This window comes from Sphingomonas limnosediminicola, from assembly GCF_039537965.1.
Lineage (GTDB): Bacteria > Pseudomonadota > Alphaproteobacteria > Sphingomonadales > Sphingomonadaceae > Sphingomicrobium > Sphingomicrobium limnosediminicola.
The window spans coordinates 2,282,801-2,338,045 of the sequence record NZ_BAABBM010000001.1 but is presented as its reverse complement, the minus strand read 5'-3'; the positions used below and the strand labels follow the sequence as shown (position 1 = coordinate 2,338,045).

General features: G+C 63.3%; 59 protein-coding genes and 1 tRNA gene (2 of these 60 only partly in view). 31 read left to right on the top strand and 29 right to left on the bottom strand.

Going from position 1 to position 55,245, the window contains the following annotated elements; translation table 11 throughout:
- Positions 1-921: the 3' portion of a cardiolipin synthase gene (cls, locus tag ABD704_RS11905; RefSeq protein WP_344699910.1), read on the top strand. Its footprint begins 480 nt before the window's first position; only the last 921 of its 1,401 coding nucleotides appear in the window; the start codon falls outside the window, past its left edge; it ends in the stop codon at positions 919-921.
- On the opposite strand, the gene ABD704_RS11900 is transcribed toward cls, so the two are convergent.
- Complete coding sequence (locus tag ABD704_RS11900) at positions 918-2,597, bottom strand: M28 family metallopeptidase (RefSeq protein ID WP_344699909.1); 1,680 nt, start codon at positions 2,595-2,597, stop codon at positions 918-920. The two genes, cls and ABD704_RS11900, sit on opposite strands and share 4 nt — an antisense overlap.
- A 447-nt stretch (positions 2,598-3,044) precedes the next feature.
- Here ABD704_RS11900 and ABD704_RS11895 point away from each other — a divergent pair, with 447 nt between their 5' ends.
- The 10 genes from ABD704_RS11895 (at position 3,045) to ABD704_RS11850 (ending at position 9,223) form a co-directional block, all read left to right on the top strand.
- Entirely contained in the window at positions 3,045-4,916 is a 1,872-nt protein-coding gene (locus ABD704_RS11895; protein ID WP_344700541.1) for a ribonucleoside-diphosphate reductase subunit alpha, read from the top strand.
- Positions 4,913-5,041 (top strand): hypothetical protein, encoded by a 129-nt coding sequence (locus ABD704_RS11890; RefSeq protein WP_344699908.1) that lies wholly within the window; start codon positions 4,913-4,915, stop codon positions 5,039-5,041. The genes ABD704_RS11895 and ABD704_RS11890 overlap by 4 nt, the downstream gene beginning before the upstream one ends.
- The gene (locus ABD704_RS11885; RefSeq protein ID WP_344699907.1) at positions 5,026-5,253 is read left to right on the top strand and encodes a hypothetical protein; all 228 of its coding nucleotides are present in this window, start codon (positions 5,026-5,028) and stop codon (positions 5,251-5,253) included. Before ABD704_RS11890 ends, ABD704_RS11885 begins: the two co-directional genes overlap by 16 nt.
- Positions 5,250-5,465 (top strand): hypothetical protein, encoded by a 216-nt coding sequence (locus tag ABD704_RS11880; protein WP_344699906.1) that lies wholly within the window; start codon positions 5,250-5,252, stop codon positions 5,463-5,465. The genes ABD704_RS11885 and ABD704_RS11880 overlap by 4 nt, the downstream gene beginning before the upstream one ends.
- A gap of 30 nt (positions 5,466-5,495) precedes the next feature.
- On the top strand, positions 5,496-5,936 hold the full coding sequence (locus ABD704_RS11875; protein WP_344699904.1) for a PepSY domain-containing protein: 441 nt from the start codon (positions 5,496-5,498) through the stop codon (positions 5,934-5,936).
- Positions 5,930-6,241: a hypothetical protein gene (locus ABD704_RS11870; protein WP_344699902.1), complete on the top strand. Its 312-nt coding sequence runs from the start codon at positions 5,930-5,932 to the stop codon at positions 6,239-6,241. Before ABD704_RS11875 ends, ABD704_RS11870 begins: the two co-directional genes overlap by 7 nt.
- 49 nt (positions 6,242-6,290) lie before the next feature.
- Positions 6,291-7,367: a ribonucleotide-diphosphate reductase subunit beta gene (locus ABD704_RS11865; RefSeq protein ID WP_344699901.1), complete on the top strand. Its 1,077-nt coding sequence runs from the start codon at positions 6,291-6,293 to the stop codon at positions 7,365-7,367.
- Positions 7,368-7,673: 306 nt separating this feature from the next.
- On the top strand, positions 7,674-8,168 hold the full coding sequence (locus ABD704_RS11860; protein WP_344699900.1) for a carboxymuconolactone decarboxylase family protein: 495 nt from the start codon (positions 7,674-7,676) through the stop codon (positions 8,166-8,168).
- A gap of 208 nt (positions 8,169-8,376) precedes the next feature.
- Entirely contained in the window at positions 8,377-8,703 is a 327-nt protein-coding gene (locus ABD704_RS11855) for a TraR/DksA family transcriptional regulator (RefSeq protein ID WP_344699898.1), read from the top strand.
- A gap of 124 nt (positions 8,704-8,827) precedes the next feature.
- Complete coding sequence (locus ABD704_RS11850) at positions 8,828-9,223, top strand: DUF6632 domain-containing protein (RefSeq protein ID WP_344699897.1); 396 nt, start codon at positions 8,828-8,830, stop codon at positions 9,221-9,223.
- 47 nt (positions 9,224-9,270) lie between these two features.
- On the opposite strand, the gene ABD704_RS11845 is transcribed toward ABD704_RS11850, so the two are convergent.
- From ABD704_RS11845 to ABD704_RS11825, 5 genes are all read right to left on the bottom strand, one after another.
- The gene (locus ABD704_RS11845) at positions 9,271-9,840 is read right to left on the bottom strand and encodes a thermonuclease family protein (RefSeq protein WP_344699896.1); all 570 of its coding nucleotides are present in this window, start codon (positions 9,838-9,840) and stop codon (positions 9,271-9,273) included.
- Between the two features lie 23 nt (positions 9,841-9,863).
- Entirely contained in the window at positions 9,864-10,430 is a 567-nt protein-coding gene (locus ABD704_RS11840; RefSeq protein ID WP_344699895.1) for a hypothetical protein, read from the bottom strand.
- Positions 10,431-10,481: 51 nt separating this feature from the next.
- A complete protein-coding gene (locus tag ABD704_RS11835) occupies positions 10,482-10,919 on the bottom strand; it encodes a hypothetical protein (protein ID WP_344699894.1) in 438 nt (145 codons plus the stop codon).
- 51 nt (positions 10,920-10,970) lie between these two features.
- A complete protein-coding gene (locus ABD704_RS11830; protein ID WP_344699892.1) occupies positions 10,971-11,306 on the bottom strand; it encodes a hypothetical protein in 336 nt (111 codons plus the stop codon).
- A 61-nt stretch (positions 11,307-11,367) separates the two neighbouring features.
- Entirely contained in the window at positions 11,368-12,081 is a 714-nt protein-coding gene (locus ABD704_RS11825; protein WP_344699891.1) for a thermonuclease family protein, read from the bottom strand.
- A gap of 81 nt (positions 12,082-12,162) precedes the next feature.
- Between ABD704_RS11825 and ABD704_RS11820 the strand changes: the two genes are divergently transcribed.
- The 3 genes from ABD704_RS11820 to ABD704_RS11810 all read left to right on the top strand — a co-directional run bounded on the left by ABD704_RS11820 (position 12,163) and on the right by ABD704_RS11810 (position 13,487).
- A complete protein-coding gene (locus tag ABD704_RS11820) occupies positions 12,163-12,384 on the top strand; it encodes a hypothetical protein (RefSeq protein WP_344699890.1) in 222 nt (73 codons plus the stop codon).
- Positions 12,385-12,729: 345 nt separating this feature from the next.
- A complete protein-coding gene (locus ABD704_RS11815; RefSeq protein WP_344699889.1) occupies positions 12,730-13,005 on the top strand; it encodes an excalibur calcium-binding domain-containing protein in 276 nt (91 codons plus the stop codon).
- Between the two features lie 110 nt (positions 13,006-13,115).
- On the top strand, positions 13,116-13,487 hold the full coding sequence (locus ABD704_RS11810) for a hypothetical protein (RefSeq protein WP_344699888.1): 372 nt from the start codon (positions 13,116-13,118) through the stop codon (positions 13,485-13,487).
- Between the two features lie 47 nt (positions 13,488-13,534).
- Here the strand turns inward: ABD704_RS11810 and ABD704_RS11805 are convergent, their stop codons facing one another.
- Both ABD704_RS11805 and ABD704_RS11800 read right to left on the bottom strand, forming a co-directional pair.
- Positions 13,535-13,855, bottom strand: coding sequence for a hypothetical protein (locus ABD704_RS11805; protein WP_344699887.1), 321 nt, complete (start codon positions 13,853-13,855; stop codon positions 13,535-13,537).
- Positions 13,856-13,902: 47 nt separating this feature from the next.
- Positions 13,903-14,166 (bottom strand): DUF2171 domain-containing protein, encoded by a 264-nt coding sequence (locus ABD704_RS11800; protein WP_344699886.1) that lies wholly within the window; start codon positions 14,164-14,166, stop codon positions 13,903-13,905.
- 158 nt (positions 14,167-14,324) lie between these two features.
- Here ABD704_RS11800 and pepN point away from each other — a divergent pair, with 158 nt between their 5' ends.
- Positions 14,325-16,937: an aminopeptidase N gene (gene pepN, locus ABD704_RS11795; protein WP_344699885.1), complete on the top strand. Its 2,613-nt coding sequence runs from the start codon at positions 14,325-14,327 to the stop codon at positions 16,935-16,937.
- A 14-nt stretch (positions 16,938-16,951) separates the two neighbouring features.
- On the opposite strand, the gene ABD704_RS11790 is transcribed toward pepN, so the two are convergent.
- From ABD704_RS11790 to ABD704_RS11775, 4 genes are read right to left on the bottom strand one after another with little or no spacing between them, the layout of a single operon-like run.
- Positions 16,952-17,545, bottom strand: coding sequence for an ABC-type transport auxiliary lipoprotein family protein (locus ABD704_RS11790; RefSeq protein WP_344699884.1), 594 nt, complete (start codon positions 17,543-17,545; stop codon positions 16,952-16,954).
- Positions 17,542-18,495, bottom strand: coding sequence for an MlaD family protein (locus tag ABD704_RS11785; protein ID WP_344699883.1), 954 nt, complete (start codon positions 18,493-18,495; stop codon positions 17,542-17,544). The genes ABD704_RS11790 and ABD704_RS11785 overlap by 4 nt, the downstream gene beginning before the upstream one ends.
- Positions 18,495-19,295 carry an ABC transporter ATP-binding protein gene (locus tag ABD704_RS11780; RefSeq protein WP_344699882.1) on the bottom strand — a complete coding sequence of 267 codons (801 nt, stop codon included), beginning with the start codon at positions 19,293-19,295 and terminating at the stop codon, positions 18,495-18,497. Before ABD704_RS11780 ends, ABD704_RS11785 begins: the two co-directional genes overlap by 1 nt.
- Complete coding sequence (locus tag ABD704_RS11775; protein ID WP_344699881.1) at positions 19,292-20,398, bottom strand: ABC transporter permease; 1,107 nt, start codon at positions 20,396-20,398, stop codon at positions 19,292-19,294. Before ABD704_RS11775 ends, ABD704_RS11780 begins: the two co-directional genes overlap by 4 nt.
- 112 nt (positions 20,399-20,510) lie before the next feature.
- Here ABD704_RS11775 and ABD704_RS11770 point away from each other — a divergent pair, with 112 nt between their 5' ends.
- The 4 genes from ABD704_RS11770 (at position 20,511) to ABD704_RS11755 (ending at position 23,622) form a co-directional block, all read left to right on the top strand.
- Positions 20,511-21,626, top strand: a complete 1,116-nt coding sequence (locus tag ABD704_RS11770) for a CDP-alcohol phosphatidyltransferase family protein (RefSeq protein ID WP_344699880.1) — start codon at positions 20,511-20,513, stop codon at positions 21,624-21,626.
- Positions 21,623-22,387 carry an NTP transferase domain-containing protein gene (locus tag ABD704_RS11765; RefSeq protein WP_344699879.1) on the top strand — a complete coding sequence of 255 codons (765 nt, stop codon included), beginning with the start codon at positions 21,623-21,625 and terminating at the stop codon, positions 22,385-22,387. Before ABD704_RS11770 ends, ABD704_RS11765 begins: the two co-directional genes overlap by 4 nt.
- Complete coding sequence (locus ABD704_RS11760) at positions 22,384-23,055, top strand: HAD family hydrolase (RefSeq protein WP_344699878.1); 672 nt, start codon at positions 22,384-22,386, stop codon at positions 23,053-23,055. Before ABD704_RS11765 ends, ABD704_RS11760 begins: the two co-directional genes overlap by 4 nt.
- A 171-nt stretch (positions 23,056-23,226) precedes the next feature.
- Complete coding sequence (locus tag ABD704_RS11755) at positions 23,227-23,622, top strand: hypothetical protein (protein ID WP_344699877.1); 396 nt, start codon at positions 23,227-23,229, stop codon at positions 23,620-23,622.
- A 112-nt stretch (positions 23,623-23,734) separates the two neighbouring features.
- On the opposite strand, the gene ABD704_RS11750 is transcribed toward ABD704_RS11755, so the two are convergent.
- From ABD704_RS11750 to lgt, 6 genes are all read right to left on the bottom strand, one after another.
- Complete coding sequence (locus ABD704_RS11750) at positions 23,735-24,289, bottom strand: OmpA family protein (RefSeq protein WP_344699876.1); 555 nt, start codon at positions 24,287-24,289, stop codon at positions 23,735-23,737.
- 105 nt (positions 24,290-24,394) lie between these two features.
- Entirely contained in the window at positions 24,395-25,705 is a 1,311-nt protein-coding gene (locus ABD704_RS11745; protein WP_344699875.1) for a cystathionine gamma-synthase family protein, read from the bottom strand.
- A 47-nt stretch (positions 25,706-25,752) separates the two neighbouring features.
- Entirely contained in the window at positions 25,753-26,529 is a 777-nt protein-coding gene (gene pgeF, locus ABD704_RS11740) for a peptidoglycan editing factor PgeF (RefSeq protein ID WP_344699874.1), read from the bottom strand.
- Complete coding sequence (locus tag ABD704_RS11735) at positions 26,526-27,032, bottom strand: GNAT family N-acetyltransferase (protein WP_344699873.1); 507 nt, start codon at positions 27,030-27,032, stop codon at positions 26,526-26,528. Before ABD704_RS11735 ends, pgeF begins: the two co-directional genes overlap by 4 nt.
- Positions 27,029-28,006 carry a class I SAM-dependent methyltransferase gene (locus tag ABD704_RS11730; protein ID WP_344699872.1) on the bottom strand — a complete coding sequence of 326 codons (978 nt, stop codon included), beginning with the start codon at positions 28,004-28,006 and terminating at the stop codon, positions 27,029-27,031. The genes ABD704_RS11735 and ABD704_RS11730 overlap by 4 nt, the downstream gene beginning before the upstream one ends.
- Positions 28,003-28,896, bottom strand: a complete 894-nt coding sequence (lgt, locus tag ABD704_RS11725; protein WP_344699871.1) for a prolipoprotein diacylglyceryl transferase — start codon at positions 28,894-28,896, stop codon at positions 28,003-28,005. Before lgt ends, ABD704_RS11730 begins: the two co-directional genes overlap by 4 nt.
- A 58-nt stretch (positions 28,897-28,954) precedes the next feature.
- Between lgt and ABD704_RS11720 the strand changes: the two genes are divergently transcribed.
- From ABD704_RS11720 to ABD704_RS11700, 5 genes are read left to right on the top strand one after another with little or no spacing between them, the layout of a single operon-like run.
- Positions 28,955-30,610, top strand: a complete 1,656-nt coding sequence (locus ABD704_RS11720; RefSeq protein WP_344699870.1) for a class I adenylate-forming enzyme family protein — start codon at positions 28,955-28,957, stop codon at positions 30,608-30,610.
- Complete coding sequence (locus tag ABD704_RS11715) at positions 30,607-32,718, top strand: molybdopterin cofactor-binding domain-containing protein (RefSeq protein WP_344699869.1); 2,112 nt, start codon at positions 30,607-30,609, stop codon at positions 32,716-32,718. The genes ABD704_RS11720 and ABD704_RS11715 overlap by 4 nt, the downstream gene beginning before the upstream one ends.
- Complete coding sequence (gene hemH, locus ABD704_RS11710) at positions 32,715-33,722, top strand: ferrochelatase (RefSeq protein ID WP_344699867.1); 1,008 nt, start codon at positions 32,715-32,717, stop codon at positions 33,720-33,722. Before ABD704_RS11715 ends, hemH begins: the two co-directional genes overlap by 4 nt.
- Positions 33,723-33,748: 26 nt before the next feature.
- The gene (gene phbB, locus ABD704_RS11705) at positions 33,749-34,471 is read left to right on the top strand and encodes an acetoacetyl-CoA reductase (RefSeq protein WP_344699866.1); all 723 of its coding nucleotides are present in this window, start codon (positions 33,749-33,751) and stop codon (positions 34,469-34,471) included.
- The gene (locus tag ABD704_RS11700) at positions 34,471-34,710 is read left to right on the top strand and encodes a ribbon-helix-helix domain-containing protein (RefSeq protein WP_344699865.1); all 240 of its coding nucleotides are present in this window, start codon (positions 34,471-34,473) and stop codon (positions 34,708-34,710) included. Before phbB ends, ABD704_RS11700 begins: the two co-directional genes overlap by 1 nt.
- Here ABD704_RS11700 and ABD704_RS11695 read toward each other — a convergent pair.
- From ABD704_RS11695 to ABD704_RS11685, 3 genes are all read right to left on the bottom strand, one after another.
- Positions 34,666-35,547 carry an ATP-grasp domain-containing protein gene (locus tag ABD704_RS11695; protein ID WP_344699864.1) on the bottom strand — a complete coding sequence of 294 codons (882 nt, stop codon included), beginning with the start codon at positions 35,545-35,547 and terminating at the stop codon, positions 34,666-34,668. The two genes, ABD704_RS11700 and ABD704_RS11695, sit on opposite strands and share 45 nt — an antisense overlap.
- Positions 35,548-35,552: 5 nt before the next feature.
- Positions 35,553-40,193, bottom strand: a complete 4,641-nt coding sequence (locus tag ABD704_RS11690; RefSeq protein WP_344699863.1) for an NAD-glutamate dehydrogenase — start codon at positions 40,191-40,193, stop codon at positions 35,553-35,555.
- A gap of 90 nt (positions 40,194-40,283) precedes the next feature.
- Positions 40,284-41,675: a PAS domain-containing protein gene (locus ABD704_RS11685; RefSeq protein WP_344699862.1), complete on the bottom strand. Its 1,392-nt coding sequence runs from the start codon at positions 41,673-41,675 to the stop codon at positions 40,284-40,286.
- A gap of 146 nt (positions 41,676-41,821) precedes the next feature.
- Between ABD704_RS11685 and ABD704_RS11680 the strand changes: the two genes are divergently transcribed.
- Positions 41,822-41,897, top strand: a tRNA-Thr gene (locus ABD704_RS11680).
- A gap of 723 nt (positions 41,898-42,620) precedes the next feature.
- On the opposite strand, the gene ABD704_RS11675 is transcribed toward ABD704_RS11680, so the two are convergent.
- The gene (locus tag ABD704_RS11675) at positions 42,621-43,121 is read right to left on the bottom strand and encodes a phage baseplate assembly protein V (RefSeq protein ID WP_344699861.1); all 501 of its coding nucleotides are present in this window, start codon (positions 43,119-43,121) and stop codon (positions 42,621-42,623) included.
- On the bottom strand, positions 43,118-43,894 hold the full coding sequence (locus ABD704_RS11670) for an ATP-binding protein (RefSeq protein ID WP_344699860.1): 777 nt from the start codon (positions 43,892-43,894) through the stop codon (positions 43,118-43,120). Before ABD704_RS11670 ends, ABD704_RS11675 begins: the two co-directional genes overlap by 4 nt.
- Before the next feature lie 70 nt (positions 43,895-43,964).
- On the opposite strand from ABD704_RS11670, the gene ABD704_RS11665 reads away from it, so the two are divergent.
- The gene (locus ABD704_RS11665) at positions 43,965-44,426 is read left to right on the top strand and encodes a hypothetical protein (protein ID WP_344699859.1); all 462 of its coding nucleotides are present in this window, start codon (positions 43,965-43,967) and stop codon (positions 44,424-44,426) included.
- A 231-nt stretch (positions 44,427-44,657) separates the two neighbouring features.
- Positions 44,658-45,836 carry a hypothetical protein gene (locus ABD704_RS11660; RefSeq protein WP_344699858.1) on the top strand — a complete coding sequence of 393 codons (1,179 nt, stop codon included), beginning with the start codon at positions 44,658-44,660 and terminating at the stop codon, positions 45,834-45,836.
- A gap of 419 nt (positions 45,837-46,255) precedes the next feature.
- Here the strand turns inward: ABD704_RS11660 and ABD704_RS11655 are convergent, their stop codons facing one another.
- The 3 genes from ABD704_RS11655 to ABD704_RS11645 are packed head-to-tail and all read right to left on the bottom strand — an operon-like array spanning position 46,256 to position 48,497.
- On the bottom strand, positions 46,256-47,818 hold the full coding sequence (locus tag ABD704_RS11655) for a recombinase family protein (protein WP_344699857.1): 1,563 nt from the start codon (positions 47,816-47,818) through the stop codon (positions 46,256-46,258).
- Entirely contained in the window at positions 47,818-48,267 is a 450-nt protein-coding gene (locus ABD704_RS11650; RefSeq protein WP_344699856.1) for a DUF2924 domain-containing protein, read from the bottom strand. Before ABD704_RS11650 ends, ABD704_RS11655 begins: the two co-directional genes overlap by 1 nt.
- Positions 48,267-48,497 (bottom strand): DUF3489 domain-containing protein, encoded by a 231-nt coding sequence (locus tag ABD704_RS11645; protein ID WP_344699855.1) that lies wholly within the window; start codon positions 48,495-48,497, stop codon positions 48,267-48,269. The genes ABD704_RS11650 and ABD704_RS11645 overlap by 1 nt, the downstream gene beginning before the upstream one ends.
- Positions 48,498-48,931: 434 nt before the next feature.
- Here ABD704_RS11645 and ABD704_RS11640 point away from each other — a divergent pair, with 434 nt between their 5' ends.
- Complete coding sequence (locus tag ABD704_RS11640) at positions 48,932-49,879, top strand: formylglycine-generating enzyme family protein (protein WP_344699854.1); 948 nt, start codon at positions 48,932-48,934, stop codon at positions 49,877-49,879.
- 137 nt (positions 49,880-50,016) lie between these two features.
- Here ABD704_RS11640 and ABD704_RS11635 read toward each other — a convergent pair whose 3' ends face one another.
- Positions 50,017-50,784: a MerR family transcriptional regulator gene (locus ABD704_RS11635; RefSeq protein WP_344699853.1), complete on the bottom strand. Its 768-nt coding sequence runs from the start codon at positions 50,782-50,784 to the stop codon at positions 50,017-50,019.
- A 209-nt stretch (positions 50,785-50,993) separates the two neighbouring features.
- Here ABD704_RS11635 and ABD704_RS11630 point away from each other — a divergent pair, with 209 nt between their 5' ends.
- The 3 genes from ABD704_RS11630 (at position 50,994) to ABD704_RS11620 (ending at position 52,684) form a co-directional block, all read left to right on the top strand.
- Positions 50,994-51,572: a DUF4337 family protein gene (locus ABD704_RS11630; protein ID WP_344699852.1), complete on the top strand. Its 579-nt coding sequence runs from the start codon at positions 50,994-50,996 to the stop codon at positions 51,570-51,572.
- Positions 51,573-51,894: 322 nt separating this feature from the next.
- Entirely contained in the window at positions 51,895-52,116 is a 222-nt protein-coding gene (gene nrtS, locus ABD704_RS11625) for a nitrate/nitrite transporter NrtS (RefSeq protein WP_344699851.1), read from the top strand.
- A gap of 172 nt (positions 52,117-52,288) precedes the next feature.
- Positions 52,289-52,684, top strand: a complete 396-nt coding sequence (locus ABD704_RS11620; RefSeq protein WP_344699850.1) for a response regulator — start codon at positions 52,289-52,291, stop codon at positions 52,682-52,684.
- Positions 52,685-53,301: 617 nt separating this feature from the next.
- On the opposite strand, the gene ABD704_RS11615 is transcribed toward ABD704_RS11620, so the two are convergent.
- Both ABD704_RS11615 and ABD704_RS11610 read right to left on the bottom strand, forming a co-directional pair.
- Entirely contained in the window at positions 53,302-54,093 is a 792-nt protein-coding gene (locus ABD704_RS11615) for an alpha/beta hydrolase (RefSeq protein WP_344699849.1), read from the bottom strand.
- A gap of 917 nt (positions 54,094-55,010) precedes the next feature.
- Positions 55,011-55,245, bottom strand: the 3' portion of a protein-coding gene (locus ABD704_RS11610; protein ID WP_344699848.1) for an SDR family NAD(P)-dependent oxidoreductase. The gene runs 518 nt beyond the window's last position; the window shows 235 of its 753 coding nt (coding positions 519-753); its start codon lies beyond the right edge, outside the window — the gene reads right to left on this strand; it ends in the stop codon at positions 55,011-55,013.

The window sequence follows — 55,245 nt, the reverse complement described above, 5'->3', positions numbered from 1 at the left end:
GCGCGTGGCGTCGATTGCCGCGTGCTGATCGACCCGATCGGCTCGATTCATTGGGTGCGCGGGACGATCGACAAGCTTTGCGCGGTCGGTGTCAACACGCGCCGCACCCTTCCCCTGCGACTGCTCCGCGGCCGTACCCGCCGCGACATGCGTAATCATCGCAAATTGTTCATAGTCGACGGACAGATCGGTTACGCGGGTTCGCAAAATATCGTCGACAAGAACTTCCGCCCCGGCGTCACCAACCGCGAGTTGATCGCGCGCTGCACCGGTCCTGTCGTCACCGCGATGGAGGCCGTCTTTCTCGGCGACTGGTTCCTCGAAACCGGTACCCAGCCCCCGGACGGGATCCAGCTGCCCGCCCCTTCAGGCGACGCCGTCCTGCAACTCCTCCCGAGCGGCCCCGAATATCCGCTCGAAGGATTTGAGACGTTGCTCGTCTGGCAGCTTCACCAGGCCGAGAAACGCGCGATCATTGCGACCCCATATTTCATTCCCGACCAGGACGTGATCGCCGCTTTCCGTACCGCCGCCGCGCGCGGCGTCGAGGTTGACCTGGTGCTCAGCAAAGTCGTCGATCACCCGATCGTGAACCTCGCGCAGCGTTCTTATTACGAAGCGCTGCTCCACGCGGGCGTACGCATCCACCTGTTCGACGATTACCTGCTGCACGCGAAGAACGTCAGCATCGACGGCAAGCTCGCCATCGTCGGCTCGAGCAATGTCGACCTCCGGTCATTCCAGCTCAACGAGGAGGTCAGCCTGCTCCTTTACGACACGAAGTCCGTCGCCGACCTCGAAGCAATCCAGCGCCGCTACATCGAAACGAGCATCGCGCTGAAGCTGGACGAATGGGTACGACGCGGCCACCCGGTGCAGGTCCTGGAAAACCTCGCCCGGCTGGTCAGCCCTTTGCTCTAGCCTCGCTCCCCGGCCCTGCCCGCCCGCTTCGCTGCGCTCTTCGCGCGTGTACCGGCGAATTCCGATCCTGCGCTCCACTGCGGCCATTCGCGGCTGTTCGCGAGCCGTGAACCGATGGCGTAGAACAGTTCCGCCTCCTGCGCCGCGCCGCGCAGGTCCCAGCTTGCGCTCCATTCGTCGCACGGCTGGTGGTAGCAGGTGCCGGTGAAGCTGCTGAGCCAGCGCTCGCCCGCTTCACGCCCGCCGTTCTGAAAGTCGTACGCACCCGCCAGCGCCATGTTCAACAGCACCGGCACGCCGCGCTTGGCGAAGGAGAAATGGTCGGCGCGATAAAAAAGTCCGCGCTCGGGATGGTTCTCGACCGTGACGTAGCGCCCCTGCGCCTTCGCAGCTTCGTCCAGGTAACGATCCATGTCGCTCTGCCCGCGCCCGACCAGCACGGCGTCGCGCACCGGGCCCTGCCATTGAAGCGTGTCAAAGGTCAGGTTCGCCGCCATCGTCTCGTGCGGGAAGAGCGGATGCTGCGCGTAATATTCGGAGCCCAGCAGCCCACGCTCCTCGCCCGTCCACGCCGCGAACAGCACGGTCCGCTGCGGCGGCGCGGCCTTGAACATGCGCGCCACCTCCAACATTGCCGCCAGCCCCAGTGCATCGTCCGAAGCGCCACGGCGGATGGTCCGGCCCTGCGCGTCCGGCGCGCCGATGCCAAACGCATCCCAGTGCCCGCCATAGCTCACCGTTTCGTTCGGGAAGCGGCTGCCGGTGATCTTGCCCAACACGTTCTGGCTGCTGATCCGCTCCAGCTTCACAGGAATGTTGGCGGACATGGTGGCCTTGAGGTCGATCGGCTTGAACGCCGCCGTCCGCGCCTCGCGCTTCACCTGGTCGAAATCGCGCCCCGCGCGCTTCAATAGGTCGACGGCGACCGAGCCCTGGATCCAGCCCTGCATCATTACCGGCTGCTGCGCGCCCGGCCGCAGGACGACGTTATAGCTCTCGCCCGCCGCGCTCTTCACGACGTTCCAGCCGTAGCCCGCGCCCGGCGTGTCGTGGACCACGAGCGCCGCAATTGCGCCGCGCCGTGCCGCCTCCTCATATTTGTAAACCCAACGGCCGTAGAACGTCATCGCGTTCCCGCCGAACTTGCCCGCGACCGGCTCGCCCGCCGCCGCTTCGAAGTCGGGGTCGTTGACCAGCATCACGACGACCTTGCCCTTCAGGTCGACGCCCTTGAAATCGTCCCAGCCGCGCTCCGGCGCTTTCACGCCGTAGCCGACGAACACCATCGGCGCGTTGGCAATGCGAACCCGGTCCACCGCCCGCACGGTGCCGAGGTAGACGTCGTCGGGCGATCGCAGCGTGAGCGCTTGTCCGCCCGCATTCACCGACACCGTCGCCGGCTGCTGAAGATGGGTTCGGATCATCGGCACGGTCTGGGTCCAGCCGCCATTTTCGCCAGCCGGCTCCAGGCCCGCCGCCTTGAACTGGTCGATGAGGTAGGCGACCGTTCGCGTTTCGCCCGGGGTGCCCGGCGAGCGCCCTTGGAACTCGTCGGAGGCCAGCGTCCGCGTCACCTCGGACATGCGCTGCATGTCGACATGCGCGGCAGGCGGGGCCTGCGCCGACAGCAGCGGCGACATCGGCACGATCGCCGCAAGCACAGGCAACAACTTCATCGGCCCTCTCCCTTGTTCATCAGGCGCAACGCAGGAAATGCCCGATTGGGTTCTACAGCGATGGAACGCGACTGCGATCAGAGGAAACACCAGCCGCTGCGTCAGTCGGGACGCGCTGAACCGCTCGTCGGCCTGATCCACTTTCTTGTGTCGAAACTGCAAATCCACAGGATTTTGAGTTGACGATGCATTTACCCGCTTGCGTCTGATTCTGTTTAAGGCACAATAGATAGTAGCGCGAGAGGGGGGTCTCTCAACACCTAGTGTTCGGCGCCGGAATACGTATATTCCGGTGATGGACAGGTTCGTCCCCGGTTTCCACAGGGACGAATGGTTAAAAAGGCCCTTCGAACGCCGGAAATAGGCTAGGATGTCCTGATGGCACCGAGTCGAACAATACAGGAACAGGCGGCGCTCGAAGAGGCTGCCGAGGAACGGGGAAGCGCGATGGATTTTTCGACCGGCTCTGAAGTAACGAGCGACGACATTTCGACCGCCACCTCCGGCAGCAAGCGCGTCGATGCGCTGAAGTTCGACGTGAAGACGGACGACAGCCGCGATGCCCTGCTGACCGAGTTCGGCAAGGACACGCTTCGCGACCGTTACCTGCTCCCGGGCGAAAGCTACCAGGACCTGTTCGCGCGCGTCGCCGCCGCTTATTCGGACGATGCCGAGCACGCGCAGCGCGTCTACGATTACATCTCCAGATTGTGGTTCATGCCGGCGACGCCTGTGCTGTCGAACGGCGGCACCGGCCGCGGCCTCCCGATCAGCTGCTATTTGAACAGCGTCGACGACAGCCTGCAGGCAATCACCGAAATCTGGAACGAGAATGTCTGGCTCGCGTCCAAGGGGGGCGGCATCGGCACCTATTGGGGCCGCGTGCGCGGCATCGGTGAGCCGGTTGGCCTCAATGGCAAGACCAGCGGCATCATCCCGTTCGTCCGCGTGATGGACAGCCTGACGCTGGCGATTTCGCAAGGGTCGCTGCGCCGCGGCTCGGCCGCCGTCTACCTCGACGTCTCACACCCGGAGATCGAGGAGTTCCTTGAGATTCGTAAGCCCAGCGGCGACTTCAACCGCAAGGCGCTCAACCTCCACCACGGCGTGCTGATCACCGACGAGTTCATGGAAGCCGTGCGCGCGGGCAACGAATTCATCCTGCGCAGCCCCAAGGACGGGTCGGAGCGCGGCAAGGTCGACGCCCGCTCGCTGTTCCAGAAGCTGGTCGAGACCCGCCTTGCGACCGGCGAGCCGTACATCATTTTCATCGACCAGGTGAACCGGTCGATGCCGAAGCATCACCGCGACCTCGGTCTCAAGGTATCGACGTCCAACCTCTGCTCGGAAATCACGCTTCCGACCGGCCGCGATCACCTCGGCGCCGACCGCACCGCCGTGTGCTGCCTCAGCTCGCTCAACCTCGAAACCTGGGACCAGTGGAACGGCGACAAGCGCTTCATCGAGGATATCATGCGCTTCCTCGACAATGTGCTGAGCGACTACATCGCCCGCGCACCCGACGAGATGGCGCGCGCTAAGTACAGCGCCGAGCGCGAGCGCAGCGTCGGCCTCGGCGTCATGGGCTTCCACTCCTTCCTTCAGCAGCGCGGCCTTTCGTTCGAAGGCGCGATGGCGAAGAGCTGGAACCTCAAGATGTTCAAGCACATCCGCGCGCAGGTCGACCAGGCGTCGATGATGCTGGCGAAGGAGCGCGGGCCTTGCCCCGACGCCGCCGACATGGGCGTCATGGAGCGCTTCAGCTGCAAGATGGCGATCGCGCCGACCGCGTCGATCTCGATCATCGCCGGCGGTACCAGCGCCTGCATCGAGCCGATCCCGGCCAACATCTACACGCACAAGACCCTGTCGGGCTCCTTCTCGATCAAGAATCCGTACCTCGAGAAGATGCTGAAGGAGAAGTCGAAGGACAGCGCGCAGGTCTGGAACTCGATCCTCGAGCAGGGCGGCAGCGTCCAGCACCTCGACTTCCTGACGCAGGAAGAAAAGGACGTGTTCAAGACGTCGTTCGAGATCGACCAGCGCTGGCTGCTCGAGCTTTCGGCCGACCGCACGCCCTTCATCGACCAGGCGCAGTCGCTCAACCTCTTCATCCCGGCCGACGTCGACAAGTGGGACCTGATGATGCTCCACTTCCGCGCGTGGGAGCTCGGTATCAAGTCGCTCTACTACCTCCGCTCCAAGTCGGTGCAGCGCGCGGGCTTCGCCGGCGGCGTCGAGGCGGACAACACGCCCGAGCTCAAGGAAATCCAGCTCCCGTCGAGCACAGACTATGACGAGTGTCTGGCGTGTCAGTGAAGCGCGCCCTCTCGCTCCGCACCGTCGCCAAGGGTGCAGGCGCGGTCGTGCTCGGCCTCATCGCGCTCGACCTGATCGCGACCGTCGCCACCCTCGCCATCGGAGCGCAGTGGCTGCGGCGATGACCGGCGGCCGCATCATCGAGCTCGTTGCAGCAGCCGTCATCCTCGGCGCAGGCGTGTGGCTTTACCGCGCCCGCAAGGATGCCGACCAAAGTTACGGCAGCCAGGGTGCGGTCCTGCTGTTCGTCGTAGCCGCGATCCTCGGCGTCCACGCGCTCGGCGGCCTCGACTATCGCCCGTCGTCGTCCGAGCTTGAGGCGGCGCAGCGCCGATGACCGGCTTCATCATCCTCGGCGCCGTCGCGGCGGTCGTCGGCCTTGGCCTGCTCGTCACCGCCATCCGCCACCAGAGCGAGCAGCAGCCGCGTTACGCCGCGATGCTGATCGGCGGCATGATGATGACCGCCTTCGGGATCGTCATCGCCGGCTTCGCGATCGCCTACCAGCGCACCGCGCCGCTCGATCTCAATGCGGGGGCCGGCCGATGAGCTCTTGCCAAAAACACGCGCGTCCGCTTTTTGCGAACGATTCGCAAAACGGAGGTTTTGAACTTGCGCAAATGGCATCGCTGGCTGGCAACGTTGTTCGGCGTCTTTCTGCTGTGGATCTCGGCGACCGGGTTACTCAGCCAGATCGGCGAGCTGGTGAACAAGGGCGGGTTCGAGAGCGAGGCGCGCGCCGCGGTGGCGGCACCCGTCGCGCCGCCGGGCTTCAAATGCCCGGATACCATGAGCTGCCGTCCCAAGCAGAAGCCCGGCGCGTGGAACCTCGGCCTGCTTCACAACCTCCACTCGGGCGAGAGCTTCGGGCCGGTGGGCACGATCATTTCGATCATGTCGGGCCTGGCGCTGCTGTTCTTCAGCTTCTCCGGCCTGTGGATGTACATTCAGCTGTGGCGCGGCCGGCTGGCCAAGACGCAGCACGGCGGCAAGGTGCGCGGCGGCAAGTTCTTTTGGTGAAACAGGCGGCGGCGGCATGCCTCGCTACCGCCCTCACCGCCTGCGCCGCAACGCAGCAGGCCGACGCGGTCGCGCCGCAAGCGCCAGGCTTCCTGCTCGGCCTGTGGCACGGCTTCATCTTCCCGGTCGCCTGGATCGTCTCGCTGTTCGTGAGCAACGTCGCCATCTACGCCGTGCCCAATAACGGCGGCTGGTACGACTTCGGCTATTTCCTCGGCATCGTCGTCTTCGGCGTCGGCGCCAAGCGCGGGCACACCGTCACCCGCGACCGCATCATCGACGTCCGCGCGCGGAGGATCGACTGATGAACCCCGCGCCCGCCATCCCCATATTCAGTTCCAAAGGAGCGTAAGCATGCCCCTCCTAGAAGCCCGCAAGCAGTACAAGCCGTTCGAATACCCCTGGGCGTTCGAATATTGGAAGCGCCAGCAGCAGATCCACTGGATGCCCGAGGAAGTGCCGCTCGGCGAGGATTGCCGCGACTGGGCGCAGAAGCTCGACCAGACCGAGCGCAACCTGCTCACGCAGATCTTCCGCTTCTTCACCCAGGCCGACGTCGAGGTGCAGGATTGCTACCACGACAAATACGGCCGCGTGTTCAAGCCGACCGAGATCAAGATGATGCTGACCGCCTTCTCCAACATGGAGACGGTGCACATCGCCGCTTACTCGCACCTCCTCGACACGATCGGCATGCCGGAGAGCGAGTACAGCGCCTTCCTCCAATACAAGGAGATGAAGGACAAGCACGATTACCTGAGCACGTTCGGCGTCGACAATGACGAGGACATCGCCAAGACGCTCGCCATGTTCGGCGGCTTCACCGAGGGGCTGCAGCTGTTCGCCAGCTTCGCGATGCTGATGAACTTCCCGCGCTTCAACAAGATGAAGGGCATGGGCCAGATCGTCAGCTGGTCGGTCCGCGACGAGAGCCTTCACTGCGAAGGCATCATCAAGCTGTTCCACACCTTCGTGAAGGAACGCGACTGCCTGACCAAGGCGGTGCGCGAAGACATCCTCGACGTCTGCCAGAAGACGGTCCGGCTGGAGGACGCGTTCATCGACCTCGCGTTCGAACAGGGCCCGGTCAACGGCATGACGCCCAAGGAGATCAAGAAGTACATCCGCTACATCGCGGACTGGCGCCTGGGCCAGCTCGGCTTCGCGCCGATCTACATGGTCGACGAACACCCGCTCCCCTGGCTCGCCCCGCTCCTCAACGGCGTCGAGCACGCCAACTTCTTCGAGACCCGGGCGACCGAATATTCGAAGGGCGCCACGCGCGGGAACTGGAACGAGGTCTGGGATAATTTCGACCGCCGCATGAAGGCAAAGGCCGAAGTCGCCAACGACGGCGAAGGCTCGACGGCCGATGCGTCAGCGAAGGCGGGGCCGGATATGTTCGAAGCTAGCGGGGTCGCGGCGGAGTGACGGCTGCGGGCAACATCGGCTGACGGAGCGCACTTCAAGTATCAGTCATCACATTTCTAGCGCGTAGCAATCTTCTTCGGCCTGCGCCTTTATGTGCTGCTCAGCGAGAAACCACCGAGCTCGCACGCGACTAAGAAACGTCGGACTAGCCGGCCCGGCATTCGACAACCAGCCGTCCGAAACGTCTCGGGGAAGGATCATCTCCACCAGCCGCGCGCGGACTACACCGTGCCCCCGTCGGTAGAAATCGCGTACCGGCAGCATTAGGTGGATCCCGAGTCGCCCACCCGACGCAGGAGCACCATCATGCCCGCCGAACCCCTCCGCATGGATCTGTCGAAGATCGCGCCCGACGCCTACCGTCACTTTCTTCAGCTCGAAGGGCTGATCATGCAGCATGTCGATCGCAAGTTGCTGCACCTGCTGAAGCTGCGCGCGTCGCAGATCAATGGCTGCGCTTACTGCATCGCGATGCACACCGACGAGGCGCTTCACGACGGCGAGCCAGTCGAGCGCCTGACTCTGCTCGATGCGTGGGAGGAATCGACCCTTTATTCGGAAAAGGAGCGCGCCGCCTTTGCCTGGATCGAGGAAGTGACCCTGATCGCCGATAGCGGCGCGTCGAAGCCGGCCTTCGATGCGCTCAAAGCTCATTTCAACGACGACGAGATCGCCTGGCTGACCCTCGCCGCCGTCCAGATCAACGCTTGGAACCGCATCGCGATCAGCAGCCGGGCGCAATACGACCGCGCCATGTTCGCGAGGGCGCCTTCAACGGAGAAAGCGGCCGAGCCGGCTTGAGGCATGACGCCTCACTTGAACCCGAATCCAAACCAGCACTGATAACTGAGACCGCCGCCACTCCGTGAATCTACGTATTTTCGGGCCGGCCCGAGGGTGCGAGAAGGACGTTGCCACCGGGGCCTAAGAACTCTGGTGACAGGGACTGGGAGTAACGAGAGTTGCTCTCGGTCCTTTTCTTTGTGCGGCAGCATTCGAAAGGTCGCCGATGCCCGACACGACTGAGGTCCGCGCCCGTCTCGAGGCCGCTCTCGCCGAGCTCGAAGCCCGGCTGACGACCCTAGCCCGCGACTTGTCGGAACCAGCCGATCCCGACTGGAACGAGTTCGCCGTCGAACAGGAAGATGACGAAGCGCTGGAGCATCAGGCGGCGCTCGTCGAAAAGGAAATCGCGTCCGTCAGGCGCGCGCTCTCACGCATCGCCGACAGCACCTACGGAACATGCGTAGCCTGCGGGGAGAAGATCGGGCCCGAACGGCTCCAGGCCCGCCCCGAGGCGGCGCTGTGCATCAACTGCGCCCGTAACGCCAAATAGGCGCTAGGCACGCCGAGCGCTTCGCGCTTTTCCAGGATTACGCCAAGACATTACGCACCCGGAATGCTAGCTTGCGCCTCCGACGGACACCTTCTGTCCGCCGCACGTGGAGGGGGTTCACATTATGTCCGACAACAAGGCATTGTCCGGTGCGCTCGTCCTGTTCGGTATCGCGTTCTGCCTCATCTATCCGCTCGCGATGTTCTGGCCTTCGGGCTGGGCGTGGCATGAAGGCAGCCCGGCTTCGAGCGACTATTTCCTGATGATCGTCGGCGTTTACGCGACGCTCGGTGTGTTCATGATCATGGCCGCGAAAGATCCGCCCGCGAATGCGTCTCTCATCTGGTTCGTGGTCGTGTCGAGCATCGTCCACGCGCTCATCATGGGCTGGGAATCGATGCGTAACCCAATGATGAAGGGCCATTTGACCGGCGATGTGCCGATCCTGCTCATCGTCGCGGTCGTGCTTGGCGTGCTCATTTCCCGCGGCACGGCAACGCAGGCGCGAATGGCCTCCTGATATTCAGCTGCGGCCGGGGCGCGTGACACCTTGGCCGCACGAGTGCGTCAGTCGCACCAGTCGTAGGTGGTGCCGTCGTATTTGCGCGCGGCGTTGCGGTTGACCATGATCTCGCCGACGTCGCGGCCGTCGATTAGCACCTTGCTCACGTCGCGGCCGTAATAGTCGCGAAAGGGCTTGCCGGTAGACACTTTGCCGCTGTTGAGCAACTCGGCCAGCCCGACGGCTGCGTCGATGCCAAGGCTCCGCTCGGCTGAGCATTTGGCGCCGATGATCTGTGGCGCCTGGATGCCGGCGATGGCGATCTTGGTTCCGTCGACACGGATGGTGGCGCCGTCGAACACGCAATTCTGCCCGCCGTTATAGCATTGGTTGAACTGCAGCGCCCGCGCCTCGTCGATTGAGGCATATTTAGAGAAAGTCGCGACTCCAACGCCGATAATCAGCACGGCGATGCCGATGGCGAACAGGACGATGCCGGTCACGCCGCCCCACATCTCCGCTTCGGGGGAAGCAACGCGGATCACGGTTGGCTTGGCGACCGGAACAGGGTCGCGGCGGATGCGCGACTTGCCTAGGGCGACGGTCTGGCGGCCAGGTTTCCAGGGCTTGCTCACTTGGGGAACCTAGCTGGACATGCTTACTGAGAAATTACCTTTTGCGCATCAGTCCCCGAATTGGGTGCCGGCGCTGCGTCCGCGGGCGGCGCCGCAGCCCTCGCCTTGGCAGCATATTCCTTCACCCGCTTGTCGGTCTCCTTGGTTTCGCGCTCCTTCTTCGCATCCTGGTAATATTGGTATTCGCTCTTCTGCGGATCGGTGACGAAGATGCTCCCGATCTCCTGCCCTCTGGCCAGACGGGCCGAGATTTCCGCCGCGGTCGCTGCCACCGCGAGCAGGTTGATGCCCGGCTGATCGAACACGCAGCCGGCCGCGCCGACGACAGTGCAGCCATTGTCCCGCATCTTTTCCTGCGGCGTCTTTGTCCGTCCGGCGAGCGCCTGCCGCCGCGCCTTCTTCGCCGCCATCACGTCGGGATCGATGCGGAACCCTTGCGGCTTCTGCACGCAAACGATCACCTCGCGGCTGTTCGGATCCGGCGCTCGGGGCGAGCAATCGGTCGTCGCCGATTTTTCGGGCGCTGCTTGCGCCGGCGCTTCGGCAGGCACCCCGAACATTGCAGCAGCGGCGGCGAAAGTGAGGATCATGAACCGAGACCTGTGCCCTGCTGCCTTGCGCCGCGATGAACCGGCCAAACGTCAGCTTTTCGGCGTTAGCGTCGCCACCGTCTTCTTGCCGCACATCACCGCGACGCTCTTCGCCGCCTTGCTGTCGGGGATCGTCGCGGTGACGTCCCACCAGCCGTCGGGGCTGGCGTAACCGGTGTTGGGGTTCATGATGAGCCAGACGCTGGCCTTGTCCCCGTCGACTTCGCCCGGGGCGAAATCACCTCGATAGGCGGCATCGTCCAGATGCACCTTGCCCTTGACCGTCAGGTTGCCTGATTTGTCACGGGCGGCGGTCCAAGCCTTGGTCGCGCTGTCCTTGTAGAAGCAATAGGTTGGATGTTTCGCCTTGGCCGACTCGGCAGTGGCCGCATTCACCGTGGCGTTAGCAGACGCGTTCGTGCTGTCCGTTCCTCCGCAGGCCGTGAGCCCTGCGGCAGCCGCCGCAACAAGAATGACCGATGATTTCATCCGACCCTCCCCTCGCGCTCACTTTAGGAGCCGCCGGAGAATATTCGCAAGTTATGCGCGCTTGGCGGCCCGCCTGCGGGAGCGGGAAAACAACTCGGCCTCGTTCTTGCGGCGAACACGCTCCTGCACCTCGCGGGTGAAGTCGGCGTTCTCGGCATTGCACCGCCGATGGCACAAGCAGAGATTGTCGAGCGCTTCCTCCTCATCAGTCGTCGCAGGGACGATGATTTCCACTTTCGGGCCCGAGTCGTGACCGGCCGGCAGGTCAAAACGCATCGGCCGGCGGCAGCGGCGGCAATCGTCGCCGTCCCGCTGGCGGATTGCATGAAGGCGCTGTGCATCCTGCTCTCGCCGGAACTTCCAAGGGGTCACATAGCGGGCGATCAATGTGCTGCTCATGTGGCGGCCATAACCCGGTACCCGTCACCAAAGAGTTGAGATTGGCGGCTCAGGCGCACCACGGCTTACGGCCGCTGCCGAAGGGCCGCGCCAATCCGGCAGCGATCATCGCCTGCCCGACGTCGCGGCCATCGACAGCGACGTTGCGTAGCAAACGGCCGTATTGGTCATGGTCGACCCCGCTGTCCGACAGGGTCACCGTCCCGCTGCTCAGCAGGTCCCGGAGCTGCTCGGTGGCGGCCAGGCCGAGGCGGGCTTCCTCCATGCACCTCGGCGGATGTGTTTCCGGTGCATCGATGCCCGCGACGCGAACGGTGTCGTTGCCGAGCTTGAAGGTATCGCCGTCGATGACGGTGATGCCCAAACCGGCCTTCCTGGTCGGTCCGGCAACGGGCGCCGCACCATCGCCGCGATCCACGAGGGCGTCCTGCGAAGGAGCCGGGCCGTCGAGGAGCACCGAGCGGTCTTTCCACGCGATGTCTTCCGGATCCGGCGCTCGCTTCGGGACTGCCTGCACGGCGTTCCACTCGATTCCATTGTATGGAGACGCAGCGGCGGGCACGTTCCTCCCGTCGTAGTAGACGCCCGCGGCCGCTCCGCCGATCACCGCTGCAGCAATAGCCAACAGAAGCCAGACTTTGCGGCTGCGGACCGCGCCGACATAGCCGTCGATGCGCGTCCAGTCCTGCCCGCGTTCGCTGACGGGGATGATGCGAGCGATCTCGCCTTCAGGGCGCCAGTGCCTCCCCACGGTCACCAACATAAGTCAGGAAGCTTACTGTCGGGTTAGCGACTCCAGGCACCGACGTGTACAATGGCGCCACACTTCGAACGGGGGGCCGTCATGTCGAAGAAAACACGCGCCTTGCTTGCGATCGTACTCGTCGAGCTGCTGCTCGCGGGGATCTGGTTCTATCTCGCCAGCCTGGGCGCGGCGCATCCCGAGCGCGTGGCGCCGGGGTTCCACCGCACGGTCGGATCGACGATGGGCGCGGCGATGGGCGGCTTCCTAGGTCTTGGGCTCATACTTTATCTGATGGCCGCAAAGCGCGACCGCGAGAGCTAAAGGCGTACTGCCACGCGTTCCAGTCGACCCCGGAATCGTCCTCGATGACATCGCGCGGTCCGGCGACTTGGTAGAGCACGGCAGCAATGCCGAGACAGGCGGCAGCGATGACCAGCAGGCCGACGGTAGCCCCTTCCGGCCACGGCGTCCTGCGGCGCTGCCCACGGGTCCGCGCGATCTCAACGTCAGGTTTCCAGTGCCTGCTCATAACGCCATCGTAACGCGGACGTACTTACTTTCCGGTTAGCGGACTGCCGGATTATGCAGGTTATGAGCTACGAAAAGGCGGCAGCGCAGCGGGCCCACGTTAACCATTCTTCAATCCCGCGGTGGGACAGCCGGAGCATGCGCGCGATCTTCCTCCTCGCAGCAGCGGTCATCCTTGGGCTGACTGGCGGCTATGCCTGGTCAAAATGGTCGAACCCTGCATCTTCGCAAGCGGCTCTGCCGTCCGTTGCGGACGATGGTTCGCGCGAGACGGCCGAAGAGGTGCAGGAGACTGTCCACTTCGATAATTGCGCCGCCGTGCGAGCAGCCGGCAAGGCGCCGCTGTTTCCGGGGCATCCCGGCTACAGCAAGGATCTCGATCCGGACGGCGACGGCGTTGCTTGTCCACCCTGATCTGGCGCCTGACCCAAAGGGAACCGTCCCAAAATTAACCATTGCAACAAGCAGGAAAGTCCTGCGTTCATGTCGCGTCCGAAACGGACGACTCAACAGGAGCTCGCGACATGAGGAATGTGTTGCTTGCCGTGACGGCCACGCTGGCCGTTGCAGTCTCCGCCGCACCGGCAGCGGCTCAATATGACCAGGGGACTAGCTTCGCGCCGTCGACCAACCCGTCGGCAGGCACGAATTTCCGCTCCGGCCACTCAGGCGATGGCAACTTCGGCGGTCGCGGCGATATGCGCCGGCGCGCGCGTACCGACGTAGTGCTAGACTGGTATGGCGGCGAATGGGCCCGCTACAACAACCGCAGCTGGGATGCCGACAGCTACAACGACTGGTGGCACGATCGTCCCGACCGCGCATATCCGCGCTGGGTCACTCAGAACCAGGGCTGTGAGCGCAAGTGGTTCAGTGGAGACATACTCCACTGCTAGCTTCGAAGGTGGGCGAGCGCTCGGAACAGTCGCTCGCCGACCCCTAATTAGTGAAATTCCTTCTCGGCTTCCTTTAGCCAGCCATTCGCGGCAACGCCCTTCTCATGCTGGACGGACGCGACCTTGTGCTGCGGCTGGTTTCCGGGAAAAGCCATGACCATGATCCCGATCGCAAGGAGCGCGAGCGCGCCGATCAAAGCGAGGAAGGGAAGCGTGCTCAGCAGCAGCTGAGGCGCCTCCGGTTGCGTCCGGTAGATCGCCTCGCGCTTGCGCCGCGCAGTCACACGTCGCGCGAATACGCCGCCATAGTCCGCTGGCCGAGTCCACCGACGCGACTCGATGGGCGCCAACTCGCCCTTGTTCTTCATGAGATTGGACTGCGCCCCGGGCGGCTGCTTTGCAACACCCGCTCGGCCTAGTCGTCGATCGGTTGGCCGCTCTTTTCGGTTTCGAACAGGTCGGCGACGACATCGCCGCGCGCGCTCAGCCGCACCTTATCGCCTTCGACTTCGGCCACGAGACCGGCGGGAAGGTAATGGTGATGGTCCGAATGGGCGAGCCCGCTGTCAGCCTTGATGAGCTTGATGCGGTCGCCTTCGACCTTATCGACGGTCCCGATGTGGACGCCGTCGGCGCCGATGACTTCCATATGCTCACGAACGTTATCAATGCCGCTCATTGCCTTGCTCTCCTCTTTGGGCTCGCGTGCTTGAACGCTCCGCCGCCGACTGGGATGCACGCTAACGCGCGGCGCTTACGCTTGTTTCGGCCACGAGTCATTCGGCACCATTTGCGCGGGTTGTGAGCGAGGCAGCCGGGCCCTAAGTCCCGGCCCCTATGGCTGACGTACGCAACACCGATCTCGCCGAGGCGCCCCTGGCGCCGGCCCATCTCACCATCCGTCGCGAAGATTATCGCCCGCCCGACTGGCTGGTGCCGGAAATCGCCCTCGACTTCGATCTGGGCGCCGAGCGGACGCGCGTTCGCGCGACCCTGACCGTCAAGAAAAACGGCGAGCATGACCGGCCGCTTCGGCTCGACGGCGACGAGGTGAAGCTGGTTTCGGTCAAGGTGGATGGCGCCGACGCAGCCTACCGGATCGACGGCGAGCAGCTGGTGGTCGAGATCGCCGGCGACCGTGCTACGGTCGAGACCGAAGTCGAAATCGCGCCCAAGGCGAACACCAAGCTGATGGGACTCTATGCGTCCGGCGGGATGCTCTGCACGCAGTGCGAGGCGGAAGGCTTCAGACGCATCACCTTCTTTCCCGACCGGCCCGACGTGCTGTCGAAGTACCGCGTGCGTATGGAAGGCGACGCGAGAGCGTTCCCGATCCTGTTGTCCAACGGCAACCGGGTTGCGCAGGGTAACGGCGCCGAAGGCCGCCACTGGGCGGAATGGGAAGATCCCTTTCCAAAGCCCTGTTACCTGTTCGCGCTCGTCGCGGGCGACCTCAAGGCCAACAAGGACAGCTTCACGACCATGTCGGGCCGCAAGGTCGACCTGTTCATCTGGGTACGCGAGGCGGACCTGCCGAAGACTGCGCACGCGATGGAGAGCCTCAAGCTGTCGATGGCGTGGGACGAGAAGGTCTATGGGCGCGAGTACGACCTCGACCTGTTCAACATCGTTGCCGTCAGCGACTTCAACATGGGCGCGATGGAGAACAAGAGCCTCAACATCTTCAACTCTGCCTATGTGCTGGCCGACCAGGAAACGGCCACGGACGCCGACTTCGACAATATCGCCCGCGTCGTCGCGCACGAGTATTTCCACAACTGGTCGGGCGACCGCGTCACCTGCCGCGACTGGTTCCAGCTGAGCCTGAAGGAAGGCTTCACCGTCTTCCGCGACCAGAGCTTCGGCGCCGATATCGGCAGCCCGGCGGTCAAGCGCATCGAGGACGTTCGCGTGCTGCGCGCGGCGCAATTCCCGGAGGATGCGGGCCCCCTCGCCCACCCGGTCCGGCCCGACAGCTTCATCGAGATCTCGAACTTCTACACGGCGACCGTCTACAACAAGGGCGCCGAGCTCATTCGCATGATGGCGACGGTGCTCGGCCCGGAGAAGTTTCGCGCCGGCACCGACATCTATTTCGAGCGGCACGACGGCGAAGCGGCGACCTGCGACGATTTCGTCAAGGCGCTGGAGGACGGCAGCGGCGGCGATCTGACGCCGTTCAAGATCTGGTACAGCCAGGCCGGCACGCCGCGCGTCAAAGCGCGGCTGGACCATGACGCGGCGAGCCGGACGGCAACGCTGCATCTTGAACAGAGCGTACCGCCGACGCCCGGCCAGCCGGTGAAGCAGCCGATGCCGATCCCGCTGAAGACCGCCCTAATCGGCGAGCAAAGCGGCAGCGAAATTGCTGCCGAGCGACTGCTCATTCTCGACCAGCCGCAGCAGAGCTTCACCTTCGAAGGCGTCGATGAGACGCCGCTGCTATCGATCAACCGCAACTTCTCGGCACCAATCACGGTGTCGGCCGACCGAGGGGACGATGAGCTCGAACGGCTAGCCCAGGCCGATACGGATCCATTCGCCCGCTACGAAGCGATGCAGGAATTGATGATGCTCGCGCTCGTCGCCGGCTCTCGCGGCGAGGCGATGGACCCCGAGTCCGTCATCCGCGCGATCGGCGCGACGCTGAAGTCGAACTCGCTCGACCCCGCGTTCAAAGGCGAAGCGATTCTGATGCCGTCGGAAGCGATGATCGCCGACCGAATGGACATGGTCGACCCCGACGCCATCCACGCCGCCCGGGAAGGACTGCGGAAATCGGTGGGCTCGGCCTTGTCGGACGTGCTGCTATTCGCCCATCGGTCGGACAGCGTATCCGGCGCCGATTTGTCGCCCCAGGCCAAGGGTATCCGCCGCCTTCGCACCGTCGCGCTAGGATTGCTCTCGGCCGGCGATCCGCAAGGAGCTGCGAGGCTCGCAAAAACGCAATTTGATCGCGCCGACAACATGACTGACCGCCAGGGCGCGCTTGGCGTTCTCGTCTCTCTCGATGCGCCGGAGCGGCAGGAAGCGCTCGATGCTTTCTATCAACGCTCTCACGACGATGCTTTGGTGCTCGACAAATGGTTCGGCCTGCAAGCTGCGGCGCAGCGCCCCGACACGGTCGACCAAGTGATCAAGCTCGCCGCGCATCGGGACTTCGTTATAACGAACCCAAACCGGCTGCGCTCACTGGTAGGCTCGTTCGGCGCGAACCAATGGGCGTTCCATAGCGCAGACGGGCGTGGCTACACGTTCCTGGCGGACATGATCATCGCGGCGGACAAGCTGAACCCGCAGATCGCGGCGCGGATGGTGCCACCGTTAGGGCGCTGGAAGCGGTTCGAGCCGAAGCGCGCGGCAATGATGCGCGAGGCGCTGGAGCAGATCGTCGCGGTGCCGGGTCTATCGAAGGACGTGTTCGAGCAGGTGTCGAAGAGCCTCGCGTAGAAGCCCCGAGCGGCTCAGCTGCCGATCCATTTCGCCACCTCTGCGGCAACCTGGTTCGATGCGCGGTTCAGCGCCGGGCCGACGGATACGGCCGTACCGTCGGCCGGTGAGGTCGCGGTGAAGCGCCTTGTTTCGACGCGTGCGCCGCCGGCCGTCGACAACGATCCGTCATACTGGACGATCACCTGCCCCGAAGCCGCATCGTAGCCGAAGCGCTGCAGCGTCCCGTTGACCACCAGTCCCGGATCAAGCGTCGCCTGGCCGGGATCGAGGACCAGGCGATTGGTCGTCCGCCGCACGGTTTCGGCAAGCAACGCCGCAAACAGCTTTGGCGGCGTGTCAACGAGCTGCATCTGGGCGACATATTCGACGTTGGTCGGAGAGACCTGGACCGGAACGCGAACCGTCCCAAGCTCTCGTGCCGCCATGGGAGTTTCGATGGTAACCGCCTGACCCGGCGCGGAACTGCGAACGATCGAAGCGGGCTCTGGTGCGTCCGGCGTAATCGAGAACAAGGTCGCGGGCGGCTTTCCGCCGCCAAGCAACCCGCTGCAACCAGCGAGACACAGCGCCAAGGCCGTCGCGGCCGTCGTCGTAAGCAACCTCATTTGCGTTTCCCTGGCTTGTAGTCGGGCAGCTTCTCGGGCCCGAGCGTGCCGCCGATCCCTTGCTGGTTCACCCGGTCGGACACGGACTTCAGCGACTGCGTCAGCTCACGTAGGTCGTGGACCATGCGATTGGCTTCGGGCAGCGTCGACTTGCTGAAGTTCTGAACGCCCGGCCGGGCGTCGGTAAGCATGCCGTTCAAATTATCGGTCGCCTGCTGGATCGAGGCGATTGCCTTGCGCAAATCCTCAGCGGCCGGCCGCCCCTGTTCCGTCACCAGCCGGTTGGTGTTGTCCGACAGAGCCGCGACATTGCCTGCCGCCAGCCCCGCATTGTGCGCGGCGATGCGGACCTGAACGATGGCGTCGGCCATCTCGGGCGACCGGTCGGCCAGTACCTTGCTGGTACGGTCGATATTCTCGAGGATGTCGGAGATCGAGTTCTGGTTCTTGTCGCTCAGCAGCTCCGTCAGGCGCTCGGTCAGCCGCTGGATGCGGTCGATCAGTTCCGGCGCGCTGTTCAGCAGGGCGCCGAGACCGCCGGAGCTCGACGGAACCACCGGACAGCCCTGCGGCCCTAGCTGATCAATCGGCGGGCGGCCGCGCTGTGCGCCGTCGAGCTGAATTTCGCTTACGCCGGTGAAACCGACGCCCTTGATCTGCGCGCTCGTGCCCTGGAGCACCGGCGTCTCATTATCGACCTCGATGCGCACCCAGACGAATTCGGGGCGGTTCGGCAGCAGCGAAATCTTCTGCACCTGACCCACCGGCACACCAGAAAAGCTGACGTTCGAGCCCTTGTTGAGGCCGCCGACGCCCTGCGAGAAATAGATGTCATAGCATTTGGTGGCCTTGTTCGAGAGGCCGGCAAGCCAGACGATGAAGGCCAGCACGCCGACGAGGAGTGCGAGCGTTACCGCGCCGACCATCACATAGTTGGATCGCGTTTCCACTAGGCCACTACCTCATGCTCATAGCTGGCTGCAGCAGCACGCCCCCGCGGCCCATTAAAATACTCTTGTATCCAAGGATGGTCCAAAGCCAAGAGTTCCGGAATCGTTCCAACCGCAATGACCTTCTTGTCTGCCAGCACCGCGATGCGGTCGCAGATCGAGTGAAGCGTATCGAGGTCGTGCGTGATCAGGAACACGGTGAGATCCAGCCGCTTCTGCAGCGACAGGATCAGCTGATCAAACGCAGCCGCGGCGATCGGATCGAGGCCAGCCGTCGGCTCATCGAGGAAGAGCAGTTCCGGGTCGAGCGCTAGCGCGCGGGCGAGGCCGGCGCGCTTGATCATGCCGCCTGAAAGCTCGGACGGGAACTTGGGTCCCGCGTCCGCCGGAAGGCCGCCCATCGCGATCTTGTAGGATGCGATTTCGTCCAGCAGCGGCGGCGTGATGTAGGGAAAATATTCGCGGATCGGGACTTCGACATTCTCCGCGACGGTCAGTGTCGAGAAAAGCGCGCCGTTCTGGAACAGGATGCCCCAGCGGCGACGGATGTTCTTGGCCTCATCTTCCGTTCGATCGACCATGTTCTCGCCGAGCACCTCGATGGTCCCGGTCTCAGGCGTCTGGAGCCCGATGATCGAGCGGAGAAGCACCGATTTGCCGGTGCCCGAACCGCCGACGACGCCGAGAATTTCTCCGCGGCAGACGGTGAGGTCGAGATTGTCGTGGACGACCTGCTCGCCGAAGGCGTTCTTCAGGCCCCGCACCTCGATGATCGGATGACAATCCTTCGGCGTCGTCATTTCCATCCGATCGAGCTGAAGAACACTGCGAAAACGGCATCGAGCACGATCACGAGGAAGATCGACTGGACGACCGCAGTGGTCGTGCGGGCGCCGACCTCCTCGCTGTTGCCCTGCACCAGCATGCCCTGGAAACATCCCGCAAGCGCGATGATGAAGCCGAACACCGGCGCTTTGATGAGCGCGATCCACATGTCGGTTAGCGGGATAACCTCCTGCAAACGCTGGATGTAGGTGCCCGGCGGGATGTGAAGGTCGAGCCAGACGAAGATCCCGCCGCCGAGCAGCGACATGACAATCGCCCAAAAGCCAAGCAGCGGCATCATGAGGAACGACGCCATCATGCGCGGAAGCACCAGCGCCTCGATCGGCGACACGCCGATGGTGCGCATGGCGTCGATTTCCTCCGTGATCTTCATCGTGCCGATCTGCGCCGCGAAGGCGGAGCCGGATCGGCCAGCGACCATGATGGCGGTCATCAGCACGCCGAGCTCTCGTACGGTGATGCGGCCGATCAGATTGATCGTGTAAACCTCGGCGCCGAACTGCTCGAGCTGGACGGCACCCTGCTGGCCGATGACGATGCCGATGAGGAAGCTCATCAGGCCAATGATGCCCAGCGCGCGTACGCCGACGACGTCGAAGCGCTGGACCACGGCGTTGAGTCGGAAGCGGCGGGCCGGGCGGCGGATGACGTTGGCGAAACCGATCAGCACTGCGCCGAGAAATCCGAGCAGTCCGACGAGAGTATTGCCAACCTCGGCAATTGCCTGGCCGATTTCGGAAAGGACGCGAACGAAACTGGCCCGCTCCTCAGGCCGAACCTTGGCGGGATGGTCGAACTCCGACACTTGCTTGAGCAGGCTTACCTCGTCGTGACTCGCGCCGATCACCTTTGCGCCGCGGTCGCGGACGGTGCGATAGACGATCCACGCGCCGACCGTGTCCATCCTGTTGATTTCACTGAGATCGATGGTGATGGGATCGGACAGAGCGTCGATTTCGCGCTGGGTCGTGGCGGCGCGCGTGATGGTCAGCGCACCGGCCACCTTATAGACCGAGCCGTTCGGTTCATCCGCCTGTTTCTCGCTAGGTTCAGCCATTTAAGGCGGATGTGTGCGCGAAATGAGTGGGCCGGGCAAGTGACGTGGCCTTAAGACTGCGACCCATTGCAGGCCTTCCCTGCCCCGTCGCTCGCCTCTATGCGCGCCAGCAATGGCCAGCGAGACGCCCCTGTTGTTCGTTCCGGTCGGCTCCAACGCGGCACGGGTCTTTGGCATGGATGCGCGGGACCGGGCGTGCCGGCTGGCGACCAACGCCGGATTCGAGTGCGCCGACACGGTTAGCGACGGGCGGCCGGTGCTCCTGGCGAGCATGGGTTATGCCTGGGATCCAGCTTGGCTGAAGGCGATGCGCGGACGGCCCGGTGCGGTGCTGACGCTAGGTGGCAGGCCCGTGATGGCCCACGTGACCGGCGACCCCTCTGAAGCCACGTGTGCGCTCGAACAGGGCGAAGCGCTCGAGGGTTTCGATGCGCTCGACGCGGAGACCACGCGGCTCAACTATGCCGAGCTGCGAAAGCGCGAGCGGCCGTTCGTGCTTCGGCTGGACCCAGCCAACCCTGAACCCGCCGAGCGCGCCGCTTATGATGCGGCTTACAAGGGCGTGACAGACGTCCTGACGCTCTATCTGTGGCGCAAGCCGGCATTCTATTTGACCCGCTGGGCGGCGCGCGCAGGCCTGTCGCCCAACTTCATCACGCTCATCGGCGGCATCCTTTGCGCCCTTGCCTTCTACCTCTTCTGGCAGGGCGAATATTGGTTGGGGACGCTGTCCGGTTTCATCTTCATGGTGCTCGACACCGTCGACGGGAAACTGGCCCGGGTGACCGGCGCGTCGTCCAAGTGGGGCGAGGTGTTCGATCATGGCATCGACCTCATACACCCGCCATTTTGGTGGTGGGCCTGGCTGCACGGCTTGGCGGCGTACGGACGCCCGCTGGAGCCGCTAACCGCGACGATGGTCATCTGGGCCATCGTGATCGGTTACGTCGCGCAACGGGTCATCGAGGGGCTTTTCATCAAGCGCTTCGACGGCATGCACATCCACGTGTGGAAGCGCATCGACAGCCAGTTCCGGCTGATTACCGCCCGCCGAAACCCGAACATGGTGATCCTCGTCGGCGCCCTGCTATTCAGCCGCCCGGACATCGGGCTGGAGCTGGTCGCCTGGTGGACCATCGTCAGCCTGATCTTCCACGCCGTGCGCCTCGCGCAGGCGAGCGAGGTCGCGGCACGCGGTCAGCGAATCGTATCCTGGCTAGAGGCGTGACCTACACCGCCATCGTGCTCGCGGGGTCTCGGCCCGGGCGCGATGCGTTCGCGGAGCAGTTCGGGACCGATCTCAAAGCGCTCATTCCCGTCGGCGGCGAACCAATGGTGGTGCGACCGGTCAAGGCGCTGCTCGCCAGCAAGAGCGTCGGCGATGTGATCATTCTGTCGCAGGCGCCGGAGCGGCTTGCCTCTGCGCTGCCGAGCGATCCGCGTTTGAAGATGCGGGTGTCAGGTGCAACGATATCGTCGACCATGCTTGAGCTGTGCAACGACCCCACGATCAATTGGCCGGTGTTGGTGACGACTGCCGACCATGCCCTGCTCGGTTCTGCTACCGTCGACGAATTTTGCGCAGGCGCAGCCAGTGCCGACCTCGCCGTCGGAATCGTCGGGAAGGCCGCGCTGATGGCGCGCCTGCCGGCGAGCAAACGCACGTGGCTCAACTTCCGCGACGGCGGCTTCACCGGCGCGAACCTGTTCGTCCTCGGATCGCCAAAGGTGGCCCCGGCAATCGAGCTGTGGCGATCCGTCGAGCAGGACCGCAAGAAGGGGTGGAAGCTGATCGCCCTGCTTGGGCCGGCGGCCTTGCTCGGTACGTTGCTGCGCCTGCTGACCATCGACGATGTGCTGGCCCGTCTCGGTCGCAAGCTTGCGCTCACCATCTGTGCCGTACGCCTCAGCAACCCGATCGCCGGCGTCGATGTCGACAAGGCGGAGGATCACGCCCTCGCCGAAGCCATATTGGCGGGCCGCGCATGAGCGATCTTGCCGTCTACGACATGGACCGCACGCTGACGAAGTGGCCGACATACACGCCCTTCCTCCTGCACTGCGCAGTGCGGCGCGCGCCTTGGAGGCTTGTCTTCCTGCCGCTCGTCGTCATCTCGATGCTTGCTTATGCCGCTCGGCTGATCGACCGCGCCCGGCTCAAGGAAATCAACCACCGGCTACTTCTGGGCGGCAAGGTACATCCGCGCGACCTCAAGCCGCTCGTCGACAGCTTCGCGGACCGGCAGGCCGCCTCGAATATCCGCCCCGGCGCGCGCAAGGCGCTCGCCCGTGACAAGGAGCAAGGCCGCCGCCTCGTGCTCGCGACCGCCTCCTACCGCCTCTATGCAGACGCTATCGCTGAAAGGCTGGGCTTCGACGACGTCATTGGCACCGGCTCGATCATTGGCCTCGACGAGCGCGTGCATGCCAAGATCGCGGGCGAGAATTGCTACGGCCCCGCCAAGCTCCGCATGATCGCCGACTGGGTCGACAAGTCGGGCCTGAGGGGTGTGCACGGACATGTCCGCTTCTATTCGGACCACGTCTCCGACGCGCCCGCGTTCGAATGGTCGGACGAACCGGTCGCGGTGAACCCGCATGGAAAGCTCCGCCGGTTGGCGGAGAAGCGCGGCTGGGCCATCGAAGATTGGGGCTAGTCCGGGCTCCTCGATGATGTCGGCGAACACAGTTCTTCCCAAGCCGGAGCGAGGAACGACCTGTAACCCGTCGTGTTAGTGATATGAGCGAGCGTAAGTCGCTCAGACCACGTGGCAGACGCGCGAACTTGCGCACAACAGGGGCGCCACGGCACATGAAGGACCTCTGCCATGAGACGCAGTTTAATCACCGTGATGGTGGCTGGAGCTTTTGCCGTTGCACCCGCAATCACTTTCGCCGCTCCGCCAGGTGGCGCGCCTCCAGGCGGTGGTGCGGCAATGCATGGCCCGACCTCTACTACCACGCCGACGACCACTCAGTCGCCGACCGGAAATGGCGGCGGATACAATCACCTGAACTCCCCGCAGCACGCCACGGGCCAGCCCATGCAATCCTGTGAGACAACCGGCTCGCCTCCGGGCAATTCCGGGACGGCACCGGGCTCGGCATTCAATCAGGATGGCGGCACGGCCGGCTCCAAATATGCCGGCGAGCAACCGCAAAACTCGCGCAACACTGCGTCCGTTTCGCAATATGACGTGGCCTGCGCAAATCAGCCGCACTAACGAAGGGCTTCACGAGGCGTTCGTCACCGATTGTGGCGAGCGCCTCGCCTGACGGCGATTTTCTCCTGACCCAAGCGTGCCTCTTCAATCGCGCGGGAAGCGCGTTCGTTGGCTACTTCATGAGGTGGACGACGATTTGCGACTCTCTCGCGGTCGGGGTGCTGTCGTCTTCGGTCACGATGGTGACGCGGGACGCATCCACGCCCTGCGCAACCAGAGCACCGCGAAAACTCACCGCTCGCTGATCATCAAGCACCTTGTCCGCCGGGCTCGGAACATTCACCGGCGCCGCGATGTGGGTGGTGATGGCCGAATGATCCTGCATCAGACGCGCGATCTGCCTTACCCTCGCGAGACCGACAGGGCTGACTTCGCTTGAATTGGGGACGAAAGACAGGTCGCTCAGCTCGAAGGCAAGCGTGGCCTCCTCGCTGGAATTATACCATTCCGCCATCTCTCGCCCGAGTTGATCCGGGGTCAGGAGAATGGTCTTCGTGCCAATCCAGACCAGGCGCTCGTCGGCCGGCGAGTCAGGGGCGCGGTTAACCGATGCGAAATTCCGCATGGCCAGAAAGGCCGTTGCGGCAATCGCCGCAAGGACAACCAAACTCCAGCCGACCTTCCGTCGCGTCAGGGTCGATGTCGCCAACGAAGGCTTGGTACTCAAGGGCGGCCTCCCGAGGATCGTTCTCAGCAGGCTCTTGAATTACAATCGGGGCAGCAAATCCCAATCAGTGCTTTTACGTAGGACGAAGGTCTGTCTTGTCCCCCCCTAAACCGCCGTCAGCGCATTCGCGAAGTCGGCGATGAGGTCGTCCGCATCCTCGACGCCGATCGAGATGCGCACAAGGTTCGGCGTGATGTCGAGCTGCTTCTTGCGCTCGTCGGGAACCGACAAATGCGTCATCGCGGCCGGCGCGCTGGCCAGCGTCTCGGTGCCGCCGAGGCTGACCGCGAGGTTTGCGATCTGCAGCGCGTCGAGGAAACGGAACGCCTCCGCTTCCCCGCCCTTGAGATAGAGCGAGAAGGTGGATCCCGCGCCAGTGCAGTGGCGCTTGTAGATGTCCGCCTGGCGCGATCCTTCTTCGAGGAAGCCGAGATAGCCGATCTTCTCGACCTTCGGGTGGCTGCGCAGGAAGTCGCACACCTTCGCGGCATTTTCGCCTGCGCGGGTCATGCGGAGTTCCAGCGTCTCCAGACTCCGAAGCAGCATCCACGCCGTGTTCGGATCGCAGATCGTACCGATCGTATTCCGGAACGAACGGATCTGATTGATCAGCCCCTTCTCGCCGACGATGCCGCCGGCGACGAGGTCGCTATGCCCGCCGACATATTTCGTGAGGCTGTAAACCGATAGGTCCGCGCCCTGCGCCAGCGGCTTGGCCCACAGCGGGCCGAGGAAGGTGTTGTCGATGGCGATCGGCGGCTTCTCATCGGCACCGAATGCGGCATCGCGCGCCGCCGAGACTGCCTCGACATCGACCAGCATGTTGGTCGGATTGGCCGGGCTTTCGAGATAGATGAGGCTGACGCGGCCCTTCTCCCTGCCCTTGGCGATGGCAGCGTCGATTTCCTCGCGCGTCGCGCCTGATGGGAAATCGACCCAGTGAACGCCGAACTGGCCGAGGATCTTGGCGATGAGCGTTTCTGTCGCGGCGTAGAGCGGCCCGGAGTGGACGACGCAGTCGCCCGGTCGAACGAAGGTCATCAACAGCGTAGCGATCGCCGACATGCCGCTCGAGAAAGCAAGTGCGTCGTCGGCGTCTTCCCAAAGCGCCAGCCGGTCCTCGAGGATCTCCTGGTTGGGCCCGTTAAAGCGCGAATAGATGAGGCCTTCGGCGCCACCGGGACGCTTGCCGGTCACGCCTTCGAAGAAGCGCTTACCCGCGGCCGCATTCTCGAACACGAAGGTCGACGTCAGGAAGATCGGCGGCTTTAGCGATCCCTCGCTCAGTTCGGGGTCAAACCCATAGCCGAGCATCAGCGACTGCGCGGTGAGCTTGCGGTTGCCGATCTGGGTCGGCGACGGGCGCGGCCGGCGGTGTTGGGTCGGGACGCCGCTGATTTCGTCTTCGGTAGGCAAAACTGTTCTCCTTGGCCGAGGTCGCTAGGCCCCGCCTCCGAACATGGTCAAGCTGAAGTTCGAGGGAGGCCGATAAGGCTGACTTGTCGGCCATAGTCCGCTTCGCCCCGGTGAGTGGCTCCGCGGAAGCTGTAGAACCGGTCGGGCTCGGCATAAGTGTCGAGGCGCAGCGCTTCGACCTCTTCGATCCCCGCCGCGACCAAGCGCGAGACGACAAAGGCCTCCAGGGCGAAGTGCGGCTTGCCCGATGGTCCTGGCTTAAAGAAACGGTGGTTGTCCGGGTCTTCGTCGAGGAAGCGCTGCTGGAACGCACCGTCGACCTCGTAAGATGGCTGCGCGATACACGGACCGACGGTCGCCCTGATGCGATCGCGGCGCGCGCCGAGGCCGATCATGGCCGAGATGGTCGCATCGGTGACACCGGCGACCGCCCCCCGCCAACCCGCGTGCGCTGCGCCGACGATCCCGCTTTCGACATCGGCGAACAGCACCGGCGCGCAGTCGGCGGTAAGGATCCCGAGCAGGATGCCCGGCCGGTCGGTCACCATCGCATCGGCGTGCGGCCGCTCCGCCTGCGGCCACGGTTGCTCGACATAAACGGCTTCGCCCGAATGGACCTGGTGGACGGTAGCCATCTCCGCGCCGGGCAGGACGGCGGCGACTGCAAGGCGGCGGTTCTCGTCGATGGCGGCGCGGTCGTCGTTGCTGCCATAGCCGACGTTGAGGCCCTCGAGCTCTCCCGTCGAAACGCCGCCGCGCCGACCGAGAAAGCCGTGCGGCAGCGACCCGAGCGAGGTCGCCCGGATGATCTCCACGCCGCTCACAGCTTCTTCCGCATGATCGTGTCTTCATCCGGGTGGTTGCCGACCATGAAATCGTAGCGGCCAACCGCTTCGAAGCCATAGCGGTGGTAGAAACGCCGGGCGCGGTGATTGTCGACATAGACGGTAAGATAAAGCTCTTCGATGCCGCGCCGCCGCGCTTCGACGAGCGCCCAGTCCATCAGCTCCTGCGCGATGCCGGCGCCGTGATGTTCTTTCAGGATGTAGAACTGCTTGAGGTCCATGCCGGTGGCGGCCGTCTCCACCGGCAATGCCATCGGCCCGAGCTTCACGTAACCGACTGGCTCGCCATCGACTTCTGCGATGCGGAAGGCGTAACTGGGGTCCCGCAGTTCGGACCGCCAATCCTCGAGACCGAAGCTACCGAGGAACGCCTGCAAATCTTCGTCTTTGTAGAGGTGCGCGAAGGTATCGCAGAAGCTGGTGCGGAAGATGCGGTCGAGCGCTTCGGCGTCGGCCAATTCACCGTCGCGATAGCGCGTCATGCGAGGCCCGCGGGCGCCGGCCAATCGGGCGAGTGAATTGCGATCACCTTGAACAACTGACCCATTTGATCCGGCGAGGTAAGCCGACGCAGCGCCGCTTCGACATCGCCCGCGCGGTCGGGATTGGCGCGCGACAGCGATTGCGCGCGAGATTCGATACCGAGCCGGATCAGCCAGTCGCCCTGGACCGCAACCGGCGTCACTCCAGCCCCAGCGTTGCGCGCCGCAATGCCGATCGATTCGAAATCGACGTGGGAAGTCAGGTCTTGTTCTCCCGGATCGGCGAGCACCGGCGCGAAGCGGTGCTCACGAACCGCCTGAAGCGTGTCGCCGGGCGCACTTTTGGAGTGTCCGTAATCGATGAACAAGGCGGCACCGCCATCGGCGAGCAGCCTGCGTGCAATCGTCGCCGCAACTTCATCGCGAATTGGCGACGTCTCGACAATCTCTCCGTCACGATCGAAAGCCAGGCCACCTGCCGCCACTGTGACGCGCCGCTCGATGCCGCCGACGTGTTGCTGGATCGGAAGCGCGTCGAGGAATTCGTTGGCAACCAGAAGCATCGGGCGCTGCGGCAGGCCCTCGATTCTGTCATGCCAGGTCGCGTTTGGTACGGCGCGCTTTTGCGCGTCGCGCAGCATCGGACTGGTCTCAACGAAGTCCACGCCGCCCGCAAAGCCAGCAGCGCGAAGCACGCGCAACGCGTCGGCAGCGAGCGTCCCTCGCCCCGGCCCTAGCTCCACATAGGCCGCGCTGGCCGGCGATCCGGCGCGCTTCCACGCATCGGCGACCGCAGCCCCAACCATCTCGCCGAACATCTGGCTGATTTCCGGTGCCGTGGTGAAATCGCCGCCAACACCCAACGGATCGCGCGTCGCGTAATAATATTCATTGCACGCGTGCATGAAGGTCTCGACGCTGATCGGACCCTCGGCAGCAATGCGCTCGCGCAATGCCCGCTCGAGCGGCGTCACGCGACCGAGGCGGTTCCGACGGTCGGCTCGACGCGGACGCGGCGGCGTTTGGCTGTGAGCATCAGATACAGGCCGCCAAGGATCATCGGCAGCGACAACCACTGGCCCATGTGCAAATGGGTCGCCTGGGTGAAGGCAATCAGCTGGCTGTCGGGCTCACGGATGAATTCCACGCCGAAGCGGAAGAGGCCGTAGAAGAACAGGAACGCACCGACGAGCTTGCCCGGCTCGTACCGCGACTGCGTCTTCCAGAACATCCACGAAAGGATGGCGAACAGGACGATACCTTCGAGGAATGCCTCGTACAGCTGGCTCGGATGACGCGGCGGGCCGGTGACGAGCTCGCGATACTGGTTCAGCTCCTGGAAGCGGATCGCCCAAGGCACCGTCGTCACCGCGCCCCACAATTCACCGTTCACGAAATTGGCGAGGCGTCCGAAAAAGAGGCCGAAGGGTACGCAACAGGCGACATAGTCGTGCACGCGCAGCCAGTTCAGCTTCTCCTTATGCGCGAAGTAGAAAATGCCGAGCGACGTCCCGATCACGCCGCCGTGGAAGGACATGCCGCCGTCCCACAGCTTAAGGATCTCGATCGGATGGCGGAGATAGTCCCCGAAATTGTAGAAAAGAACGTATCCGATCCGGCCGCCGAGAATGATTCCGAGCGCCGCGTAGAAGACGAGGTCGTCGGCGTGGCGCCTGGCCATCGGCGCGCCCGGCTGGCGGATGAGCTTCAGCAGGTACCAGAAGCCGATGAAGATGCCCGCTAAATAGGCAAGACTGTACCAGCGCAGGGCAAACGACCCGATGTGGAATACGACGGGTGACAGGCCGAGGTCCGTGAACTTCGTGAACCCTGGATAATCGGCGACTTGCAAGGGCTTCCCCATCAAAGAACAGCGCCTCATAAGGCGGGTGGCCGCAAAGGCAAAGGAGAGCGCTGGATAAATGCCGACCGAGCTCGACCGGAGGTTTGACGAGGTGTTGGCGCAGGTCACCGGACCTGGTGGCCGGCTGGTGATCGACAAGGACGCCGAGGGGCGCGCGATCGTCGGCAATTTGCCGCCGACGGTCCCCGGCCTGTTCCGGGCCTTCTGCGAGATCAACGGCGAAAAGGAAGCGGTCGTTGCTGGCGACCAGCGCCTGACCTTCGCCGAGCTCGACAGACTTTCGGAGCGGGTGGCGCACGGCTTCGTTGCGCGGGGCGTCCAGAAGGGCGACCGCGTCGGCATCGCGATGCGCAACTGCCCGGCCTGGATCGTCAGCTACATGGGCATCCTCAAGGCCGGCGGCGTCGCCACGTTGCTCAACGGCTGGTGGGAAGCGCATGAAATGGAACATGCGGTCCAGCTCACGGATCCGAAGCTGATCGTCGCCGACGGGCCGCGCGCAAAACGGCTTGCGGCGAAATGCGTCGGGCGCGACATCCTTTCGCTGCCGATCGAGCTCCCGATCGAGCAGGCGATGGCCGAATTGCTCGACGGCGGCGACGGACCGCTTCCCGAGATCTCGCCCGACGACGACGCGACCATCCTCTTCACATCGGGATCGACCGGTGACTCAAAGGGCGCATTGTCGACGCATCGCGGGGTGACGACGGCGACCTACGCCTATGCGACCGGGCTGATCGTCCTGCTCGGAATTCTGGCGAGCGAGGGTCGCGCGCCGACCGCACAGCCGCGCACCTTGCTCAGCGTGCCCTTGTTCCACGTCACGGGCGAAGTGCCGGTGATGATCAACAGCTTCGTCATCGGCCGCTGCATGGTCATCATGCCCAAGTGGGACGCGACGGAGGCGCTGCGGCTGATCGAGAAAGAGAAGATCACCTATTTCGTCGGTGTGCCGACCATGAGCCTCGAGCTCATGAACCACCCCGATCGCGGCAAATATGATCTATCCTCGCTGACGGACATCACCGCCGGCGGCGCGCCGCGCCCCGTGACCCATGTCGAGCGGCTGCGGCAGGAATTCCCGAACGCGCAGCCTGCGCTCGGCTACGGGCTTACGGAAACGAACGCCGCTGGCTGCGCCAATTACTGGGGCAATTACGCTGCCAAACCCGCCTCGACGGGCCGCGCGCAAAAACCGTACGTCGAGCTCGCCATCCTCGGCGCCGGCGACGCGCATTTGCCGACCAGCGAGGTCGGTGAAATCGGCATTCGCAGCGCGTCCAACATCAAAAGCTATTTCCGCAATCCGGAAGCGACGGCGGCCCTGTTCACGCACGACGGCTACATCCGCACCGGCGACGTCGGATATATCGACGAGGAGGGCTATCTCTTTATTGTCGACCGCAAGAAGGAAATTATCATCCGCGGCGGCGAGAATATCTCGGCGGCTGAAGTCGAGGCCGAATGCTATGCTTGCCCGCAGGTGGACGAAGTCGCCGTGTTCGGGGTCCCGGACGAGCGCCTCGGCGAGGTGCCGATCGCCGTCGTTCACAGCAAGAACGGCCTGTCCGAAAGCGACCTCCGCAATTTTCTCGAGGGGCGGATAGCCAAGTTCAAAGTGCCGTGCCGCTTCATCTTCAGCGAAGAACCGCTGCCCAGGCTGGGCACCGGCAAGATCGATCGCCGCTCCTTGAAGGCGCAATACGCAAATTGAACATCGATCGCCGTACATTGCTGATAGGCGGCGGGGTCGGGGTCGGCCTGATCGTCGGCTATGCGCTGTGGCCGAAAGGCGCGCATAGCGACCTCGCGACGGGCCGCGGCGAACAGGCCTTCAACGACTATATCAAGATCAGCCGCGAAGGCCGGATCACCATTGCGGTGCCGCAGGTCGAGACCGGCCAGGGTATCTGGACAGCGCTTCCGCAGATCGTCGCCGATGAGCTGGGCGCGGCTTGGGAGACGGTCGGGGTCGAGCCCGCGCCGATGACCTCGGCTTACGTCAACGGCCTGGACCAGGAACAGGACTGGCCGAAGGACATCCGTATAACCGCCGCGTCGACGTCGGTGCGCGCCTTCGAGCAGCCAATGCGCGAGGCCGCAGCGATTGCGCGGGCAATGCTCATCGGCGCTGCCGCCGACCGCTGGAGCGTCAGTCCCAGCGAATGCGACACCGCAGACGGCTTCGTCATGAACGGTAATCGCACCTTCTCCTTCGGCGAGCTTGCTGAAGAAGCCGCGGACCGCACGCCGCCTTCACGACCGGTGTTCAAGACCTCGACCAAGGGCCGTCTGATCGGCCAGCCGCTGCAGCGCCTCGATGGTCCCGGAAAGGCCGAGGGGAGCGTCCGCTTCGCCGGCGATGTCCGGCTGCCGGGCATGCTGTTCGCCGCGGTGCGCATCGCGCCGCCCGGCGGCAAGCTCACCGACTTCTCAAGAGAGGCAATCAAGGGCGCGCCCGGCGTCCGTCACGTCGCGGCGCATGATGATTGGGTCGCTGTCGTAGCCGACACCTGGTGGTGGGCGGAGCGCGCAATCAAAGCCGCAGATCCGGTCTTCAGCGGTGCTCGGACTGCTCCGGAAATGCGCCCCCTTTTTGAGAACGCGCTCGCCAATGATCCAGCGAAGGAATGGTTCAGCCGTGGCGACTACGACGGGGCAGTGCGGGGCTCGCGTCCCCTCGCTGCCACTTATTATGTCGCGCCTTCCCAACATCTTGGACTGGAGCCCGTCACCGCGACGGCGCGATTGTCTGGCGATGCCCTCGAAGTTTGGGCGGGGACGCAGGCGCCGGGCTTCGGCAAGGGCGCCGAGAGCGACCTGCTCTACCCGATGTCGATCGGTGAGCCGGCTGGCCGCGCCATGGAACCGGACGCCGTTCCCATTGCCGCCGCGCTAGCACGCGAGTTGAAGCGGCCGGTGCAAGTGATCTTGTCCCAGTCTGTCAGCCATAACCACGACCGCGTGTCGCCGGGCGCGCTTGCCCGGATGACGGCGCTCCCCGGGGCCGGCGGCATCACTGCCGCCTGGGCGATGCGCGTCGCGACCGGCGATGGCATGGGCGCAGCGCTGGCGCGCCTGGCCGGCGAAAAGGCGCCATCGAAGCTGGGCAAGCAAGCGCTCGACGGGTCGGTGCCGCCCTACGGCATCCCGAACGTCCGAATCGAATCTGTCGCGGCGCCGCTGCCCTTTACTGCGGGCTACATGCGCGGGTCTCCGCAGCGCGAATTCACTTTCTTCACTGAAAGCTTCATCGACGAGCTTGCGCGCGCCGCAGGCATGGAGCCGCTGATCTTCCGCATGTCGATGCTGGGAAGCGATCCGCGGCTCGCACGCTGCTTGCAGGGCGCGGCGCGGCTTGCCGGATGGGACGGCGGCGGCGCCGGAAGCACGATGGGCATGGCGGGGTGCACGGCATTCGGGTCGCACATTGCGCTCGTCGCCAACGCGACCATTGGCGGCGATCAGCGTGTGCAGGTCCATCGCCTGGCCGCGGCCGTCGATTGCGGGCGCGTCATGAATACCGGCCTCGTCGTCCAGCAAATCGAAGCGGGCTTGATGTGGGCACTGGCGCAAGCGACCGTCGCCTCGCCCGAATGGGTCGCCGGGATGCCGCGGGCACGGCCCATCGGCGGTATTGCGCTTCCGCGCCTTGGTGACACGCCGCAGATCATGGTCGAGGTCATTCCCAGCAGCGAAGCGCCCGGCGGTATTAGTGGGCTCGGCACGACCGTGCTCGCTCCCGCAGTCGCCAACGCCATTTTTGCGGGGTCCGGCAAGCGCATGCGCTCGCTGCCGTTCGACCCAATGGCAACGGCGTGACCCGCCCCGAGGGGCACCCCTCCGTTCCCGATCCGAAGGTCGGACTGCTGCTGATCAACCTCGGCACGCCCGACGCGCCACACGCCACGGCAGTGCGCCGCTACCTCGCGGAGTTCCTCAGCGATCCGCGGGTCGTCGAGATTCCGCCAATCGCGTGGAAGCCGATCCTTCACGGCATTATCCTGCGCACGCGGCCGCGCCGTTCGGCTGAAGCCTATAACCAGGTGTGGACGAACGAGGGCTCGCCGCTCGCCGTGATTGCCAGGCGCCAGGCGCATGCGCTGCGCGAGCGGTTCGGCCACCGCGTCAGCGTTCACTACGCGATGCGCTACGGCAATCCGGGCATTGCAGCCGCGATCCACAACATGGTGAGCGAGGGCTGCTCCCGGATCCTCGCGGCGCCGCTATACCCGCAATATTGCGCGGCGACGACGGCGACTGCGAACGACGCAGTGTTCGCCACGTTGGCGGGAATGCGCGTCCAGCCGGCGCTGCGGACGCTGCCGCCTTATTACGACGACCCGCTCTACATCGACGCACTGCGCGCGAACATCGCTCGCCAATTAGGTGCGTTGGATTTCGAGCCGGAGCGGCTGCTTGTCAGCTTCCACGGCATGCCGCGGCGGACGCTGGAGCTCGGCGATCCCTACCATTGCCACTGTCAGAAGACTGCACGTCTCGTCGGCGAAGCGCTTGGCCGGTCGGTCGAAGTAACGTTTCAGTCGCGGTTCGGGCGTGCCAAGTGGCTGGAGCCAGCGACCGACACGACTCTGGCCGCACTTCCGAAGCAGGGGGTGAAGCGCATCGCCATCGCTGCACCTGGCTTCTCCGCCGATTGCCTGGAAACGCTCGAAGAGCTTGGGATCCGCGGCCGCGAGACTTTCATGCACGCCGGCGGCGAGCAGTTCGCGCTGCTCGATTGCCTCAACGATTCGCCGGAAAGCGTCGACATGCTGGAGCGGATGATCTCTCGTGAACTTGCAGGCTGGGTACAGCAGACATAAGCGCGTGTGTCGGAGAGGAGACACACATGGCTCGAGTAGCGATCGTCACAGGAGGTACGCGCGGGATCGGTGAGGCGATCAGCGTTGCGCTCAAGAACATGGGAATGAACGTCGCGGCGAACTACGCCGGCAATGACGAACGCGCGCGGGAGTTCAGCGAGCGCACCGGCATCCGCACGTTCAAATGGGATGTTTCCGATTACGACGCCTGCCAGGAAGGCGTTCGCAAGGTCGAAGCCGAGCTCGGGCCGGTCGACGTGCTCGTCAACAACGCCGGAATCACACGCGACTCAACGATGAAGCGCATGGACCACCAGAAGTGGCAGGACGTCATCGACACCAACCTCGGCGGTTGCTTCAACATGGCGAAAGCCGTGTTCGAAGGCATGCAGGGCCGCGGTTACGGCCGGATCGTCAACATCGGCTCAATCAACGGGCAGGCCGGCCAATATGGCCAGGTGAACTATGCCGCCGCCAAGTCGGGGATCCACGGTTTCACCAAGGCGCTGGCACAGGAAGGTGCGCGCAATAACGTGACCGTCAACGCGATCGCGCCTGGCTACATCGACACCGACATGGTTGCGGCGGTGCCGGAGGAAGTGCTCGGTAAGATCGTCGCCAAGATTCCCGTCGGCCGCCTCGGCAAGGCGGAGGAGATCGCGCGTGGTGTCGCGTTCCTCGTCGACGAGAATGCGGGGTTCGTGACGGGGTCCACGCTGTCGATCAATGGCGGTCAGCACATGTACTGATGGCGGGTCCCGACTACGCTCCGCCAACCAAACGATCGGTGCTGATCGCCGGCCATGAGACGTCGATCAGTCTTGAGCCGATGTTCTGGCGCGCGCTGGAGCGGGCCGCGAAGGAGCGCGGCTCTCCGTTGAACGCGCTTGTCGCGGAGATCGACGTCGAGCGGCTCGGGGGCCCGCGGCCGCCGAACCTGACTTCAGCGATCCGCCAGTGGCTCTTCGCGAACGGTTTCCAGCGCTGACATGATTGCGCGGGTGAAGGCCGCACCGCCGTCAGGCGCGTGGTCGAGGAACAGCGCCGGCTCGATCAATTCCAGCTCCATGATGCGAAGCACGCCGCTGTCGTCCGGAACGATGTCCACGCGCGCGTAAGTCGCGTGCGCCGGCGCTGCAGCGAGCGCCCTCTTGGCAAGCCGCTCCGCAACGGGCGTGGCATGTGCAGGCATGGTGACGCCGCCCAGATGCGGCTGCACGCGAAAGTCCCCCGGTGCCGGTTGCTTGACCACCGCGTGGCTAAGCTCGCCGTCGAACAGCATCAGGGAGAACTCGCCGGTCTTGGCGATTTCCTCGATGAGCGGCTGGATGATCATCGGCCGCCCCCGGCTGTCGTCGGGCAGATCGTCGTTCGGTCCAAGGCGATGTGTCCCGGTCGCGCTTGCCGAGACCGGCGGCTTGATGACGAGCCAGTCACTTTCGAAGCGGCGGCGTGCTTCCTCGAGGTCCGCGTCGCAGCAGGCTTCGGCCGCAAGCGTCGGGACGGTTGGGACACCGAGGTCGGCAAGCTCCGTGAGATAGGCCTTGTCGCTGCTCCAGCGCAGCAACGCGGGCGGGTTAAGCATCGGCCACCGCTCCGCCTGGGCGCGGTCCAGAAGTTCGAGCCAGCGCGGATAATCGAGGTGGTAGCCCCAGACGACGAGGGGCAGGATGAGGTCGAACGACGACACGTCCGCCGGCACGGCCGTCCAGGGTATCGGCTCGACCTCAGCGCCCGCTGAAGCCAGCGCATCGGCCTCGACGTCATAGGCCCATCGCCACTCTTCCGGATAATCCGGATCGGGGACGAGAACCGCGATCCGCATCTTCGCTAACGGGCGAGCAGGATCCGCGCCTGCCCTGCGATCTGTGCTAGCATGGATGTGCTCACATGCCCCTCGGCACGGGCGCGCACGACAAGCTGGCGGAATTGGTTGATGCGCTTTTGGTTGTCGGCAATCCATTCCTCGGCGGCTTCGTCAGGTTGGCCCGTGCGGCGGCGCGCGAGGAAGTCGATGCGAAGCTGCTCGAAGTCGCGGGCGAGACCGGCGGTGAGCAGCCTCTCCCACTGATCGGCCGGAACGAAGCGCGCCACCTGCTGCTGGGCCCAGTCGAGCCCAAGCGATTCGCCCAGTCGCGTGTAGGCGCGAGTTAGCGCGAGTTCGTCGATCTTCTTGCGCTCGGCAAGCGCAGCGATCGCAAACATTCCATCGAGCTCGTAGAGGCGGACGAGACCACGAACGATGTCCTCGCTCGCGCCGAGCGCGATGAGGCGGTCACGGCGCGCCACGGCTTCGTTGCGCACTTCAGACCGGATCAGTTTCGCGGCAGCAGCCGAAACCTTGCGCACGCCCGGTTCGAACAGTTCGCACAGCGCCTCGACACGCTTTTCCCCTCCGGCAGCGCGGATGATGTCGGAAAGGTGCGCGCGGACGCTCGACGCGGCGATCGAGAAAAGTTCGATCCTGACCGTCTCCGGCAGCGGGTCGGCTTCGATCTCGCTCCAAAGTTTGTCGAGATCGAGCAGGCGTTCGGCAACCAGGAAGGCCGTGACGACCTGCCCCAGCGAAGCACCTTCTTCCTCGGTGAGGTCGAATGCCACGGCCGGTCCGAGCCGATTTACGAGGCGGTTGGCGACCTTTGTGGCGACGATCTCGTTGCGCAGACGGTGTGCGCGAATGGCGTCGGCATGCGCCTTGCGCATTGGCTTCGGGAAGGCTTCGAACAGCTGCGGCTGGACGACCTTGTCCTCGGACAATTGCAAATCTTCCGCAGCATCCTGGAGCACCAGCTTCGAGACCGACAGGACGACTGCCAGTTCCGGCCGAGTCAGACCGCGGCCCTCTTGGTAGCGGCGCATGAGGTCCTCGCTCGTCGCAAGGCCTTCGACCTTACGGTCCAGCCGCCCGGTCGCTTCGAGCATCTCGATCGTCCGGACATAGCCCGGAAGCGACTTGGCGCCCCCGGCTTCCGCAATCGATAGCGCCAGCGATTGCAGCCGATTGTCCTCGAGGACCAGCTCACCGACCTCGTCGGTCATCTTCGCAAGCAATGCGTTGCGCTTGTCGAAGGCCAACCGACCTTCGCGCATTTCCCGGTTCAGCGGGATCTTGATGTTGACCTCGTTATCCGAGCAGTCGACGCCCGCGCTATTGTCGATGAAGTCGGTGTTGATGCGCCCGCCGCTCTCAGCGAACTCGATCCGGCCGGCCTGCGTGATGCCGAGGTTCGCGCCCTCGCCAATCACCTTGGCGCCGACTTCCCGGGCATCGGCACGAAGCGCGTCGTTGGCCGGGTCGCCCACATCCGCATGATTCTGCGTCGACGCCTTGATGTAGGTGCCGATGCCTCCGAACCACAGCAGGTCGACCTGGCTCTTCAGGATCGCGTTGATCAGCGTCGGCGGATCGACCGCCGTCGCATCAATACCGATCAGCTTCCGCGCTTCGGAACTCAATTTGATCGATTTCTCGGTGCGCGCATAAATGCCGCCGCCGGCGGACATCAGCTTACGGTCGTAATCGTCCCAGCTGGAACGCGGCAGCTCGAACAGGCGCTTGCGCTCCTTCCAGCTCACGGCCGGATCGGGATCGGGATCGATGAAGATGTGGCGGTGATCGAATGCCGCGACGAGCTTCAGCGTCTTCGACAGCAGCATGCCGTTGCCGAAAACGTCACCCGACATGTCGCCGCAGCCGGCGACGGTCACTTCGTCGGCCTGGACGTCGATGCCCATTTCCAGGAAGTGCCGCTGAACGGAGATCCACGCGCCGCGCGCGGTGATGCCCATCGCCTTGTGGTCGTAGCCGTTCGAGCCGCCGCTCGCGAACGCATCGCCGAGCCAGAAATTGCGCTCCAGCGCGATGGCGTTGGCCGTGTCGGAGAAGGTCGCGGTGCCCTTGTCGGCGGCGACGACAAAATAGGGATCGTCGCCGTCGCGAATCACCACGCTCTCGGGATGAACGACCTTGTCGTTGACGAGATTGTCGGTGATCGAAAGCAGCGAGCGGATGAAGATCTTGTAGCTTTCCGTCCCTTCGGCGAGCCACGCGTCGCGGTTGGACATCGACGGCAGCTGCTTGGGATAGAAGCCGCCCTTCGCGCCCGTCGGCACGATCACGGCATTCTTCACCAGCTGTGCCTTCATCAGGCCGAGGATTTCGGTCCGGAAGTCGTCGCGACGGTCCGACCAGCGTATGCCGCCACGAGCAATCGGGCCGCCGCGTAAATGGATGCCCTCGACGCGCGGGCTGTAAATCCAGATTTCACGCCACGGCACCGGCCGGGGCAGGCCTGGAACCAGCGCGCTGTTGATCTTGAACGCGAGCGCTTCTTCGGCCGCGGGGGCGAAAGCGTTGGTGCGGATGATGGCGTCGACCAGCGCGCGGAGACGCCGCAAGATGCGGTCGTCGTCGATCGAATGAACCTTGGCCAGCGAGGCGTCGAAGTCGCTGCCATATTTCGCGACCAATTTGTCGCGACCGTCGACCGCTGGATCGTGGCCCGCCGTGAACAGCCCGATGAGCGATCGCGTCGCGACCGGCGCACGGCGAAGTGCATCGACGATGGTGACGAGGCCGAAGCTGCTTCCGGTCTGGCGCAGGTAGCGGAACCAGGCGCGAAGCCACACGACTGCCTGCATTTCGAGACCGGCGTAAAGCACGAGCTGGTTGAACTCGTCGTCCTCCGACACGCCGCGCAGCACGCGCGCGATCGCCGCCTCGATGTCGCTGCTGCGGCTCAGGATCGCCTTGAGGTCCGCTTCGCCGCCGATCTCGACGAGGAAGTCGTGAATATGGCCAACGCCGCCCGCGAGCACCGTCGGCATTTCCTCAAGCACCCGGAAGCCGAAATTCTCTAGCACCGGCACCGCTTCGGAAAGCGGTATCAAGCCGCCCATCCGATAAAGCTTCAGCCGCAATTGCCCTTCGGCATCGCTGTCGAGCCGTGAAATCCGGACGTCGCGCGCGGCTTCATTCTCCAGCGTGCACAAGCGCAGAATGTCAGCGGCGCCTTCTTCGGGCGCCGTGCGTCCGCGATAGTTCTCGGGGAAGGCATTCAGGTAGGTCAGCGCAAGCCTGGTCGCGCGCGCCGCGCCCGCCTCCGCGATCAATTCGGATTCGACGGCCGGCGCCCAGCCGCGGACCATTTCCACGACGGCGGCGTCAAGTGCCTCGGCGTCCGGCAGCGGCGCCTTCTCGTCGATATATTGGGTGTAGCGGATAAGCGCGAGGTCGCCGTCGCCGAGCTCGACCGACCAGCTGGTGATTTCACGGCCGACCTCATTTTCCAGCAGCATCGCGATCGCGGTGCGGCGGGAGGTCGTCAACTCTTCTCGCGGCAACCACACGAAGGTGAAAAGCTGGCCATGAAGGATGCTCCGTACCTGCACCAATGCGGGGCGCGGGCGGTCGGCGAGTGACATCGCCGTCATGACGAGATCGCGCACCGAGTCATATTCGATGGTGATCAGCAGGTCGCGCGGAAGGGACGCGACGGCGTGGCGCAGCGCCTTGCCGCTATGGCCCTTCGGGTCGAAGCCGAAATCCTCGTCGAGCTGGTCGAGACGCCGGCGCAGCACCGGCACTTCTTCCGGCGGAACGCGAAGCGCTTCGCTGGTCCACAGGCCGGCGTGGACGCCGATCCCTGTGACCTTGTTGCCGTCCCTGAGCGGAATGACGACGAGATCGAGCGGCACGCGGCGGTGGACGGTCGATTTGCGCTCCGCCTTCGCCATCAGCGGCGCCTCGCCGCCCTTTTCGAGATAGTTCATCGCGCCGAGGCAGCCGCCTTCGTCGGTCGGCGCGCCCGGGATGCTGAAGATGCCTAGCGCTTCCGTCGGCGCTTCGTACGGCTTCTCGACGTGATAGCCGAGCAAGGTCATCGCGCCGTCGGCAAACCAGTCTAGCAGCGCCGCGCCCTCGCCATCGCCGACCTCCTTCGCATCGGCCCGCATGCGGTTCTGCAGCGAATGCCAGTCACGCACCGCTAGGCGGACGTCGCCAAGGACACGGCGCAGATCCGCGGCGAGCTCCTGCCGGCCCCGCGCGTCGGCACGGTCCAGCTCGATGTACATCATGGATTCGCGGCGGTTCTTGTCGGAGCAGAGCGCCTCGACTTCCTGCAGTTCTCCCTTGTCGTCACGCGTCACGCACACGACCGGGTGGAGCAGGCGATGGATCGTCAGCTGGCGGGCGGCAATGGCGTTGGCGACGGAGTCGACCAGAAACGGCATGTCGTCGTTGACGATGCCGATGCGCATGCGGCGGTGACCGGCTTCGCCGCCGGTGGACTCGATCGACAGCGCAAGCTCGCCGCGCTTGCGCGTCGCGGCGACGCCAGCGAGGAACTCGGCAGCTTCCCGCTCATCGTCCCGGCCAAGGCCCTGGGTTTCGCCGGGAAGCGCATCGCGCGTCAGCGCCTTGCGAATGGCTTCGACCAAGGGTTGAGCCAGGCGCGTGTAGGCGGTCATGAAGAGAACTTGCTCCGCGAGTAAGGATGCGGCGGGCCTATAGACCCGCCCTCACAAGCGGGACAACCCCGCGGGATCACGAAAACGGCTTTAGGCGACCTTGCGGATCGCCCTTTCGACAAGCGATTCATCGTCGACGATGGCAATCGGCTCGTGCGATCCATCGGCGTTACGGCGCGTCACGATGACTGCGAATTCCTCCTGCGCCGGGACATCCGCAAGCGTGATCGTCGGCGCAGACCGCAGCCTGGCACGGGCCTCATCGCCCTTGGTGTCCGCCTTGGCTTCCGGACGGCGTGCTGCGCGCTCCGCCGCAACCAACGCCTTCAGGCCGCCCGACTGCTTCTCGATGAACTCCTTGAAGTCGCCGATCTCAATGTCTTGCCGCTTCGCGTAGGACAGCGCCGCGGCGAATTCGGTCAGCCGCGCCTTGTCGTACTCGATCCCGAAGACGAGCTTCACGATCGGCGTCATCGGCGCGCGCGCCTGTGCCTTCACGCCCGATTCCTCGAGCAGTTCGGCATATTCCTCAGGATTCTGCTCGGCCACCAGCGCCACGTCATAAGCGAGCGACAGCGCCCGGTAGAGCGACACGCGGGTGCGTCCTTCACCGGCCTTTACCGTCTCGGCCGTCTCGCGCGCTGCCCACAGGCGGTCGGCCAGCCCGGCATTCTCGTCGAGCACCATCTCGGCGACTTCGTCGTCAGGTGCGTCGGCGATCGGGCCATCTTCCCAGGCAAAGTGAACCGGGGCCGGTGCCTCCTCAGCGTCACTAACGATCTCGGCCGAAGGCCCGTCCTCCCAGGCGATATGCTCGGCGGGCGCGGCTTCTTCAGCAGGTACTTGCACCGGTGGAGCGAGGTCCGGCAGATCCTCGGTCGCGGGAACGATCGCTTCGTCGAGCAGGAGGACGTCGTCTTCGGCTTCAACTGCCGGCTCGGGAGCGGCCTCGACGGCGTCACCAACCTGCTTCCAGTTGATCACGCCGTAGATGAAGTCAATCGCCTCTCCGTCCGAGGAAAAGGGCATCAGGATGCCGCGATAGCAAATGTTCGCTTCGCGCTGGTTCACGAACTCGGCCTCGAAGCCGATCGGCGCGCGATTGGCGATGATCTGCATGTAATGATCGGTCAGACGCGACAGCAACGACCGGCTCGGCACGTCGGCGGTGTTGCGCGCATCGTCGTCGAGCCCGCATTCGTCGCGGATACTGGCGCCGATGTACGGGATGGCCGGATTGTCGCGGCCGCAAGTGAAATCGAGGAGGACGCTGTGGCTGGCGAAGTCCTGGACGTTCGACGGCTCGAGGTCCTCGATCGACGGGAAATCGCGGCCGTTCAGCAATGACACCCAATAGTTGTACGCGCGCACGTGCATCCGGCGCTCGTCGGTGCCGATTGCAGACGCAACATCGGCCGCCGGCGGCACTTCACTGGCCACTGGAAGATCGAAATCGCTCGGATGTTCGCGGTAACTGTCCATTCAACGCCCCACACTCTCGGTGCACGCAAAATCGCTGAGTGCGGTTACGAAAGCGTTAAGTATGTTTGGTGAGCTTGGGAGTTGCCGAAGCCCGGCCTTGCCGAGCAGGCGGAGCGCTGATAGTGGGCCGTCCTCCCAGAGCCAAAGCCGCTTTAGCTCAGCTGGTAGAGCACATCATTCGTAATGATGGGGTCGTGGGTTCGAGTCCCTCAAGCGGCACCACTCCAAATTGTCCTTCAGAGACAATTACTTAGCGCATTCTTAGACTGTGCGAATTGTCGCGTTCTTTCCGGGACATGCGTACACCGCCCGCATCGACTACTTCGTCCAAGAGAGCAGTTTGGCACCACAGACACAGTGAGAATCGGGTGTGCTTCTCTGAGGGCCGATTTCGCAGCCACCAGTTGCAGTCGCCATTTGATGCACGATCATCAATTGCAGCTATAACCGGGGCTCCAACGGCGGGGCTCCAGAAGCTGCCAATGCACAGTTTACCTTCACCGCCGGGTGATAGCCACTCGCAAGTCCTAGCAGCCGGCCTTAGCGCCCAGACCAGGGCTAACGTCTGTTTTGGCTCGAAACACGCTAGAATCGAGAGCCGGCGACGACGGCGGGCTTCTCAAACTGCGGTCACTCGTGACTGGACAGAAGCCGCATTCAGGGGTGTGCCGGTTGGCTCGCAAACTGAAACGCCTTGCTGGACCAAGATGGGAGTTCCACCAACTAGAACCCGCGCCGCGCCAGTCAAGAACCTGCCCACCACGCATCGGCTGGGCGGAGCGGCCGCGCACCCAGCGATCAAGAACGAACTGGTGACCGTCAGCACTGGCTGGCCTCCTACCCTCACCCGCTCGAACGAGGTTGTTGGGCTAGCGGAACCGCCGTGCATGCAAATCACGCCAGAACCAATATGTAAAACCGGGCTACCCATCACCTCAACCTCGCTCAGGTCACGCTCAAAGCGCCGTCGTTGATTGTCACGGTGGGGCCGGTCAGGGTCAGGCTCGCGCCCTTTCCATTCGTGATGTAGATTCCCGTGTCGTTGACGATGACGGTCGCGCCGGAAGCGCTCCTCAGTATGACGCCGCCATTTGCCCCGGGCAGATCGGAAATGGCGATCCGATTTTGCCCTGCCGTCTCCATCGTGATGACCGAGCCGCCGGGGAGCGGAGCATCCAACACCGGCACCTCCGCCTCGTCGGCATAAAAGCAGCCAGTCCAGATTGGCCGCTCAAGATCGCCCTTCTCGAACTCCACCCAGACATTTGCACCCACGGCCGGAGCCATGAACATCCCGGCGACAGGAAAACACGGCATCGCCCAACCCGTCGGATTGGAGCCAGTTACGTCAGGTACGATGGCCTGAACGCGCCCCAGGTTCAGGGGGTCAACGGAGTTGAAGACTTTGCCTCGGAACTTGCCAAAATAGCGCGTGCGCCGTGTCATGGTTTCGGCTTCGGCTTCGACGCTCTCCTCCGACGGACGATACGGTTCGTTGCCCGCCCGCCTGTGCCTGGGAAAGGGAAGTCCACGATGTATCGAAGCCGCCGCAAGAAGGCGGCGTCGATGTCCTGCTTGTGATTGGTCGTGAGAATTACAGGCCCGTCGTGATCTTCCATCCGTTGGAGCAGATAACTCACTACGGTGTTTGCGTAGCGGTCGTGACTATCCCGGACGTCGCTCCGCTTGCCGAACAGCGCGTCCGCTTCTTCAAGTAGCAGGGCGGCGCCAGACCCCTCGGCCGCATCGAAGACGCGCCGGAGGTTCTTCTCGGTTTCACCGATGTACTTGCTGACCACGCGCGACATATCGACGCGGTACAGGTCGACTCCGAGACCGGCCGCAATCAGCTGGCTGGCCATTGACTTGCCGGTGCCCGATGCACCGGCGAAAAGCGCGGTAACCGAAGCGTCTTCGCTCCCGGTCGTGCGGCGGGCGTTTCTCTCTCCAGTGCGCGATGCGCGGCGCGCGCCTCCAGCGAGCTTGCGAAGCTGGCTAAGTTGGGCCGGAGGGAGATCGAGTTGGTCCCAAGATGGGGTCGCCTGTGGCCGATCCAAGCGGAACAATTGGGAACGACCGGCGGGACGCAAGTGCATACGCCTCGACATGCCTATCGCCTTGTTGGTCACATAGCCTGCCAAGCCCACGATCGCCGCACCGAACAGCACGCGAAATTTGAAGTTCTTGTAAGGGTCTTTCCGGGTCTTGTTGTTAGCCACGTCAAGATCTCCTGCGGCGCAAGCCCACCTGGTTAGCAAAATATTCGCTCGACTTCGCTAAGCCAATACGATGTCGATTGAGGGGCAAAAGATCTATCCAGGCGACAACGCAACGCCGGAGCAGGTTCTCCGGCTCGCGGACGAGTATCGGGTCGCCGCAGATGCGTTGTTGTTGACTGGACGCCGGCGGCAACCACTTTCGCGGGCCCCTTACCGCCTGGTCGCCATTCACGCCATCGAACTTTACCTCAATGCCCTGTTACTTGCCGCGGGTCATCACTCGGCACGGTTGCGAGGCTTGCACCATGACTTGGCAGCGCGGACCCATTTCGCCTTGAGTGCAAAGCTACGTCTCCGCAAACGTACGTTGGCTCACTTGGAGATCCTGTCGGAAACGCGAGAGTACTTGACGACCCGATATGATCCGGCAGCCTCGGCGGCTTCTGAGCTTAACCGGCTAAGTGCTACGCTGACGGAAGTCGCAGAGAAGGTGACAAGCATCGTCCGCGGCGCCTCTGCCGAACAAAACTGAACTGATACCTGACCCCTGAACTGCATCACGGCCCGCTGCGAGATTCACCACAGATTTCCTGACGTGAACTTGGCCAATCGCGCGCAATGCTCACAATTAACTACAATTTACTGTAAGGTGGGCTGGCCGAATCGTTACGCGAGCTGCGGCGATGTCCGTGCACACGAAGCGTAAAGGGGGAGTGGCATGGGCGCAGCGTTGCTCGCAATTGCCGTCGCTACGGGGGCGAGCATGGCTGACCCAACAGATACAGGCACAACAGGACCGGGGGACACGCCGACGGTCAATAAAGAAACCGAGTACTGGAACGCGGTGAAAGCCCGCGAGGAGGCCGAAACAGCGGCGATCGAGAAGGAAGCCGCCAGAATCCGCGCGCAAATGGGCATCGTCGCAGGCACGAATGCCCAGACTGGCAGCGTCACACCTGGTACGGATGCCGCGAAGCCCGAGGCCATGCTCCTCGCGGCTTTGGCCGCCAAGGATGCAGCGCAACAAATTGCCCAAGCGGTTATCGATGCTCCGGTAACACCCGCTCCCGACGAGATATTGCTCGTTACGAGCATGGATGACTTATCGACCGCCAGTTACACGCTGTTCGATTTTCAGTCGAAGCAGATTACGACACTGCTCAACACTGCGAACGCTCGCCTCGACCAAGCACTCGCCCGGACGTCACGCGGACGCCGAACTTTCCGCTTCGCCTCGCCTGTCACCTATCTGGGCGCCGGACTCGATCTGGCGGCCAAACTCGGCAACTATTTCCAGACGGATTACACCTTCGGACCAGTGAGCGTCACGTCACCCGACAACGTCATGGCCTTTGCCGTTTCGGATGCGTTAAAGCGGAAATATTGCCCTCCAGGGTCGGACAAATCCCAGTGTCACTTGGTTCGCTTAGTCATTCCGAAGCAGGTAGCGCCCAAGGATTATCCTGAGTTTACTGCTGACCTGGCCGCGCTCGCGCAGCTCAACCAGGACGTGTTACTGAAGGCGGGCGAAGCTACGGCTCGTGCGTCATCGGGGGATGAGGGCCATGCGGCCGAGCTCAAGGCCGCGGCAACAGCGGCGGAAGCCGCGGGCGCGGCGTACAAGAGCCTCATCGATAGTCTAATGGCTGTCCCTCAGGCCGGCGAGCCGCTCATCGAGAGAATCTGGCGCCAGAGGGTGGTTAAGGCCAAGCTTGACTCACCGACGACTGCCATCCTCGTCCTCAGCGATAAGCCCCTCGGAGCTTATTATACGAAGAAGAACCTTTGGACGTTCCTCGGCGGCCCGCCGCTATTCACAATGGCCGGATTGACCGTGAGCTATGCGCTGCTCGACAAGGATCGGAGTCTTCTCACCTCCGGGACCGTGGCATTGCACGAGGGGTATCAGTCGGTCCGCGACGTGCAGAACAAGTTCCGGTGAGCCTGCCCTTCTGCCGCATCGCCACGCCTTTCGGCGGCCTTCTTGAACAGCGCCCCGTCTGCTTTGGGTTAAAAAGACATTAGCGCGAGGAGGCTCGCCTGAGCTGAAGAGAGACAGCTCTGGCCTGAATTCCCCGAAATACCCGGCGATTTCAGTGTCTTGCGGATGTGCAACAGAATGGGGTCAGAAATTCGAGTCCTATCCGTGGCACCACTCCCTCCTCCGGATCAGAGACGAGATTCCGAGGGTGACCTGGGAGGCCTCAATTAGCGCGTAGGTTCGGGGGTTTGTGCCGAGCCGACCATCAGGGGCTGGCGCCAAGAGAGCGCTTTGGCCGGATGCAATCCTTCGTCGGCAGTCCACGTTCTCTGAAGGCCGATTTCGCAGCCACCAGATGCAGATGCGACTTGCGACGAGGTTCAGCTGAAGCCGAAGTACCGGCGCTGGTCTTCCCACGAGAGAGGAACGTCGGCTGCTCTAAGGAGACGGCGCCCAGTCAAGCTTGCGGGCTGCCTACCCTGAACAATCGCGGTCACGATATCCGGTGCGAGCCAGTTGAGGCGCAGCAGCTGCCAGAGGTGCCGCTTGCTGTAGCTGGAAACCAGCGGATCAGCTGTTCCCGAAGCAATGGCTTCCCGGGCAGCATTGGCGTGGGCGAGGAGCTTGACGAGCACTGGGTCGGGTTCCCTGCTCGGCCCCGCCTCCCCAACGACCAGCTTCATTTCGTTTCCGCGGCGGGCATAGCTCGCGTGGAAGGGAATTTGCCGCTGAGGCTCGCTGCCGATCGTCACGATGATATTGGAAAGGCCCAGCTGAATTCGAACCCTTGCCTCAAGCAGCAATCGGCGCTGTTCAGGCACGCTGTGCCTGCTCAAGTCGCCCGGCGAAACTCGATCTTTTCCGTCAAGTTGTTCAGCAGTGCGCTCGCTCAAGAACTTCGATGCGCAATCGAGCACCGCGCGATCGATATCGCCAGCCGGAACACGCCAGGCGGAGCAGCTATCCTCACCAGGTTGTAGCCGAGTGACATAGTAGCGGTGCTGACGACTGCCCTTCGTCGTGAACACCGGCGTCATCGGGCGTCCCTCAGCGTCGGCGATGAGGCCAGTCAGTAAGCTGGGGAAACGGGTACGCTCACCATGCAAGCGTTCGCGGCGATTGTTCGTCAGCAGCCGCTGGACTTCGGCCCACATAGCGGCATCGACCACTGGCTGATGTTCGCCATCGAACAGCTCACCGCGGTGACTGACTTTGGCGATATAAATTGGGTTCTGGAGCAGCTGGGCCAGCGAGCCCCTGCTGAAGCAGCCGCCTCCCACGCTCCGACCAGTTGCGTAGTACCGCAACTTCGTCCGCGTGCCGGACGTAGCAAGTTCATCGGCCAAGAGTCCGACCGAGCCCAGCTCCAGGTAACGCCGGAAGATCAGTCGCACGGTTTCTGCTTCGGTCTGGTCGATGAGAAGCTTCCGCTTCTCAACTCGGTAGCCGAGCGGAACTGGTCCGCCCATCCACATACCTTTGCGCTTGGAAGCCGCGACCTTGTCGCGGATGCGCTCGCTGGTTACCTCGCGTTCGAATTGGGCAAACGACAGCAGCACGTTGAGCGTGAGCCGCCCCATGCTGGTTGTTGTGTTGAACGCCTGGGTTACGCTCACGAACGATGCGCCAGCTTTGTCGAGCGCCTCTACGATCCGGGCGAAGTCAGCAAGGCTGCGGGTTAACCGATCGACCTTGTAAACAACAATGACGTCGACCTTGCCTGCGGCAATATCGGCAAGGAGCTGCTGGAGGGCTGGCCTGGTGATGTTCGCACCGGACCAACCTCCGTCGTCATAATGTTCCTGAACCGGCTCCCAGCCTTCATGCGCTTGGCTAAGGATGTAGGCGGCACACGCCTCGCGCTGCGCATCTAAGCTGTTGAAGGCTTGCTCCAATCCTTCTTCCGTCGATTTACGGGTGTAGATGGCGCACCGGCGCTTCATTACTGTCCCGCCCGGCTGACGCCATTGCGCTTCTTCAAGCCGAAGAAGTTCGGACCCGAGCAGTGAGTCCCGGTGATGGCAGTCGCGACCTGCGTCAGTGAACTGAACCGCCTGCCGTCATGTTCGTAGCCATCGCCGAGTACGAGCACCCGGTGCACCCTACCCTGCCATGATCGCACCAACCGAGTGCCGGGCTTGAGCGACGGTCGTTTCGTACTGAGCGGCTCTTCCCCTCGCCGGAGGCGATCGGCTGTGCACTCCAGTTCCCGCTTGATGTGGCGTGGAACATCTCCGTAGATCCTCGACTGCAGCTTCCATGCGATGCCACGGCGGAGCTGGTCCGGTCCGATGTCAGGTGCCGGCTTCCGCCAGCAATCGCGCCACCTGGCGCGGAGCTGCGCCGGTGACATTCCGGACAGCTCTGCCAATTGCAGTTCCAGACTGGTCATTAGTCAAGTGCCCCCGGCTCCGCTGCCCCGATGCGGTAGGCGGTCTTGCCGTCCGGCCGCTGTTCTTTGAGCAGCTTGCTCGTCTTCCGAATTCCGGTGAGGAACGCACGGCAGCTGTGCTCCTTCCAGCCGGTAGACTTCACGATCTCGCCGACGGTCGCGCCGTTTGCCCGCGAGAGCATTTTCGTGACAGCGGCGCTCTTCGATGGCTTGTTGGTCTGCTTGGCCATTGTGGGTCTCCATGCCAGCATGATCGCTTGCACTGACCCAAGCCGCGAACTTCAGCGGCGAAGCGCGGCGTTGTCGCTGTTCAGCAGCGCAAACGACCAACGCTCTCTTCATATGAACAGTCAAGCGAATGAGGCGCGGAAGCCGGCGAAAGCGAAATCATGTCAAAGCGGCCGGTAAGCGCCCATCTCAGCCATTGCGGTGAAGCTCGGCGCAGCCAGTAAACGGACGTCCGTTCAGTCCGTTGCTAGTGGCAGGCTTCGACCCATTCCTGCCACCAGCTAAGACGGGAGACTGATTGCGAATACGTCGGCTAGTGCCTACCGCAGCTCCGAGCCGCGCCTGATCACCATCAGCGCCACGCGTTCAAGCTTCGGGTCTCAGACGCGCTGGGCCATCCTTGGGGGAAAAGATGCAGTCGAACGCGCCGAGGCATATGCAGCTGTTGGCCGCGATCCTGTCGACGGTCGTTGCGCCGACTGAAGCTGCGACGGTCCGAAAAGTAGCGGCCTCGGTGAAGGATTGCGCACACTGCCCGGAAATGGTCCCCATCCCGGCAGGCCGCTTTTCGATGGGAACTGCCGACGAGGATCCGATGCACGACGCCTTGGAAGGACCCCGACACGCGGTGACGGTTCGGCGCTTCCTGGCAGGCAAATATGACGTCACCCGACAAGAGTGGGCCTATTTCGTCCGCAGCACGCGTCGTCCAGTCGACAAGGGCTGCCAATGGACCGGCAAGACCGGACCAGAGGGGGAGAAGTCCGCGTCGTGGGATGACCTCGGTTTCGAGCAGACGGACCGCGACCCAGTGGTCTGCGTGACGTGGCGCGATGCGAAGGATTACGCAGATTGGCTCAGTCGGAAGACCGGCAAGCGTTACCGCCTGCTGTCGGAGGCGGAATGGGAATATGCGGCGCGGGCTGGCACGACGACAGCTTATTTCTGGGGATCTGGTTCATCGCATGAGCATGCCAACCACGGCACCGAAGAGTGCTGCGGAGGTTTGGCGTCCGGTCGCGACAGATGGATTAAGACTTCGCCCGGCAACGCTTTCGAGCCAAATGGCTTCGGACTGTTCGACATGAGTGGCAATGTCTTGCAATGGGTGGAAGACTGCTTCTCACCAACTTATTCCGGCTTGCCCACGAATGGGGCTCCGTTTCAGACTGCACGTGCGATCGTCGCGACGGGCGATCTCAAGGAACTCTCAGGAACCTCGACATGCGACTACCGCGTCGTTCGTGGCGGCGACTGGGGAGATCAGGCACGTTGGATACGAACTGCCTCCCGGAGCTTTGCCCCGCCGCCGGGCCCGGGTCCCAACCTAAGCGCTTACCGAAGCGGCGGCGTTGGCTTCCGGGTTGCACGAGACTGGCGCTAGCGCATTCTCATCACATCTTTGTTGCACGTTCCACGGAGCTACCGACCCAAAGGCAGCTTTCGACCCATTGCGGACATTGGCGATGCCGAATGGACGGATAGTCCGCCTTTGGAGCGGACTATCCGTATCTAGTCTGCTCAAGTGCTAGCCCGACGGCGTCCCACCTCTTGAATGAAGCGAAAGGCCTCGGGCGTAAACGGTGCTTGGGGAGCATCGCCGTGCCATTCATCCATCCGTTCGTAAAAGCGCGTAGCGCCCGACATCATCTCAGGTGTCGCGGTCGCCTTGAACGGCGCCAGCAATTGCTGCCACTCGTCATACAACGCCTGCGCTTTGGGGCTGTCCGGGCCACTTGGAATTGCAGCCTGGACGCGATCGCCGATGTCCTTCCACTTGGCGGCATACTCGGCCTGGTCGAAGCCCTCGGGCGTAGCCGGCGGGTGCTTCGCCCAATGCGCTTTCTCATCTTCCGAGAAGTAGCGGTCGGTTACCTTCTTCCAATCTTGCGGTTGCATGATCTTCTCTCCCTGACTTATCAGCGAGCAGAAGGTCTCTGCATCGACGGGCTCGCCGCGGTCGATGCGTGACTTGACGTTGAGGAGCAGCGCCTTCGCCTCCTCAAGTTCTTGTTTTCGTTTTTCGATGATCTCGAGCTGCGTCTGGATCACAGCCGCGAAGTCCATTGATCCGCGGGCGGTAAGCTTCCCAATTTGCGCGAGGCTCAAGCCTGCTCGCTTGAGCGCGACAATCTGCTGGAGACGCTCTAACTCGCCGCGGCCGTAAATCCTGCGGCCAGTGTGCGTCCGCAACGGCTTCAAGAGTCCGCGTGCCTCATAGAAGCGGAGGGCGCGGCTGCTCAGACCCGTTCTGCGAGCGACGTCCCGAATGTCGAGGGGCTGTTCCATGCAACGCCTGTACAGGTTGACGTTGCGTCAACTTCAAGCACTATTTCCGCCGACGTGCGCGTCTGATGACAGCTTTCCACCCAAAGCTGACGCAGGTCGGCAACCAATCGCCGTAATGCTCGCGAGGCTCGCTTAACCAGATTTCACTTCAAACATCTTCGCAACCGTGGGAGTCGCCATTCGATCTAAAAGTTGCAGGTGACGCCCCCATGGTCGAGCCGGTAGATGCCAAGGAGCTTATCGAGGAAGCTATCGAGCAGGCGGAGAAGGTCGACCGTGCCGACCGAGCCATCGAGAAGCGGTTCCGCGATCGCGTTTCTATCCTCGTTGGACTGTTCGCTGTCTTACTTGCTGTCATCCATGTCGCGGCAGCGGGCAACGCGCGAGAGAGCGTCCTGAAGACAATCGAAGCGTCCGACACGTACAACTACATGCAGGCCAAGATCATTCGCGAGGCGGTCTTGAAGACGTCCGCTGAGAATCCTTTGTTAAGTCCGGAAGTCAAAGCTCGCCTGCTCAACGACGCCGCGAGGCTACGAAATCCGGACAAGGCCGGACACGGCATCTCGCAGCTCCAGCCGCAAGCAGACCATCTGCGGGACCAGGGTGAACTTGCCTCCCGAAAGGGCGAATGGCTCGAATTTGCCGAGACTGCGATGCAGGTCGCCATTGTGATGCTGTCCATCGCCATGGTTGCACGTTCATTCGGAATCGTAACTGCCGCAGCCTCACTTGCCGCCGTCGGCGTTATGATTGCAGCAGCCACGGCGTCCGGCCTGCTTTCCTAGACAGTTTTCCCGTCGATCCCCGCTAGTCCTAAGGGCGGCTTTCCACCCATTCCGGCCGTTAGCAGTTAGAGGCCTTTTCAGGTCCCACGTGACATTGCCCACCGTGTGACCGCCGGGACCGCACCTTTCTATGAGCATTCGGGCGCTAACGGCCCGACGCGGGGCAAACCGAACGCCGGGCCGAAGACCATTGCCCAATCATTGTGGCGACGGGGTTGGGCCTCACGGCGATCCTTGGAAGGCAATTTACAAAAGCCTCTAACCTACGTTCGATATTAGCTTTTTAGCTGGAATTATCGGTGGAAGTGCGATCACGTGGCGTATGGAACAAAGCGAAGCTGCAAGGCGCACGCTCACCGATAAGGCTCTAAGGCGCTCGATAGTCGTGGCGCTCGTTGTCGGGACTGCGCTCAATATCATTAATCAAGGACCGGAAATGCTCTCCGGCAAGTGGCCGGTGATTTGGAAGCTCGCGCTCACTTACATCGTACCATTCCTGGTCTCGAGTTACGGGAGCTACGCGGCGTTCCGAAGCTCGTCCTAACGTCTGGTTTGAGCGCAGAGTAGTCACAACGAACGCACGCGGGCCCTAATGGCCCATTCCCGCTATTCAGTTTAAAGGCACAGCAGCGTCTTGCGGCGCTATTGGTAACTTCATATGCGGCGATGCGTTGATGCTCCCTAGAGGCGTGTTTGCTTTCCCCCGAGGTATTGAAATGCACGCATACATCATCGAAGACGACTATCTGATCGCCAAGTCGCTGCAGGACATGTTGGAGGAGCTTGGCTTCACCAAGTTCAGCTTCGCGCGATCCGAGGACGCCGCTGTATTCGGCACAAACCATCCGAACTTCGATCTCATTACAGCCGACGTCCGATTGCTGCCAGGGGACGGCGTCAAAGCCGTCGAGGCAATATGTGCTGAGCGCGACATACCGGTGGTTTTCATCACCGGCTATCGCGAGGAGCTTGAAGAGCGGAAGCCCAGTGCGATCGTGCTGCAGAAGCCCGTAAAGCCTGATGAACTCGCCGATGCTGTCCGCAGAGCGCTGGGAGACAATGCTCGCAGTCTGCGTGCCTCGCTCAAACTGCGGATATCACCCGGCGCGTGACGGTGGGGCCCGCCGGCATTTGACAAGTCGCACCGGTGGGGACGCAACACGACGACGAGCCTCTGGCAACGACGCGTAAAGCCACCGAGTTAAGAAACAATCCGGGATGCCCTAGCAGGCCTGCGTGACGAAGCGTCGCAGGGCCTTAATCTTGGAGTGCTGACGACCCGACGATGGGGGGCAATCCGCCGTCGGGCCGGAGACTTGCCTGTCAGCAACATGCTAGCAAGCGGGTCTCGCCGTCTGGCTACGAAAGGGGCGTCGCGACGCCAAGACTTCCTTACTACAATGTGTTAACTGCCACGAGCCTCAGCCCAGGAAGCTGGAACAGGCGCTCAGATGCGCTAGCGACTAGGCCACAGGTTGAGCCGTTGAACCAGGAAGCGAGCGCAGCGTCGCGTAATGTCCGCTTTCCACCCAAAGCTGCCCATTAGCTAGTGGTCGGAATGGGTTGAAAACAGACATTGCAAAAAGCACCTGGAGGGATCGCGGCATTCTTTGGACAGCCGATATATCCGGCTTCACCCCGACCGCGCGTCAGGACATGCTTTTCCGCCGATGCGAGGGGCCCGCGTCCGAGGCTGTTCTTCAATGTCCGTAATGGGTGGGAAGCTGACCTAAGGAGCTAGCTTACCAGCGGGATCGAACAACTTGCGAAGCCCGAGCCGATAAGCGTTGTCAAAGTCCGCGGCGTGCGTTCCACCTGGTATGTCGATCTCGTCCAGGCTCCACGGTAGCTGTCGTTTGCGCCACTGGCCGACCCAGTTTAGCGCCGCGCCACGCCCTTCAGGATTGTTTGCCGTTCCACTCACCACCACGAGGCGCAGATTATCGAGGTGAGCAGCCGCCGGTGCGGTTGCCATAAGCTCCGAATGCATCCTGGCAGAAGGGTTGCTCGCAATGCGTCCCCAGAACAGGTCAGGCATCGTGAAGGCGGAATATAGAACGAAGTTGCCGCCAAATGATTGTCCCACGAGGATCCGTCTGTCCGGATCGGCTCGGGTTCGCTTCTCGACAGCCGGGATGAGTTCATCGGCGAGGAAGCGCTGAAAATCCGCCGCGCGTGGACCGAAGTCGATCTCACGGTGATTCACTGGTGGCGCGAACGACCCGTAAGCAATGCCAACAATGATCGCTTCAGGGAGCTTATCATCGTACGTGAGGAACAGGTGCTCAGGTGCGATGAGCGGGAATGCGGAATCACCGTCGAGCAAATAGACGACGGGGTATTTCACGTTTGGTTTGGCTGTGTAGTCCTCCGGATAGCGGACGTAGATGTGGTATGTGCTTCCCATCGCTGCCGACTTGAGCGGGAAGTAGTCGCCAGCGAGCGAGGGCAAATAGTTGAGCGGAATGACGCGCTGGGTGCCTGGGCTCGCTGAACAACTGCAAAGTGCCGTCGCCGCCAAGGCGCAAGCGAGCAGTTCAACGCTTCGGCGACAAGCCAAACTCGACATGGGTGAAGCTTATCAGCGACGCTTATGTCTGCAATGGGTGGAAATCTGCCATTAGCGGGCGTGTTAGTGCAGATATTCCAACATGGCGATCATGTTGCAAAAGAACGATTTTGATTCAAAAATTCGGCGTTGATCCTGAGTCGGGCTGGAACGATGTCAGAGGCAGATGCGGCATATTATCGCCACCGCGCGCGCGAGGAACGCGAACGCGCCGAGCAAGCTACCCCGGCCAATGCAGCGGCAATCCACAAAAAATTGGCAGATCGATATGAGGCTCTGGCCAAGCGCGAGGAATTGAGTCCCTCCGTCGCCAGGACCGAGCAACGGCAACCCTAACGGACGGCGAGTGCCTAAAGCGCCAATCCTGCAGGAGCTGCGCATGTCACCGCCTGCCCCCAAAAAAGCTGCCTTAAGTCGGCCCAAATGCGGCTCGACTGGTCGCTACCGAGAAGACGAATAGCCGTACGTTGCCCTATCTCTCGCTCCACTTGACGGAGACTTTTTGTGGATCTCAATTACCTATTCCATCGACAACAAGTTGAGTGAAGCCGGTCGGAGACCGCTGATTCCGGGGAAGCGCGGACCGCGCACGAGGAACTCGCCAGGCAGTACGAGGAGCGCATCGAGACTATTACGGGCGACGATTATTCGTTTCCCAAAAAGGAATGACCGCCCAGCTTCGCTGCTCTTGGGCGAAAGCTGCCGTAGACGGACGTTCCGCTAGCGGCCAAAGCTGGACGTAGGGCAGGGATGTCCGCCACGCGCCCTTCTCAGTCGTTCCGAGGAAGCTCAGGTCAACCTGTAAGCGGACGTCGTAAGCAGTCGATAGTGGGGGGGCAACTCTGGAGCCCCCCTTTCTGAATCTCTGTCTAGAACTGGACTTCGCCACCATCCACGAACAGTTCTGCGCCATTCACGAAGCTTGCTTCGTCGGATGCCAGGAACAGTGCCATGTTTGCGACCTCCTGGGGTTGGCCCAGACGCCCGAGCGGCACCGATGCCACTAGGCCGTCGCGAAGCTGCTTTTCTTGCTCGACATCCGCCGCCAAACCTAGCAGGCCAGGTGTCTCAATCGGACCCGGGCTTATCACGTTCACGCGAATG

Excerpts from the sequence above, each read along its gene's own strand:
- ABD704_RS11865 (WP_344699901.1), top strand. The coding sequence starts at position 6,291 with ATGCCCCTCCTAGAAGCCCGCAAGCAGTACAAGCCGTTCGAATACCCC.
- phbB (WP_344699866.1), top strand. The coding sequence starts at position 33,749 with ATGGCTCGAGTAGCGATCGTCACAGGAGGTACGCGCGGGATCGGTGAG.
- ABD704_RS11720 (WP_344699870.1), top strand. The coding sequence starts at position 28,955 with ATGCCGACCGAGCTCGACCGGAGGTTTGACGAGGTGTTGGCGCAGGTC.
- ABD704_RS11860 (WP_344699900.1), top strand. The coding sequence starts at position 7,674 with ATGCCCGCCGAACCCCTCCGCATGGATCTGTCGAAGATCGCGCCCGAC.
- ABD704_RS11825 (WP_344699891.1), bottom strand. The coding sequence starts at position 12,081 with ATGTTGGTGACCGTGGGGAGGCACTGGCGCCCTGAAGGCGAGATCGCT.
- ABD704_RS11840 (WP_344699895.1), bottom strand. The coding sequence starts at position 10,430 with ATGATCCTCACTTTCGCCGCCGCTGCTGCAATGTTCGGGGTGCCTGCC.
- ABD704_RS11660 (WP_344699858.1), top strand. The coding sequence starts at position 44,658 with ATGGCTGACCCAACAGATACAGGCACAACAGGACCGGGGGACACGCCG.
- ABD704_RS11880 (WP_344699906.1), top strand. The coding sequence starts at position 5,250 with ATGACCGGCTTCATCATCCTCGGCGCCGTCGCGGCGGTCGTCGGCCTT.
- nrtS (WP_344699851.1), top strand. The coding sequence starts at position 51,895 with ATGGAACAAAGCGAAGCTGCAAGGCGCACGCTCACCGATAAGGCTCTA.
- ABD704_RS11695 (WP_344699864.1), bottom strand. The coding sequence starts at position 35,547 with ATGCGGATCGCGGTTCTCGTCCCCGATCCGGATTATCCGGAAGAGTGG.
- ABD704_RS11810 (WP_344699888.1), top strand. The coding sequence starts at position 13,116 with ATGAGGAATGTGTTGCTTGCCGTGACGGCCACGCTGGCCGTTGCAGTC.
- ABD704_RS11805 (WP_344699887.1), bottom strand. The coding sequence starts at position 13,855 with ATGAAGAACAAGGGCGAGTTGGCGCCCATCGAGTCGCGTCGGTGGACT.
- ABD704_RS11850 (WP_344699897.1), top strand. The coding sequence starts at position 8,828 with ATGTCCGACAACAAGGCATTGTCCGGTGCGCTCGTCCTGTTCGGTATC.
- ABD704_RS11775 (WP_344699881.1), bottom strand. The coding sequence starts at position 20,398 with ATGGCTGAACCTAGCGAGAAACAGGCGGATGAACCGAACGGCTCGGTC.
- ABD704_RS11645 (WP_344699855.1), bottom strand. The coding sequence starts at position 48,497 with ATGGCCAAGCAGACCAACAAGCCATCGAAGAGCGCCGCTGTCACGAAA.
- ABD704_RS11800 (WP_344699886.1), bottom strand. The coding sequence starts at position 14,166 with ATGAGCGGCATTGATAACGTTCGTGAGCATATGGAAGTCATCGGCGCC.
- ABD704_RS11620 (WP_344699850.1), top strand. The coding sequence starts at position 52,289 with ATGCACGCATACATCATCGAAGACGACTATCTGATCGCCAAGTCGCTG.
- ABD704_RS11650 (WP_344699856.1), bottom strand. The coding sequence starts at position 48,267 with ATGACCAGTCTGGAACTGCAATTGGCAGAGCTGTCCGGAATGTCACCG.
- ABD704_RS11820 (WP_344699890.1), top strand. The coding sequence starts at position 12,163 with ATGTCGAAGAAAACACGCGCCTTGCTTGCGATCGTACTCGTCGAGCTG.
- ABD704_RS11640 (WP_344699854.1), top strand. The coding sequence starts at position 48,932 with ATGCAGCTGTTGGCCGCGATCCTGTCGACGGTCGTTGCGCCGACTGAA.
- lgt (WP_344699871.1), bottom strand. The coding sequence starts at position 28,896 with ATGGGGAAGCCCTTGCAAGTCGCCGATTATCCAGGGTTCACGAAGTTC.
- ABD704_RS11755 (WP_344699877.1), top strand. The coding sequence starts at position 23,227 with ATGAGACGCAGTTTAATCACCGTGATGGTGGCTGGAGCTTTTGCCGTT.
- ABD704_RS11855 (WP_344699898.1), top strand. The coding sequence starts at position 8,377 with ATGCCCGACACGACTGAGGTCCGCGCCCGTCTCGAGGCCGCTCTCGCC.
- ABD704_RS11900 (WP_344699909.1), bottom strand. The coding sequence starts at position 2,597 with ATGAAGTTGTTGCCTGTGCTTGCGGCGATCGTGCCGATGTCGCCGCTG.
- ABD704_RS11690 (WP_344699863.1), bottom strand. The coding sequence starts at position 40,193 with ATGACCGCCTACACGCGCCTGGCTCAACCCTTGGTCGAAGCCATTCGC.
- ABD704_RS11630 (WP_344699852.1), top strand. The coding sequence starts at position 50,994 with ATGGTCGAGCCGGTAGATGCCAAGGAGCTTATCGAGGAAGCTATCGAG.
- ABD704_RS11685 (WP_344699862.1), bottom strand. The coding sequence starts at position 41,675 with ATGGACAGTTACCGCGAACATCCGAGCGATTTCGATCTTCCAGTGGCC.
- ABD704_RS11835 (WP_344699894.1), bottom strand. The coding sequence starts at position 10,919 with ATGAAATCATCGGTCATTCTTGTTGCGGCGGCTGCCGCAGGGCTCACG.
- ABD704_RS11665 (WP_344699859.1), top strand. The coding sequence starts at position 43,965 with ATGTCGATTGAGGGGCAAAAGATCTATCCAGGCGACAACGCAACGCCG.
- ABD704_RS11760 (WP_344699878.1), top strand. The coding sequence starts at position 22,384 with ATGAGCGATCTTGCCGTCTACGACATGGACCGCACGCTGACGAAGTGG.
- ABD704_RS11700 (WP_344699865.1), top strand. The coding sequence starts at position 34,471 with ATGGCGGGTCCCGACTACGCTCCGCCAACCAAACGATCGGTGCTGATC.
- ABD704_RS11635 (WP_344699853.1), bottom strand. The coding sequence starts at position 50,784 with ATGGAACAGCCCCTCGACATTCGGGACGTCGCTCGCAGAACGGGTCTG.
- ABD704_RS11780 (WP_344699882.1), bottom strand. The coding sequence starts at position 19,295 with ATGACGACGCCGAAGGATTGTCATCCGATCATCGAGGTGCGGGGCCTG.
- ABD704_RS11770 (WP_344699880.1), top strand. The coding sequence starts at position 20,511 with ATGGCCAGCGAGACGCCCCTGTTGTTCGTTCCGGTCGGCTCCAACGCG.
- ABD704_RS11790 (WP_344699884.1), bottom strand. The coding sequence starts at position 17,545 with ATGAGGTTGCTTACGACGACGGCCGCGACGGCCTTGGCGCTGTGTCTC.
- ABD704_RS11655 (WP_344699857.1), bottom strand. The coding sequence starts at position 47,818 with ATGAAGCGCCGGTGCGCCATCTACACCCGTAAATCGACGGAAGAAGGA.
- pepN (WP_344699885.1), top strand. The coding sequence starts at position 14,325 with ATGGCTGACGTACGCAACACCGATCTCGCCGAGGCGCCCCTGGCGCCG.
- ABD704_RS11675 (WP_344699861.1), bottom strand. The coding sequence starts at position 43,121 with ATGACACGGCGCACGCGCTATTTTGGCAAGTTCCGAGGCAAAGTCTTC.
- ABD704_RS11895 (WP_344700541.1), top strand. The coding sequence starts at position 3,045 with ATGGATTTTTCGACCGGCTCTGAAGTAACGAGCGACGACATTTCGACC.
- ABD704_RS11735 (WP_344699873.1), bottom strand. The coding sequence starts at position 27,032 with ATGACGCGCTATCGCGACGGTGAATTGGCCGACGCCGAAGCGCTCGAC.
- ABD704_RS11815 (WP_344699889.1), top strand. The coding sequence starts at position 12,730 with ATGCGCGCGATCTTCCTCCTCGCAGCAGCGGTCATCCTTGGGCTGACT.